At 51.1% G+C, this 57,671-nt stretch carries 49 protein-coding genes; 19 read left to right on the top strand and 30 right to left on the bottom strand.

Annotated features, from left to right (window positions below; translation table 11 throughout):
• Positions 1–3 precede the first annotated feature (3 nt).
• From AC2A1E_RS17150 to AC2A1E_RS17130, 5 genes are all read right to left on the bottom strand, one after another.
• Positions 4–1,572, bottom strand: coding sequence for an OPT/YSL family transporter (locus AC2A1E_RS17150; RefSeq protein WP_484384753.1), 1,569 nt, complete (start codon positions 1,570–1,572; stop codon positions 4–6).
• 218 nt (positions 1,573–1,790) lie between these two features.
• Positions 1,791–2,564 carry an IclR family transcriptional regulator gene (locus AC2A1E_RS17145; RefSeq protein WP_484384752.1) on the bottom strand — a complete coding sequence of 258 codons (774 nt, stop codon included), beginning with the start codon at positions 2,562–2,564 and terminating at the stop codon, positions 1,791–1,793.
• A gap of 396 nt (positions 2,565–2,960) precedes the next feature.
• On the bottom strand, positions 2,961–3,485 hold the full coding sequence (gene aroL / locus AC2A1E_RS17140) for a shikimate kinase AroL (RefSeq protein WP_484384751.1): 525 nt from the start codon (positions 3,483–3,485) through the stop codon (positions 2,961–2,963).
• 446 nt (positions 3,486–3,931) lie between these two features.
• Positions 3,932–4,489, bottom strand: a complete 558-nt coding sequence (locus AC2A1E_RS17135; RefSeq protein ID WP_484384750.1) for a class I SAM-dependent methyltransferase — start codon at positions 4,487–4,489, stop codon at positions 3,932–3,934.
• 243 nt (positions 4,490–4,732) lie between these two features.
• Positions 4,733–5,014 (bottom strand): YdgH/BhsA/McbA family protein, encoded by a 282-nt coding sequence (locus AC2A1E_RS17130; RefSeq protein ID WP_484384749.1) that lies wholly within the window; start codon positions 5,012–5,014, stop codon positions 4,733–4,735.
• A 920-nt stretch (positions 5,015–5,934) separates the two neighbouring features.
• Between AC2A1E_RS17130 and aqpZ the strand changes: the two genes are divergently transcribed.
• The gene (gene aqpZ, locus AC2A1E_RS17125; protein WP_484384748.1) at positions 5,935–6,630 is read left to right on the top strand and encodes an aquaporin Z; all 696 of its coding nucleotides are present in this window, start codon (positions 5,935–5,937) and stop codon (positions 6,628–6,630) included.
• A 43-nt stretch (positions 6,631–6,673) separates the two neighbouring features.
• Here aqpZ and AC2A1E_RS17120 read toward each other — a convergent pair whose 3' ends face one another.
• Positions 6,674–7,444, bottom strand: coding sequence for a class I SAM-dependent methyltransferase (locus AC2A1E_RS17120; protein WP_484384747.1), 771 nt, complete (start codon positions 7,442–7,444; stop codon positions 6,674–6,676).
• Positions 7,445–7,540: 96 nt separating this feature from the next.
• On the opposite strand from AC2A1E_RS17120, the gene AC2A1E_RS17115 reads away from it, so the two are divergent.
• Both AC2A1E_RS17115 and AC2A1E_RS17110 read left to right on the top strand, forming a co-directional pair.
• Positions 7,541–8,326: a helix-turn-helix transcriptional regulator gene (locus tag AC2A1E_RS17115; protein ID WP_484384746.1), complete on the top strand. Its 786-nt coding sequence runs from the start codon at positions 7,541–7,543 to the stop codon at positions 8,324–8,326.
• Positions 8,327–8,450: 124 nt separating this feature from the next.
• A complete protein-coding gene (locus AC2A1E_RS17110) occupies positions 8,451–9,182 on the top strand; it encodes a DUF2076 domain-containing protein (RefSeq protein ID WP_484384745.1) in 732 nt (243 codons plus the stop codon).
• A 67-nt stretch (positions 9,183–9,249) separates the two neighbouring features.
• Here the strand turns inward: AC2A1E_RS17110 and AC2A1E_RS17105 are convergent, their stop codons facing one another.
• Both AC2A1E_RS17105 and AC2A1E_RS17100 read right to left on the bottom strand, forming a co-directional pair.
• Entirely contained in the window at positions 9,250–9,504 is a 255-nt protein-coding gene (locus AC2A1E_RS17105) for an ABC transporter ATP-binding protein (protein WP_484384744.1), read from the bottom strand.
• A 167-nt stretch (positions 9,505–9,671) separates the two neighbouring features.
• On the bottom strand, positions 9,672–10,055 hold the full coding sequence (locus AC2A1E_RS17100) for a VOC family protein (RefSeq protein WP_484384776.1): 384 nt from the start codon (positions 10,053–10,055) through the stop codon (positions 9,672–9,674).
• 153 nt (positions 10,056–10,208) lie between these two features.
• Here AC2A1E_RS17100 and AC2A1E_RS17095 point away from each other — a divergent pair, with 153 nt between their 5' ends.
• The gene (locus tag AC2A1E_RS17095) at positions 10,209–10,820 is read left to right on the top strand and encodes a hypothetical protein (protein WP_484384775.1); all 612 of its coding nucleotides are present in this window, start codon (positions 10,209–10,211) and stop codon (positions 10,818–10,820) included.
• 6 nt (positions 10,821–10,826) lie between these two features.
• Here the strand turns inward: AC2A1E_RS17095 and pagP are convergent, their stop codons facing one another.
• Positions 10,827–11,417: a lipid IV(A) palmitoyltransferase PagP gene (pagP, locus tag AC2A1E_RS17090; RefSeq protein WP_484384743.1), complete on the bottom strand. Its 591-nt coding sequence runs from the start codon at positions 11,415–11,417 to the stop codon at positions 10,827–10,829.
• A 910-nt stretch (positions 11,418–12,327) separates the two neighbouring features.
• Between pagP and AC2A1E_RS17085 the strand changes: the two genes are divergently transcribed.
• Positions 12,328–14,043 carry an alpha-keto acid decarboxylase family protein gene (locus AC2A1E_RS17085; RefSeq protein WP_484384742.1) on the top strand — a complete coding sequence of 572 codons (1,716 nt, stop codon included), beginning with the start codon at positions 12,328–12,330 and terminating at the stop codon, positions 14,041–14,043.
• Between the two features lie 65 nt (positions 14,044–14,108).
• Entirely contained in the window at positions 14,109–15,608 is a 1,500-nt protein-coding gene (locus AC2A1E_RS17080) for an aldehyde dehydrogenase family protein (protein WP_484384741.1), read from the top strand.
• Between the two features lie 209 nt (positions 15,609–15,817).
• Here AC2A1E_RS17080 and tynA read toward each other — a convergent pair whose 3' ends face one another.
• From tynA to AC2A1E_RS17065, 3 genes are all read right to left on the bottom strand, one after another.
• On the bottom strand, positions 15,818–18,088 hold the full coding sequence (tynA, locus tag AC2A1E_RS17075) for a primary-amine oxidase (RefSeq protein ID WP_484384740.1): 2,271 nt from the start codon (positions 18,086–18,088) through the stop codon (positions 15,818–15,820).
• A gap of 199 nt (positions 18,089–18,287) precedes the next feature.
• A complete protein-coding gene (feaR, locus tag AC2A1E_RS17070; protein WP_484384739.1) occupies positions 18,288–19,205 on the bottom strand; it encodes a transcriptional regulator FeaR in 918 nt (305 codons plus the stop codon).
• A gap of 531 nt (positions 19,206–19,736) precedes the next feature.
• Entirely contained in the window at positions 19,737–19,940 is a 204-nt protein-coding gene (locus tag AC2A1E_RS17065; RefSeq protein ID WP_484384738.1) for a DUF4762 family protein, read from the bottom strand.
• Positions 19,941–20,352: 412 nt separating this feature from the next.
• Between AC2A1E_RS17065 and AC2A1E_RS17060 the strand changes: the two genes are divergently transcribed.
• The 4 genes from AC2A1E_RS17060 to AC2A1E_RS17045 all read left to right on the top strand — a co-directional run bounded on the left by AC2A1E_RS17060 (position 20,353) and on the right by AC2A1E_RS17045 (position 24,012).
• Entirely contained in the window at positions 20,353–20,913 is a 561-nt protein-coding gene (locus AC2A1E_RS17060; protein WP_484384737.1) for a GNAT family N-acetyltransferase, read from the top strand.
• A 111-nt stretch (positions 20,914–21,024) separates the two neighbouring features.
• Complete coding sequence (locus AC2A1E_RS17055) at positions 21,025–21,396, top strand: VOC family protein (RefSeq protein ID WP_484384736.1); 372 nt, start codon at positions 21,025–21,027, stop codon at positions 21,394–21,396.
• Between the two features lie 482 nt (positions 21,397–21,878).
• Positions 21,879–22,721 carry a class I SAM-dependent methyltransferase gene (locus tag AC2A1E_RS17050; RefSeq protein WP_484384735.1) on the top strand — a complete coding sequence of 281 codons (843 nt, stop codon included), beginning with the start codon at positions 21,879–21,881 and terminating at the stop codon, positions 22,719–22,721.
• Between the two features lie 25 nt (positions 22,722–22,746).
• On the top strand, positions 22,747–24,012 hold the full coding sequence (locus tag AC2A1E_RS17045) for an MFS transporter (protein WP_484384734.1): 1,266 nt from the start codon (positions 22,747–22,749) through the stop codon (positions 24,010–24,012).
• Positions 24,013–24,054: 42 nt separating this feature from the next.
• Here AC2A1E_RS17045 and AC2A1E_RS17040 read toward each other — a convergent pair whose 3' ends face one another.
• From AC2A1E_RS17040 to AC2A1E_RS17010, 7 genes are all read right to left on the bottom strand, one after another.
• A complete protein-coding gene (locus tag AC2A1E_RS17040) occupies positions 24,055–24,345 on the bottom strand; it encodes a type II toxin-antitoxin system RelE/ParE family toxin (RefSeq protein ID WP_484384733.1) in 291 nt (96 codons plus the stop codon).
• Between the two features lie 2 nt (positions 24,346–24,347).
• A complete protein-coding gene (locus AC2A1E_RS17035; protein ID WP_484384732.1) occupies positions 24,348–24,620 on the bottom strand; it encodes a type II toxin-antitoxin system Phd/YefM family antitoxin in 273 nt (90 codons plus the stop codon).
• A 291-nt stretch (positions 24,621–24,911) separates the two neighbouring features.
• Positions 24,912–26,033, bottom strand: a complete 1,122-nt coding sequence (locus tag AC2A1E_RS17030) for a ribosomal protein uL16 3-hydroxylase (RefSeq protein ID WP_484384731.1) — start codon at positions 26,031–26,033, stop codon at positions 24,912–24,914.
• Positions 26,034–26,126: 93 nt separating this feature from the next.
• Positions 26,127–26,552, bottom strand: coding sequence for a glutaredoxin-dependent arsenate reductase (gene arsC / locus AC2A1E_RS17025; protein WP_484384730.1), 426 nt, complete (start codon positions 26,550–26,552; stop codon positions 26,127–26,129).
• A gap of 41 nt (positions 26,553–26,593) precedes the next feature.
• Positions 26,594–27,883, bottom strand: a complete 1,290-nt coding sequence (locus AC2A1E_RS17020; RefSeq protein WP_484384729.1) for an arsenic transporter — start codon at positions 27,881–27,883, stop codon at positions 26,594–26,596.
• A 168-nt stretch (positions 27,884–28,051) separates the two neighbouring features.
• Entirely contained in the window at positions 28,052–28,381 is a 330-nt protein-coding gene (locus tag AC2A1E_RS17015) for a metalloregulator ArsR/SmtB family transcription factor (protein ID WP_484384728.1), read from the bottom strand.
• Positions 28,382–28,479: 98 nt separating this feature from the next.
• Positions 28,480–30,120 carry an FGGY-family carbohydrate kinase gene (locus AC2A1E_RS17010; RefSeq protein WP_484384727.1) on the bottom strand — a complete coding sequence of 547 codons (1,641 nt, stop codon included), beginning with the start codon at positions 30,118–30,120 and terminating at the stop codon, positions 28,480–28,482.
• A 115-nt stretch (positions 30,121–30,235) separates the two neighbouring features.
• Here AC2A1E_RS17010 and AC2A1E_RS17005 point away from each other — a divergent pair, with 115 nt between their 5' ends.
• The 5 genes from AC2A1E_RS17005 to AC2A1E_RS16985 all read left to right on the top strand — a co-directional run bounded on the left by AC2A1E_RS17005 (position 30,236) and on the right by AC2A1E_RS16985 (position 34,509).
• Positions 30,236–31,252, top strand: a complete 1,017-nt coding sequence (locus tag AC2A1E_RS17005; RefSeq protein WP_484384726.1) for a LacI family DNA-binding transcriptional regulator — start codon at positions 30,236–30,238, stop codon at positions 31,250–31,252.
• A 148-nt stretch (positions 31,253–31,400) separates the two neighbouring features.
• On the top strand, positions 31,401–31,796 hold the full coding sequence (locus tag AC2A1E_RS17000; protein ID WP_484384725.1) for a hypothetical protein: 396 nt from the start codon (positions 31,401–31,403) through the stop codon (positions 31,794–31,796).
• Positions 31,797–32,008: 212 nt separating this feature from the next.
• Positions 32,009–32,677 (top strand): response regulator, encoded by a 669-nt coding sequence (locus tag AC2A1E_RS16995; RefSeq protein WP_484384724.1) that lies wholly within the window; start codon positions 32,009–32,011, stop codon positions 32,675–32,677.
• Positions 32,653–33,996: an ATP-binding protein gene (locus AC2A1E_RS16990; protein WP_484384723.1), complete on the top strand. Its 1,344-nt coding sequence runs from the start codon at positions 32,653–32,655 to the stop codon at positions 33,994–33,996. Before AC2A1E_RS16995 ends, AC2A1E_RS16990 begins: the two co-directional genes overlap by 25 nt.
• Before the next feature lie 195 nt (positions 33,997–34,191).
• Positions 34,192–34,509 (top strand): amidohydrolase family protein, encoded by a 318-nt coding sequence (locus tag AC2A1E_RS16985; protein WP_484384722.1) that lies wholly within the window; start codon positions 34,192–34,194, stop codon positions 34,507–34,509.
• Positions 34,510–34,549: 40 nt separating this feature from the next.
• Here AC2A1E_RS16985 and uraH read toward each other — a convergent pair whose 3' ends face one another.
• The 5 genes from uraH to AC2A1E_RS16960 form a co-directional block, all read right to left on the bottom strand.
• A complete protein-coding gene (gene uraH / locus AC2A1E_RS16980; protein WP_484384721.1) occupies positions 34,550–34,954 on the bottom strand; it encodes a hydroxyisourate hydrolase in 405 nt (134 codons plus the stop codon).
• Positions 34,955–35,081: 127 nt separating this feature from the next.
• Complete coding sequence (locus tag AC2A1E_RS16975; RefSeq protein WP_484384720.1) at positions 35,082–36,200, bottom strand: fimbrial protein; 1,119 nt, start codon at positions 36,198–36,200, stop codon at positions 35,082–35,084.
• Between the two features lie 9 nt (positions 36,201–36,209).
• Positions 36,210–38,852, bottom strand: coding sequence for a fimbria/pilus outer membrane usher protein (locus AC2A1E_RS16970; protein ID WP_484384719.1), 2,643 nt, complete (start codon positions 38,850–38,852; stop codon positions 36,210–36,212).
• A 76-nt stretch (positions 38,853–38,928) separates the two neighbouring features.
• Positions 38,929–39,630, bottom strand: a complete 702-nt coding sequence (locus AC2A1E_RS16965) for a fimbria/pilus periplasmic chaperone (protein WP_484384718.1) — start codon at positions 39,628–39,630, stop codon at positions 38,929–38,931.
• A gap of 52 nt (positions 39,631–39,682) precedes the next feature.
• Positions 39,683–40,222 carry a fimbrial protein gene (locus tag AC2A1E_RS16960; RefSeq protein ID WP_484384717.1) on the bottom strand — a complete coding sequence of 180 codons (540 nt, stop codon included), beginning with the start codon at positions 40,220–40,222 and terminating at the stop codon, positions 39,683–39,685.
• Between the two features lie 722 nt (positions 40,223–40,944).
• On the opposite strand from AC2A1E_RS16960, the gene AC2A1E_RS16955 reads away from it, so the two are divergent.
• Positions 40,945–41,583 (top strand): helix-turn-helix transcriptional regulator, encoded by a 639-nt coding sequence (locus AC2A1E_RS16955; RefSeq protein ID WP_484384716.1) that lies wholly within the window; start codon positions 40,945–40,947, stop codon positions 41,581–41,583.
• 317 nt (positions 41,584–41,900) lie between these two features.
• Positions 41,901–42,854 carry a LysR substrate-binding domain-containing protein gene (locus AC2A1E_RS16950; protein WP_484384715.1) on the top strand — a complete coding sequence of 318 codons (954 nt, stop codon included), beginning with the start codon at positions 41,901–41,903 and terminating at the stop codon, positions 42,852–42,854.
• 253 nt (positions 42,855–43,107) lie between these two features.
• Here AC2A1E_RS16950 and AC2A1E_RS16945 read toward each other — a convergent pair whose 3' ends face one another.
• The 6 genes from AC2A1E_RS16945 to AC2A1E_RS16920 all read right to left on the bottom strand — a co-directional run bounded on the left by AC2A1E_RS16945 (position 43,108) and on the right by AC2A1E_RS16920 (position 49,285).
• Positions 43,108–43,563 (bottom strand): hypothetical protein, encoded by a 456-nt coding sequence (locus AC2A1E_RS16945; RefSeq protein ID WP_484384714.1) that lies wholly within the window; start codon positions 43,561–43,563, stop codon positions 43,108–43,110.
• A gap of 811 nt (positions 43,564–44,374) precedes the next feature.
• On the bottom strand, positions 44,375–44,896 hold the full coding sequence (locus AC2A1E_RS16940; protein WP_484384713.1) for a fimbrial protein: 522 nt from the start codon (positions 44,894–44,896) through the stop codon (positions 44,375–44,377).
• 26 nt (positions 44,897–44,922) lie between these two features.
• Positions 44,923–45,594: a fimbrial biogenesis chaperone gene (locus AC2A1E_RS16935; RefSeq protein ID WP_484384712.1), complete on the bottom strand. Its 672-nt coding sequence runs from the start codon at positions 45,592–45,594 to the stop codon at positions 44,923–44,925.
• The gene (locus AC2A1E_RS16930) at positions 45,563–46,243 is read right to left on the bottom strand and encodes a pilus assembly protein (RefSeq protein WP_484384774.1); all 681 of its coding nucleotides are present in this window, start codon (positions 46,241–46,243) and stop codon (positions 45,563–45,565) included. The genes AC2A1E_RS16935 and AC2A1E_RS16930 overlap by 32 nt, the downstream gene beginning before the upstream one ends.
• A 56-nt stretch (positions 46,244–46,299) precedes the next feature.
• Entirely contained in the window at positions 46,300–48,552 is a 2,253-nt protein-coding gene (locus AC2A1E_RS16925; protein WP_484384711.1) for a TcfC E-set like domain-containing protein, read from the bottom strand.
• Between the two features lie 235 nt (positions 48,553–48,787).
• A complete protein-coding gene (locus tag AC2A1E_RS16920; protein ID WP_459399742.1) occupies positions 48,788–49,285 on the bottom strand; it encodes a CS1 type fimbrial major subunit in 498 nt (165 codons plus the stop codon).
• Positions 49,286–49,961: 676 nt separating this feature from the next.
• Here AC2A1E_RS16920 and AC2A1E_RS16915 point away from each other — a divergent pair.
• A complete protein-coding gene (locus AC2A1E_RS16915) occupies positions 49,962–55,994 on the top strand; it encodes an Ig-like domain-containing protein (RefSeq protein WP_484384710.1) in 6,033 nt (2,010 codons plus the stop codon).
• A gap of 226 nt (positions 55,995–56,220) precedes the next feature.
• On the top strand, positions 56,221–57,144 hold the full coding sequence (locus AC2A1E_RS16910) for a LysR substrate-binding domain-containing protein (RefSeq protein WP_459399744.1): 924 nt from the start codon (positions 56,221–56,223) through the stop codon (positions 57,142–57,144).
• Positions 57,145–57,671 lie beyond the last annotated feature (527 nt).

The raw sequence follows: 57,671 nt of genomic DNA, 5'->3' as shown, positions 1-57,671 counted from the left end.
GCGTTATTTCCCTTTGCTGGAAAAAATCGAATTAAAGAAGTTGTACAACGCGTCACCGGCAATAAACCCGGCCGCCATAATCTCCATCGGGGTACGGCCTTTATCGCCCCAACGCTTGATGATCAGAATACGCAGCGTAATACCCACCACCACCGCCCAACCGGCCAATGGGTTGTTGATCAGCAAACCGGTTGCCAGCAACACACCCAACTGGCGTTTTGGCCCGCCGATAAACTGCACGATGGCCCCCGGAATAGCCCAAATCAGCAGGCTGAAGGCGATGCCCGGCTGCGCACCAGCTTCGATGGTTTTGGCATACACACGCGCCACCGGTGGGACCAGTTCCTGTAGGAAATAACTGCTGTAAGAGAAATAAACCACCGGAATGGCAATCACAAAAGCAATCATCGCGGCAATCAACTGAATGCGGCGCCCCAGCAGTTCCTGCTGCAAGTCCTTACCGTAACCACGCAGGATAAAGCCCGCTTTCAGGTCAAAGCCCATATCGGCAAACGCTGGGCCAGTCGCGGCGGTGAAACCGGTGAGAATACACAGCGCCAACGGCGGGAAGCCGATCAAAATACCGATAATCAGAGTGATCAGCGCCACGGCAAAGGCCGGGAACCAACCGGAATGCATCGCCGCGATACCGACGATCAACTCATGCACAAAGGCGGCAAAAGCGGCATAAATCACAAACAGCAGCAGCATGGTCAGCGACATTTCGCTGTACAGCCCCCCTGCCAGCGCCAACATTGCGGCGATCGCCACATAGCCCACCGCTCCCAATCCAAGCGCTTTACGCACCTCGCTGTCAGGCTGCGTATGGGTGGAGATGGTATCCGCATGCTTGTTGCGGATCACCTGGACCACCTGAATCAGCGCCACCAACCCGGCCCCCACCATCACTCCGTGTGGAATATACTGCGCGTTGAGATCCACCCCGGTCAGCGGCTGGCCGTAGGCTCGCAGCAATAGACCAATGCCGAACATGCTCAGCGCCCAGATGTTGCCGATAAATGCGGTACCAAAGGCCGCCATCGGGATCTTGAGCATCGAACCGGCAACCCCGACGACCACGCCCACCACCAGCAGCCATGCCTGTTTGCCGCCCCGATCGCCAGCCTTGATGGCCTCTGCGGCCGCCACGCCCGGTGGCCAGGCATTGGCGGCGGGAAACACTTTGGTATCAAACAGGCGATACAGCAGATAGGCATCCAGCAGCATCGCAGCCGCCACGCCGCAAAACATCGGCATGATCAGTTGGGGTTGCCCCATCACGTAAGGAACGGCAATCGGCATCAGCAGGCTGTTGGCCGCGCCGAAGGTGGCAGAAGAGATCACCGTCTGCGCCAGGTTCTGCGTGTGTATTGAGCGGTAACGCTGGAACATCTGCAATGGAATACGCGCCAGCAACATGGCAAACAGCGCACCGATGATCGAGGTATTGGGCGTTACGCCCAAAGTCGTGATCAGTTGCACCCCGATAATGGCACCGATGATGGACAGCACGACCATCACCAACAGCGTGCCGATGTCTTTTAACGGATTAATGGCTTTCTCTGGTTTCATAAACAGTGTCCCTGAATATCCCTGTTGTTTGGCGAAAATAATATTTCGGGCATAAACTGCCGCCGCAGTTCCATTATTTGGAACTTACAGTGAAATGATTTATTACCTGCCTTAGCCTGATTAATTGCCGCCCGGTAATTAAACCGTCAGCAAATGCCCCTGGTGTTAGCATTCCAATTAATTAAGCCGTAACGCTGTTTTCTCGGTGAAGGGGATTCCTAAACAATCTGCTGCCAATACTCATCACCAAGCCTTTCTGCCAACTGCCGGGAAACCGCCATTAATGCCTCAAGAACCTGAGGCGAGTAAGGTTGCTCGTCGGTTTGAGAGGGAAAAGATAAACATAACCCCACCGTCTCACTGCGGTGTTTATTGGTTACCGACGTTGCCAGTGAACTGATCCCCGGCAGCGTTTCGTTACGCGCCAACGACCAGCCCTGCTGCCTGACTTGTGCCAGTTTTTGCAGCAACGCGTCCAGCGTTTGCGGTGAGTTGTGAGAAGCGGCCTGATAACCTGCCGCAAAGCGCTCACGCACCTGCTCATCACTTTCCCGCGCCAGCATCGCCCGGCCTACAGAGGTTCCGGCTGCCGGTGAACAAACACCAACCGGTGTGACCACCTGCAAAAAGTGACGCCCAGGGAAGGTACGCATCACCCGGCTTTCACTCCCTTCCATCATCGCAATATAGCCCGTGCAGAAGGTCAGTTGGTTGAGCTGTGCCATCAGCACCGTCGCACTTTCCACCAGCGGCGTTGACAGATAATGGCTGGACACCGAAAGCAGTAAATGCCCGATCTTATACAAGCGGCTTACCGGATCTCGCTCCAGCATCCCCTGGCTTTCCATGGTTTGTAACAGGCGCGAAACCGTGCTTTTCGGCAAGCCAAGCTGCTCGACCACATCGCTGAACGAAATCCCCGGCTGACCATAGGTCATACACCGCTGAGAAAATAACTTTAACACCGCCGAGGCATTTTCTAAGGTGGTCATAGCACGCCTTATTCCACTATATGGAACTCAGTTCCTAATCAATATTTAGAAACTAAAACCCGTACCACTTATCGTCAAGCAGTTTATTTTTTATATGCGCAACCCATTGCAGAAAATAATGCTTCGATAAATAAAACACAGCACAGATCGCAGAGTTATTGCTGATGAAAGCTTGTGGATGTCCGTTATGGAATATAAATCCCAGCACAAAATGCTAATAAAGATAATTCCACCAAGAATGATCAAACAGGCTATTAATATCGAAGGTTAACTCTTTATGGCTAACGAAGAATGATGAGCATGAATGAGAGGAGCACGTTAACCCTTCACTTTTTACCTCAGTAAATAGGGCCATGGTAGAGAACGGAGCACCAGAAGATGTGCCCCTGAGGGGATCTATTTCACCGTTTCACACTGCAAGACCGCGAGGATTTGTTCAACCACCTGCGCAGGAGGAAGGGTTCCGTCCATCACATAATGGGCGGCTTCCTGATACAGCGCTTCGCGCGCTGCCAGCACTTCCAGCATTTCTTCAGCGATGGGGCGGCCAGTCAATGTCGGGCGCTGAGCATCTTCCGGGTATTCTTCCAGCCGCCGAGCTAACACGCTGGCAGGTGCGCGCAGGTAAATCACCGTACCATGCTGGCGCATAAACCGGCGATTTTCTTCCGCCAGGATCGCACCGCCCCCCGTGGCAACCAAGGTTGACGGCTGAGTCACCTGTTGCAAAGCCAGAGTTTCACGGCGGCGGAACCCTAACCAGCCCTCTTGCGCCACCATTTCCGCCACGCTCATGTGCGCGGCCTGCTGCATAAACAGATCGGTATCAATGAACTGATAACCCAAGGCCTGCGCCAACGCGCTACCCACCGTGGTCTTACCGGCTCCGCGCGCGCCTACCATAAAAATGGTTTGTGTCATTACGGGTTGTCCCTTATGCGGTAACTTGAATGCGTTGGTTTGCCAGCAGAATATCTGGCAGGCAGATCGAACGATGGCTGCTGCATCATACCGCCCCCACACTGTATTTCAATCTTTACGACAGTGTAAATGCTATAGCGCAGCGCTTCCTGCGCCAACATGACCCGCAATTGTTCATCCTGTTGGTTCAGAGCGCGCTATTTAAGCAGATTTTCCCGGTAGCAGGAACTTATTGTTATATACCCAAAATAATTCGAGTTGCAGGAAGGCGGCGACGCAGTGAATCCCCAGGAGCTTACTCAAGTAAGTGACTGGGGTGAGCGAGGAAAGCCAACGCACATGCAACTTGAAGTATGAAGGGTACAGTCAGTAAAACCCTACACAACTCAAGTAACCGCTAGATGACAGGTATAACCGCAGCCGGCAATGCGGTGGTGATGCTCTGATTAACGAGGCGTGCAGACATACACCAACGCGGGCGGAAAGTTGCGTATTTCAAGCTGCTTTTTCCAATGAAAATAGCGCGAAAGCAGCTTTTCTGACAAATGGCTGTATTGGAACAGCACCAGCGTGCCGTTACTGGCCCGCAAATCCTGCTGCGCCTGCTGCAAAATACGTACGCTGACCTTTAGCGGGAGCGACAACAATGGCAGGCAGGAAAAGATCACATCATAATTGCGCCCCAAGTTTTCTGCCGAGCAGGCCATCACCCGTAGACGTTCGTCATCAATCAGCCGTAAGCGGCGTACAAAACTGGGTTTGATTTCATAGGACTCCAGTTGTGCATCGGCACGCATGTGCCTCAGAATACGTTTGGTCAGCACACCGTTTGCAGCACCCAGTTCAGCAATCGACAAAGCCTGCGACCAATCAATCTGATTCAGCATCGCCTGGCATAACCAAGGGGAAGAAGGTGCCAGCGAGCCTACCGTACGGGGGGACGCCATAAATTGCTGAAGATAAGATAAATGGTTTTTCAGTTGCATCCGTGTCGCATGTAACATTGAGGTATCCTTTGGTTGAATCCCCCTAATCTGGACTGAAATCATTAAGGTTTCATTAACAGAATAGCTAAAAGCACAGAGACAGTTGTAATAAAATGCAACCAACGGCGACGGGCGGACAAAAAAAGCTGCGGTAATAATCAATCAATAACCATAGCATTATTGGTCAGATTATTATCCACAGCCGTCTATTATATTAGCCGAACTTTATGAGCAGATGATAAATCTATTACCGTTAATAAATTAACGATAGATTTCCGCATTACCACGCCAATCGCTGGAATCACCTGGGTTATCCAGACCAATGATACGATAATGTGTTGCGCCGTCTTTCATCGCTTTCTGTTTCAACGCGTGGATCGCATCCTCGGGTGAACCACTGATGCCAGAGACCGAGACCACCCCCATGCTCTGCATGGTGCTGGCCTGGGTATTGCCGACCTGTTTAACGGACATATCCGCTGCCAGAGTGGAGAATGAAGCAGTGGCGATCAGTACGGCAGCGATGCAAGGTAATAGTTTCATGATTGACTCCGTTATTTTGCTTGTTAACTCGTTCTCAGTGGTGTTGATTATCGGGCAACCAGTGAAAACGGACGTCATCCAATGTAAAGAAACTCAATCATTGTGAGTAAAACAAGGAGAAGATAAGAATATTTATTTCCTGAACAATACTGAACTCCATTTTTAGATTAATTTTATGCCCTATTTGATAGAAATAAAAATTATATTTACTCGAGTGGGGCAAGTGCCTTCATTTTTAACAAATTTTACTTACCGTTGATACCGATACTGCATCATACTACTTGGCCCAGATTGGCAAACGTACCGTTTAAACGTCTGGCTATGGCGGGTAGTTGCCGAATAAGAACGTATTTCGCGTGGCAAACGCCGCTGCCAGTACATCACAGAGATGAAAAATGAGCTTGCACAGTCAAAACATCTGCAATTTTCAGTATGGTTAATATATTAATATGAGTAATAGTAATAAATAACGCTTATCACCCACCAAGTATCACTGATTGAAATAATTAAATTTAAAAACATAGACCACAAGAAATAAAATCAAGAACTTGTCAGGTAACAAGCCGTAAAACCAAGAATTTATCAGACAAAAACCAAGGAAATCACCTAGACAAAAGTAAAAACATCAGTGGAAAAAAGGTATTTTCTCAAAATCAATACATTGATGTAGACAAAATAAAAAGATAGGGATTTAATACTGGCCGTAATTGAGGGCATCTCAGGCACAACTACTTATATCCATCATTTTGAGTCACCGAGAGGCTGGCTACGTTCACGACCCCTTACTTAAGTAAGTTCATCAGGTTTTGATCGTTGGCTGCTCCTTGCGATTTTTGGGTATAAACCCTGTAATAAAAAACAGAGGTTGCATAGTCTTTAGTGCTGATGCTAATACATTTTCTCCCTGCAGGATGCAATTTATGTCAAAGCGACTTTTTGCCGAATTTTTTGGCACATTTTGGTTGGTGTTCGGTGGTTGTGGCAGTGCAGTATTAGCCGCCGCATTCCCACAACTGGGTATTGGTTTTACCGGCGTAGCTTTAGCGTTTGGCCTCACCGTAGTCACCATGGCTTATGCCGTCGGCCATATTTCTGGCGGGCACTTTAACCCGGCCGTCACCCTAGGCTTATTTGCCGGTGGCCGTTTCCCGGCAAAAGATGTTGTTCCCTATGTTATTACTCAGGTTATCGGTGGTATTGCGGCAGCGGCGGTGCTTTATTTAGTCGCCAGCGGTAAAACCGGTTTCGACGCTACCGGCGGTGGTTTTGCCTCCAATGGCTACGGTGAACATTCACCAAACGGCTATTCTTTGCAGGCCGCTATCGTTATTGAGTTAGTGCTAACCGCATTCTTCCTGATCGTTATTCATGGTGCGACAGATAAACGTGCACCAGCAGGGTTTGCACCACTGGCTATCGGCCTGGCATTGACGCTGATTCACTTAATCAGCATTCCGGTCACCAATACCTCCGTTAACCCAGCGCGCAGCACCGGCGTGGCGATTTTCCAGGGCACCTGGGCATTGCAGCAACTGTGGGTATTCTGGTTAGTGCCATTGATTGGCGGCGTTGTTGGCGGGCTGATTTACCGCTGTCTGCTGGAAGACAAAAAGTAAGTACTATTTTCAGGGCAGCCCTCTCTTGGCTGCCCTGCCATATTTACCCCTTTGTAACCTCAAACATCATGATGTCGCTGGTAAACGAACCATCGGCCTGAATGGCGAAATGCTGCCGCACATCCTCTGCTACCCCGACCTGTAAGGCGCGAATCGCGGTGACAAAATGTTCAGGGGTACGCATCCGCGCCACCCAACTGCTGAACTCCAGATCCAGACGATCCGAAGTCACTTCCCGCACCACTAACCCAGCCTCAGTAAACATTGCCAGCCATTCACCCGGCGAATAGTTACGCACGTGTGAGGTATCGCGTAACACTTCTACCGTCTGCAAATGGATATCCAGCAAAGGATGGCCCGGCGAAATCACATCCATAAAGATGGCTCGACCACCGGGTTTCAGTACCCGCTTCACCTCGCGCAGTGCCCGGCCAACGTCGTGCCAGTGATGCGCCGAATAGCGGCTGATCGCTATATCAAAACTGGCATCGTCAAACGGCAGCGATTCAGCCACGCCTTGTTGTACCTGAATATTCCCCAATCCTTTCTCCGTGGCGGCTTTACCAACCACTGCCAGCATCTGCGCGGACAGATCGTATGCCACCACCTGGGCTACCTTTGCCGCGGCGACAAAACTGGCATGCCCGGCACCGCATCCCAGATCAAGCAGCCGAGCTTCACTGCTGCCTTCCAGCAGGCGCGCCAAGCGTTGCAGATCTTTCCCCTGTGCGTGTACGGCACTGCTCAAATAGGCCTGAGCCTGTTCGCCGAACTGACGTTCGACCGCATTCTTATGGCTGTCGCTGATGCTCATATCTACCCCCGTTATGGATGTTCTGAAGTGACTATAATTAACTTACTATACGGGTACAATATGACCATTTATCCTAGTATCAATAGGTACCACCCTATGGAATCAGACACTCTATCCGGCCCAAAAGCCCTCGGGGCTTTTCTGCGCGCACACCGGGAACGGGTAACACCAGAAATGCTGGGCCTGCCCACGGCCCCGCGTCGGCGCACCAGCGGCTTACGCCGCGAGGAGCTGGCACAAATCAGCGGCATCAGCGCAACCTGGTATACCTGGATCGAACAGGGGCGAGAGGTATCCATTTCGCCCTACACGCTGGCGCGCATTGCTAAAGCGCTGCGGCTCGGCCATGCCGAACGCCACTACCTGTTTACGCTGGCGCGCATCACCGACCCGGAGTTGGAACAGTTGCAAGAAACGGTTAACGCCGCCGTGCTGGAAAGCGTGCATCAAATGACGGTGCCTTGTTATCTGCTGGATCTCACCTGGAATATGGTGGCCTGGAATCAGCAGGCGCAAAAGCTATTCAGCGGCTGGCTGGAACAGGCCAAGACCCCGAACTTGTTACATTTTATGTTCTTCCATCCTCAGGCAAAGCAACTGGTCAGCAATTGGGAAGATCGCGCTCGGCGCGTGGTAGCAGAATTCCGGGCTGAAACCAGCCATCATCAGGGAACCGAAGAGATACGCGCCTTTGTGCGCAACATGACGCACAACAGCGAATCCTTTCATCATTGGTGGAAGCAGCAGGACGTCATGGCACGCGAAGGAGGAGAGCGTACCTTTACCCATCAATTACTCGGCGCACTGCATTATCAGCAGGTCACCTTCTATCCTGCCGAGCACCCTGGGCTGAAGCTGGTGATGTTAATGCCGCTGTCGTAATAGGTAACAAATTCATAGACAGGTTTACCTGCCATTTATTTATTAGCGTCTGTAAACGCGCTAGGGTAATTAACAGCTGTGACACACATCACATTGACTCTTTTCATCTCCTTGAGGTTACCTTATGCAATCTGAAGAACAACGCCTTATTGACGGTCTTTTCAGCCGCCTGAAAGAAGCCGCGACCAAAACGGGCCAAAGGGATATTCAAGCGGAGCAGCAGATCAATCAGCATATTCGCGAGCAGCCTTCCGCCCCTTACTATATGGCGCAGGCGATGATCATTCAGGAAGCGGCGCTGAAACAGATGGATCAGCGGGTAAAAGAGCTGGAAGGCCAGGTGGCTCAACTACAGCAAAACGCCAGCAGCCAACAGAGCAGCGGTGGATTCCTGGCAGGATTGTTCGGCGGCGGTAGCCGCAGCACCCCCAGCCCGCGCGAACAGTATCAGGCGCAGCAGCAAAACAGTGCAGCCTGGAATAATCAGCCGCAGAACGGGTATGCACCGCAGCAACCGAATTATGCCCAACCCCAGCAGGCCGCACCGGCTCGTGCCGGTAGTTTCCTCGGGGGAGCCTTGCAGACCGCTGCTGGCGTCGCGGGGGGTGTCGTATTGGCCGATATGCTGACCGGTATGTTCCGCCATTCGCAGCCGCAAGAGATCGTCAACATCATTAACGAAACGCCTGTCGATGACAACACGATGCGTAACTTTGACGCTTCAAACAATCTGGATACCTTCAACAACGGCGACGATCGCTTCACAAGCAACGACAATGGGTTCCTGAACACGGATTATCAGAATAACGATTTTTCTGATGATAATGATTACAACAACGATGATTCCTTCATCTGACCTGCCGCCCTCTCCATCTGGGGAGGGTTTTATCTCCCACCAAGAATCGGTTGAGTTCTCTCGGGGTTCAAGGCGTTTCGTTATCGCTGATTTTTGCCAGCGCTATGCGGTAAGCCTTCACCTTTTTGCGTTTCTTCAACCAGGTAGTGGCAGAGACAATAAAAATGGCCCCAGACATGGCCAGCACCCCAGCAGGGTGGTCATAAAACACCATCAAAATAAAGTAAACGGCTGAAACAATCGCCACCCATTTCGCCGAATTCCCTACGGCATTTTTCTCGTGGGTTAAGCGGCGGATCGACTCTTCTTCGCTGATTCCCATACACCCTCCTTGTTGGTTGAAAGCTCCATTATATGTTGCAGGAGTGCTGATATTTCAATCAATTGCACAGTAAAGAAGCGTAAATATCAGCAAATGGCGTAGTGGTAGGCCAGCGCATTGAAACGCAAGCCAATGCGGCAGCAGTTGGCCGCTCTTTAAAAGATAAATCAGCCAGTGATCTCGATGGCATTGCCGTCAGGATCGCGAATAATCGCCTCATAGAAGCCATCGCCGGTCCGGCGCGGTGCCGCCTGCAAAATACCGTCCTGTTTGGCCCGCTGCGCCAGTTCGTCCACCAACGCCTCACTGCCCAATGAAAGGGCAATATGCGCCCAACCGATACGCTCCTCCCCTGGTTTGCCCGGCAGCAGGCCGGGAACGGTCATGATCTCCAGCGTTGGCCCTTCAGCCAGCTTAACGAAGCGGGAAACAAAACCAGGGCGGTTTTTACTTACATACTCGTCCCCCGCCACACCGTTGAAATAACGTTGCCAAAAAGCAACCTGCGCCTCAATATCCTGCGTCCATATCGCGACATGGGCTATTTTCATCATCATTCTCCTGAGGTGATAGAGATATCCGCCGCAGTGTGCCACCTGCGGTTCAAATTCGCTCTGTGACAATAATACCACTGGCAAGATGTTGGCTATACTGGAAAAGTAGTGCCACCGCAAGCGTAACCTATTGGGCGCTAAGTGAGAATGATGTTATTGAGAATCGCCAATTGGCTGTTTCAACTTCCAGGCAGGCTGCTCGCACCGATCTTCAGAAATCGCCTGACGATACTGATCTTTTTCATGCTGATTGCCGCAGGCATTTTTGCCGCCAAACGCCATCTGTACGCGCAGCAACATGAAGAACTGGCGGCGCTCGCTGCACCAAAGCATTACCTGATCCAGCGCGAAATTCCTTTGCGGGAGGCTCGTGAACATTGCGGTGGGCCGTTGCACGATAATCAAGGGCAACCCTGGCCCGCCGTTGCTGGCTATCTGCATCAGCCGGAATGGCAAACCGGCAGTTCCCTGCGGGAGTTCACTCTGGATAACCGGCAAAATGCTTTTGCCGTGCTGGTCAAACTGGAGAATGCCTTGGCGCCACGGCAGCCTGCTGAAGTGTTTATCCCCGCCGCTGGCAGTTTCACGGTTAAAATGGATGCGGCTGGTGAATATGTTATGAAGGTCAAAAACCTCACAAGCGGTTGCAGCTTCCGCTCAGCGCCCCTCTCCGTAGCGGATCATCAGGGTGGGCCGCTACCGTTGAGATTATCGGGGGAAGGATCAGAATCCTATCACCCGATCAACGATAATGAGTACTAACCCTTATCAGAACTGCCAGCGCAGCCAGGCGAAGAACACGTTGCCGTTATTGTAAGTGCCTGGAATGTAGGTGGCCTGGAAGGTAAGTTGCTGATAACCGATGGAGGCCATCGGCAGCGGGGCCGGGAGCGGAATATAGTTCCAGTTATCGCGCGCGGTCACGCTGGCGGTAAAGCCCAGGCCAAGACGAAAATCTTCGCCCTCAATCGGCCGCCAGATATTCTCATAGGCATAGCCGCCGATCGGCTCCCATTTGTTGAACGAATCCTTGAACACCATAAAGTAGATAGTGTGCCAGTCACCGTCTGCGTCAAAGCGCGAAATACCATACCCCGCGCCCCACGGACGTTCGTTGTAGCTATCGATCTTTTCCTGATCGTACGCCCAACGGTTATGCCAGGTAATGGCCGGCAGATAGAGCTCTTTATTCGGCGAATCAGTCCAGGTTTCGGCAACGTTACCCTTAAAACGCTCCCACCAGTTCTGCTCCTCCGTCGCCGTACTGTTACTTTCTGCACCAACCTCAGCATAAGAAGGCAGTGCAGAAAATAACAACGCCAGCGAAGATGCCAAAAGAGTCCTTTCAAAACACATCATAAAGCTCCTGTAAAAATTAGCGGGGGATTTTTACCGATCGCCCTGCCGAGATCAAGCCGTATCACCGTGGCTCCATGCCATTTATACCCACTTGTTGATGTTTGGTTTATACCTGCCACCGGGTAAGTTTCCCGCAAAGAGAACATGGCTAAACTACTCATTTTTCATTGGTTTGCATGTCAGAAAACTCTCTTTTGTTACGCTTGCATATTAAGGCGTTATAGCAAGGATTTAACCGTTTTTTGAAAGAAAAGGTTACATTATCAGTCTAGGACTGCCTGAATCTGCGCTTTTCCTGAGTTCCTGACGTGGCAAAATATTGACAGTGCGCCGAGAGATAACGTGATCCTTTCCACAACTCCCGCTCACATCAGTACGCAATGCGACGCATCCTACCACGCTAGACGGCAGGCTATCAGGGTTACTCGCCAACACGCAGAAGTGTAAAGCAGTTCTGCCACCCGCGGCAATGAAACGGGCCAAAGAGGTTATTCAGCAGATTTATCATCAATAATTCATTTTATCTTTTTTGGTTAAAATAACCGAATCAGGATAGATGCATACCAAGAAAAGTCCTGCCACTATTCTCAACGCCCTCTGACTGCGGCATTTCTATAGCATTTCGCTTCAACTCTCTGGGAATCTCTGTCTTAGAAAAATACCCGCAGCTGTTCTCAGCCATGATCCCTTAGCCTTTTAGGGCGTAAATTCCCGCATACGATACGGTATTAGCCAGTAAACCAAGAAAACTTGAACAAGTTTCCACTTTCACCAACTGTTAATGCTGACTAGGCATATTCCGTCTGCCTTGAGCCAATTACATATTCAACGATTAAAGGAGCAACATCGCCAGCAGCTCTCTGCTGTGCTCCTTCAAGTAACAACAAATTAATATGAATGTGGAGCAGTAATGAAAATAACGATAGGTGCATTCCTCCTGCAACAGCTTCGAGCCCTGAATGTAGAGCATATCTATGGCGTGCCAGGTGATTACAACTTGGCCCTGCTGGAACTGATTGAGCATGACACCAACATAAAATTTATCGGTAACTGTAACGAACTGAATGCGTCTTATGCCGCCGATGGCTATGCCCGCCTCAACGGGGCTGGCGCGCTTATCACCACCTACGGCGTGGGCGATCTGGCCGCGCTGCCTGGTATTGCCGGTGCTTACGCGGAATCGGTCCCGGTTGTCTGCCTGGCGGGTACACCGCCGCTGTATGCCATGAAAAACCATGCTCTGGTGCATCACTCGTTGGCAGACGGCAATTTTGACAACGTGATGAACTGCTTTAAGCAATTCACCGTGGCGCAGGCGCTGATTACGCCGGAGAATGCGGCCAGCGAGATCCCTCGCGTGCTCGCCACTGCCTGGCAGCGGAAAAAGCCGGTTTACCTGCAGTTGCCTTCCGACATTTGCGACGTCAAAATTGAAGTGAACAGTATTCTCTCTCTGCACTTACCCAACAGCTACGCCAACACTCTGCGCTTGGCGGCAGTGGCACTGCTCAAACGCATTCAACAGGCGCAGCGGCCGATGATCCTGATCGATCAGATGGTTGACCGTTTTCAACTACAGCCGCTGGTGCTTACGGTCGCCGACAAGTTCGCCATCCCATTGACCAATATGCCCACGGCAAAATGTGTGATCCCTGAGAGCACGCCGGGCTGGCAAGGTGGCTACAGCGGCGATTTATCATCCCCTGAACTGTTCGAAAAGATGGCTCAGGCCGATTGTGTACTCAGCTTTGGCGTGCGCCTGGTGGACTCCACCACCGGTTATTTCAGCCAACAAATCCTCCCGCAGGCAATGGTGGATATCCAGCCCTACTCGCTGCGGCTGGATAACACCACGTATCCGGCGGTAACGGCAGCGGATTTGCTGCGTACGCTGTTGGAACTGGCTGAGGAAGCTAACGCCCTACCGCAAGCCCCGCTGCCAAAGCTCACTCAAACATTGGCGATGCCTAGCGATGCTCTGCTCGATCAGGCTTATTTCTGGCAACGCATCAGCCACTTTATTCAGGCGAATGATGTTCTGGTGGTCGAAAACGGCACCTCTGGCGCAGCAATGGGGGCGATGCGCATGCCGGACGGCATAACGGTAGTGAATCAGCCCATTTGGGGGGCGATCGGCTATACCCTGCCCGCGCTGCTCGGCACGCTGATGGCGGCCCCTGCGCGCCGGCACCTGCTGTTTATTGGTGATGGCTCATTCCAGCTTACCGCACAGGAGGTTTCGAGCCTGCTGCGCTGCGATCTGAAGCCGATTATCTTCCTGATTAATAACCAGGGTTACACCATTGAGCGCTATATTCTTGGTGAATCATCGTCTTATAACGATATCGGTTCATGGGATTACGCCAAACTGCCAGCGGTGCTGAATCGCCAGGCAGCGCCGTTCTGCGTGGCGGTAGAGACCGGCCAGCAGTTGGAAATGGCGCTGGAGCAGGCATCAAGACAAGATCGACTGGCCTTTATCGAGGTGAAATTACCGATGATGGACGCACCGCCCGCCATGAAAGAGTTTTGCCAGCGTTGCAACCACTTCAACTTTGGCCAGCACGCCACGCTGTCACGCAGCGCAAACCCGCTGTCAGGCAGATTCAAGCGAGATTGGGCGTAAGGCTGTAGACTTTTAAGGGTAACCATCTCGTCAATAAGCTTATTTTTGCATGACAAGGAGGGCATATGCCTGACAATTCCGTAACAATACTGGATAGCGTAGTGCGTTTTCTCGATCGTCAACACGGCCTGTATATCAACGGCCAGTGGCAAGCCGCCCAGGCGGAAGCGCGGCTGGCGGTCTATAACCCCGCCGATGGCAAGCAAATCTCATCCACCGCCGATGCCAATGCCGCCGATGTGGCGCTGGCGGTCACCTCAGCCCATCAGGCGTTCACCAGCGGAGTTTGGGCGCAGCGCCTGCCTGCCGAGCGCGAACGTATTTTACTGCGCTATGCCGATCTGCTGGAGCAGAATGCCGAAGAGCTGGCCCAACTGGAAACGCTGGAACAGGGCAAATCGATCGCTATCTCCCGGGCGTTCGAGGTGGGTTGTACCCTGAACTGGATGCGCTACACCGCCGGGTTGACCACCAAAATCACTGGCCAAACCCTGGACGTTTCCATTCCGATGCCGCCGGGTGCCAAATATCAGGTTTACACCCGCAAAGAGCCGATAGGCGTGGTGGCAGGTATCGTGCCGTGGAACTTCCCGCTGCTGATCGGGATGTGGAAGGTGATGCCCGCGCTGGCGGCCGGTTGTTCGATCGTGATCAAACCGTCAGAAACCACCCCGCTGACTCTGCTGCGCATGGCGGAACTGGCCAGCGAAGCGGGCGTACCGCCCGGCGTTTTCAACGTAGTGACCGGCAGAGGTTCGCTGTGCGGTAAAGCGCTGACCGAACACCCGCTGATCGCCAAAGTCAGCTTTACCGGCTCTACGCCGGTGGGCAAAAGCATCGCTCGCGCGGCGGCCGATCGCTTAACCCGCGTCACCTTGGAGTTGGGCGGTAAAAACCCGGCCATTGTACTGAAAGATGCCGATCTGCAACAGGTGATCGAAGGGCTGATGGCGGGCAGTTTCCTCAATCAGGGGCAGGTGTGCGCCGCCAGTTCACGTATTTATATCGAGGCACCGATTTACGATCGGTTGGTGGCCGGTTTCGAACAGGCGGTGAAGTCGCTGTCTGTCGGGCCGGGCATGGATGGCAGCGCACAGATTAACCCGCTGGTTTCACAGGATCATCGTAACAAGGTGGCGGCCTATCTGGACGACGCCAGGAACAAACACGCGGAGCTGATCAGCGGTGCCGCTGGGCCGGATGCGCAGGGTTTCTATATTCCCCCGACTTTGGTGATTAACCCGGACGATAGTCTGAACCTGACGCGAGAAGAGGTTTTCGGCCCGGTGGTTAACCTGATCCGCGTGGCAGATGCCGAAGAAGCGTTACAAAAAGCTAATGATACCGATTATGGTCTGACCGCCAGCCTATGGACCACCAGCCTGCAGGCGGCAATGGCCTATACGCCGCGTATTCAGGCAGGCACGGTGTGGGTTAACACGCATACGCTGATCGACGCCAATATGCCGTTTGGTGGCTTCAAACAATCGGGCACCGGGCGCGATTTCGGCCCAGACTGGCTGGATGCTTATACCGAATCGAAATCGGTCTGTATTCGTTATTAAACCTAGCGCCAATGTTTAGGGGCACTGTTTCCAGTGCCCTTCAGACTGCTGACAAAGCGGGTTATTAGGGGGAGCGTGCCGAAGGGGTCGTAACGGCGTAAGCCGTCGGAGTGCCCCTCGGTGCGCTAGACCCGGGTATCTTGGGCTAAAAGGCAAATTTATCATCAACCTAGGGGCACTGCTTGCAGTGCCCCTGGTCATTTTCTCGCTCAATCCTGCGGTTTGCCATTCAGATTCAACGTCGGCGTTTCATCGAAAAAGTTCCAGGGCTTGAGCAACACATGCACCCATTCCGTTGGCATGATCGGCCACTCTTCCGCCCGCGCTACATGGGTAGTACCGGTGGTCAGCCACACCACATCATCGCTGTTGTCGATTGACTGGTTATCGGCGGTGTATTGCCCCAAGCCAGTATCCTGCGTCGAGCGGTTCGGGTATTTACCTTCCGGGTAACGTTCATCCGGGTGGTAGCGCGTCACCCAAAGTTGCTTATCCATAAAGCTCAGGCGGTGATAGATCCACTCATCCTTGCCGAAGTTGGCCCCCTTGGCGACCGGGTGCGTTCCCCCCGCATACGGAATCAACTGATAGGAAACCGGGTTACCCATCTTGTTCAGTTTGCTGGTGTTGCTCAGCAAACGGATGGTGGCAGGATCAAACTTCTGCGCCGCCTGCTGTTCAGTGCTGACCTTCACCTGATCGACCTGCATAGTACTGGTGCGTGGGCCCCCCCGATCGTTGGGTTTCACATCCGGATTGAGTTCCACCAGGCTGTTATTTTCGCCATCCACGTCCATATCCAACCGGAAATTGTAGATATGCTGATGCGTGGTGCCGACGATGTTGTGATCGATCAGCGTGCCGTACTGCGTATCCTGCTGCGCGGTCGGATCCTGCATGGTTCTGGCCTTCACGCCTTTCACCGCCTCAATCCCCGTCGCCCCAGCGCTAATACCAATGGTGCCGTTCTGGTGGAATACCCAGTCGAAGATGTAATCGTAGTTCCCTACCGTGCTGATCCAGCGCACCACCAGTTCACGGCGCTCGGTGCTGATATTCGGCTGGCCCATTTCCTGATGCTTATACTCCGGCCCGGCGTAACGCTCGAATAGGGCAATGGCGCGTGGGATAGCGGTGGGTTTACCGGTGTAATCGGCAATGGTTTCATCCAGCAATACGGCGTTCTGCGGGGCATCTTTGCCACGGGCAATCGGCGAGGTCAGCGTCCCCATGCCGTAATCCCCTGCATCCAGATAGGCTTTGAAATACCAGCCGATATCCGGATCGCCATAAGGCACAATCATGCCCCCTAGCGAGCCTTCGTACATCACTTTGCGTTTGCGACCATGATCGTTATAAGTCACCGTTGAGAGCACCGGCCCGACGCGGGAATTGAGATGCAGGTGGAAATCCCAGTTCTGCCAGTGGATGGTATTGCCGGTGATGGTGTAGTTTTTCCCTTCGGGTTCGACGATCTCCAACGGTTTGATCTTTGGTGCCTGACGATCGCGGCCATCATACGGCGTCGGCTTCAACGGCACCGGGATCACCGGCCCTTCCTCGATTTTTATGATCTTCTTCTGTTCCAGATCGACCACCGCCACCAGGTTTTCAATCGGATGCGCCCAGTAGTTGCCATCGCCGACATCCAGATAGCTGATCACTTTCAGCAACCGTTGATCCTGCTTAAGGCCATCTTTACCGTCGAAATAACCGACCGTCAGCGGCGTGGTGATCACTTTGGCAGGGTCCTGCACGCCGCGCTTTTTCAATGCATCGGCATACTCTTTGCTGCCGTTGATAATCGTCTGCACGCTGGCAAAATCATCCAGCAGCACCATTCCATGAGCCCCTTTGATCGGTTGCCAGGACAGCACTTTTTTCTGCGGTAAATCCACCACGCTTTCAATCACATGAACGCCATCCAGCAAGGTGACCTCGGCCTGCCGTGGCTGCTGGATGCTGCTGCCGTTCAGCACAAACTGCCAGACCTGATCTTTCGGCGGTTCACGCAGCGAGATTTCGGTAAAGCGCAGGTTATTTTTATACTCTGGTGCAGCCTTGATGGTAGCAACCACCTCGTTGATCTCTGCCGCACTCAGCGGATTCAGCGGATGTGCCCGGTGTTCAACGGCGAAGGTCTGATCCAGCCCAGACTGGAAAACATCGTTAATGAATCCTTCAGACATATAGGCTGTTTTACCTTTGAACACCACCGGCACCGGCAATTTCAGCGGTTTACCATTGACGATGGCTTCGCGAGCGCTCGGTTTCACCTTCACGTAGGCACCGTCTTTGACGATCACAAACATACGCGCGTAGTCATCCCACTGTACGCTGGCCCCGAACTCCTCCAGCGTTTTTTGCATCGGCACCATCTTGGCCGCAGCACCGTGTGCCAGCGCCGCAGTCTGCCAACCCGTTCCTACCAATAACCCCAATGCCAGCGCAATGGCTGCTGGCAGGCGTTGGGTCGCCATGATTGTTGTTTTAGATCTCATCATTCCCCCGCACGAATCAAAGAAGCATCGACATCCGTTATTGTTGTGGTGAACCCGTCAGCCGAGCCCTATGCCAACATAGCAACTCTCAAGCGGGGATATTTTGTTGTGCTTGCCATCCTGTTTGTCGTTACTGACAATCTGCACGGCAAGCACACGAACGGGGGAAAGATTGGGGTTACTGGTACTGCTTGCGATACGCGCTTGGCGAAACGCCAAAGCGGGCCTTAAACGCGGTAGAGAAATGGCTGTGGTCGGCAAATCCCCAGTCATAGCCAATGTTGGCGAGCTTTTGCCGTTCTTTTACCTGACGTAACGCCTGCGCGCACAGATCCAAGCGGCGGTTTTTGATGTACTGCGCCACAACCAACCCCTTGCGGGCAAACATGCGGTACAAACTGCGCACGGAAACCCCTATCTCACTGGCGACCCATTCCGGCCGTAGCTGTTCCGACTGAATATGCTGGTCGATAAACGTCAGCGAACGGGTGAAGATCCGCTCATGGCTATCCTGCTGTTCTTCGCCCCCTGCCAGCACCGGCCGCAGCAAGGTCGCCACTGCGTTAAGTACCGCTTCGCTTTCCACCAGACTCATCTCAGGATTCTGCATACTGCCCAACACCAACTGTAGGCTGAGTTTCGCCGCCGCAGCCTCGGTGCCAAGGCGCTGGGCACAGGGAAGAGTGATGAATCTCAGGTGTTGCTCAATGTAGCTGCGAGGTAACACTAGAGAGAGTTGGCGTGAGTCCTGCTGATAAATAAAGCTACAGGGCTGCGAGGCATCGATAAAAGTCATATCCCCGGCCGATAGCCTGGTCTGGTGATGCCCCTGCTCCATCATCGAACTACCATGCAGTTGGAAGGCAGCAAAAAAATGCGAACTGTCACTGCTCTGAGCAATCTCACGTCGGGTCCGATAAAGCCGGGTTTGGGCAATATCAACCACACTCAGCCGCAGCGCATGGGCACGGAATTCTTGTACCGCACCGCTGAAGCTTGGCCCCAACGTTTTGGCACCAAACCGACCGCAGGCAGAGTTGATCTGCCCTAGCCACTCTTCAAAGTGCGCATCCCTGACCTGTGTAGAAATCGCCATAATTAACTCCTTGAAACATAAGCAACAAAAGAGAAACTGGCTTATCGCTCCCACCACGAGGGATCGATAGCTGAGGCAGTGTTGACATTGATTGATGAATAAAAATAACAATACATTAACATTTAGTCAGCATTATCTACGCGATTTGGCGTGGAGATCACACTCTGCTTTCAGTAACAGAAGGGGAGAGATATCTCACCATAGCCTTTAGAGCTTGCTGAGATTTTGGTGTATCGAAAATGGCTGCGGTTAATTTTAATGACAGAGAAAATATTGGCAACACTACGAGGAAAATAAGGCACAGCACACAATGCCACACCTTTAATAAATACTCTCTGTCATTAACTGTAGAGTTAACATGTGCGGAAATCATCCACTTCGCAGTAGTGTCAATGAGTCAGCTCACTGGTGCACCAGTGGGCTGACATGTTACTGCTTTCTTCGGGTATAGCGTCGTACATTCAGGACATCTTACGGAGAAAAAATACCGCAGATGTTACCTGTCTCAAATTATTTGAAAATATGAGTTTATTACAATAGTGGTGCTATTGTTGCTACAGCACAGAGAGATGAATCAGCGGTGGAACGAGTGACTGTCTCTCCATACTTGCCTTTGCAGGTAGTCACTTGCTGGCAAGTAGTAACATTAGCTACCGTTGCATTTTCGAAAGAAATCAGGCAGCTACTTGCTCCACCGACAACACTTGACGCTTCTGATACGTTTAACTTTTTCATAAAATATCCTTATAGTGAAATAATAAAATCCATCTTAAGTTTATTGCTATTAATAATGAAGATAATACTTTAACCTATTGATTAATAACAACGGGTTATTACCATGACTTAAGACGTTAGGATTATAGTGATAAAGAAAATCCAGAGTCAACGTTAGTGCATTTTTAATGCACGCCTTCAGGAGATTCCCCAAAAAAAACAAGAGCACTTCTTAATAAACACCTTTAAATAATAAAGCCAGCATTTTTAATACACAAATAAAATAATAAAAGAATGTCAGAATTTACAGTGATTTTATCAAGAAACAACCTGATATACATATTGCTAGTTATATTGCTTTTCATACTTCGGATCAGTAACGTAAGTGTCGTTGATAACCAATGCCCACGCTGATCCTCAGGAAACGTAATTGATGACAACAGAAAAAAAGCTTGCCATCCCGATATTAAAAACCCGCCGGCTGACATTGCAACCGCTAGAATTATCAGATTCAGAAGACATTCAACGGCTGTTTCCACACTGGGAAATCGTGCAATACATCACCAATCAAGTCCCCTGGCCCTATCCAGAAGGTGCTGCACGGCAATTTATCCAGGAAATTGCACTACCCAATATGGAAGAAGGCTCTGGCTGGTACTGGTCTATTCGGCTTAAGGAGGATGATCGTCACTTAATTGGCGTCATCAATCTTTGCGACACGCCCAACGCCAACCGTGGATTTTGGCTAACGCCGGAATGGCAGCATCAGGGGTTGATGAGCGAAGCCAGTGAAGTGGTTACCGATTTCTGGTTTAACCAGCTTGATAAACCTGTGCTGCGTGTACCCAAGGCGAAAACCAATCTGGCTTCAAGGCGAATATCCGAGCGCAGCGGTATGCGCGTGGTTGCGACCCAGTGGGCTGATTTCGTCGGTGGACGTATGGAAACTGAGATCTGGGAAATCACCCAAGACGAATGGAATCACAACCGATAAAACGCGCGTAATTTGTACTGATTGCATGATCCAGATCACTGTATGGATATACATTATTAGTGACAATCCTTGCCAGGAAACGAGTCAATCAAAAACCTACAGGAGAGTGTAATGAAAACGAATATCGTTGGTTGGTTTGAAATTTATGTTGCCGATATGCCACGGGCAAAAAAATTCTATGAGTCTGTTTTCAATACTCAATTTGAAAAAATGGAAAGTGAGGAGATGGAGTACTGGCTATTTCCTTATCAGCAAGGAAGTGAAGGTGCAGGCGGTGCGCTGGTTAAAATGGACTGCGTTCCGCCAGGGCCAGGCGGCACCATGGTGTACTTGATGTGCGAAGACTGTGCGGTAGAAGAGGCACGGATTGTGCCTAACGGCGGCGAGATCTTGCGTCCGAAGTTTTCCATTGGTGAGAATGGCTTTATTACCATCGCAAAAGACAGTGAAGGCAATGTGATCGGCCTGCATTCGATGAAGTAACGCCGTTATCTTTCAAGCTGCGGCCTGGTTGGTCGCAGCTTGGAATGTGACAGATATAACCAAAGTCTTTGGCGTTTCAACCAGGTATTTATCACGCTATCAAAAATACCCGCCGGGTCTGGCAATCACCTATTTTTTGATTTACATCAAGCTATCTGTCTGTTGTTTAAATAACCGCTGCTGTAGACTTTCGCCGCATAAATACCCCGTGTCAGCGCAATGCCATTCACTTAAGCGCAAAACGGCATAATTATGCAGCAGATGCTGAAGGTGTGGCCTCCCTCCCTCGAGGAGAGGGAACTGGTTAGCCTTAACTGATCGGCATTGCCGTATTAGCGCGTGTTTTCGCCATTAGCTGAAAGCACCAATGGCGTTATCCCCATCATGCTTCGCTGTTCTGCCTTTCTCCTGCGTCGAATTTCGTTGTAGACCTTTGGCACTGGCGATTAGGCCGGGGTTTAGAGTTTAAAAGGATATAAAGGATGCAACTCAAAGATATCATTCATAAACAACGTCCACTTAACGCCTGGGAAGACGCGGAAAAAATCCCTTGGCATGATCCAGCCTTCAGTGAACGCATGTTGCAAAATCACCTTGCTCAAGATCATGACTGGGCCAGCCGCCGCTTGTCACTCATCGACAAACAGGTTGCCTGGATCCAGCACCAGTTACCGGCACAAGCGCAGATCCTTGATTTGGGCTGTGGCCCAGGGTTTTATCTTCAGCGCCTCGCTCAGGCAGGCTTTCAATGCACCGGAGTGGATTTCTCACCGGCGTCTATCCACTATGCGCGCCAACAGGCACTAAATGAAGGGCTTGAGATCCGTTATCACTGCCAGGATATCCGCCAATTCAAGCCTGCAGAGCAGTATGACTGCATCATGATGACCTTCGGTGAATTCAACGTATTCAGCAAAGCGGATGGACTGGCGCTGCTTAAGCACATGGCGAACTGGCTGAAGCCTGGTGGGCAACTGATTATGGAGGTCCATACCCAGGAAGAGGTGAAACGTCAGGGAGAAACAGGGAGCCGCTGGGAATCTCACCAACAGGGATTGTTCTCCCCCACACCACACTTGGTACTCACAGAAAATGCCTGGGACGAACAAAGCAATATTGCTTCAGCCGCCTGGTGGATTATCGAATCAACCGGAGAAGTCTCACTCTTCGCCAGCCACATGCAGGCCTGGAGCGATGAAGAGTACCGACAAAGTTTACAAACGTTGGGGATAAGCCACATCAACCGGTTGACGGCCAACGACTGGCCCACAGGTGAGGACTTTGCAGGGAAGCTGTATGTATTACATGGCGTTAAGCAGCCATAATACCTAAGGAATTCATGGAGCCAGGATGCAAGAGAGTCGTTTACAAAATCACAGAAGCCGTTCGGTAACCCTATTCTTTCCGATCTCACTGATCCTGTTTGAGTTTGCCGCCTATCTGACCAACGATATGGTGCAACCGGGCATCATTGATATCGTCAAGGAATTTAATGCCGATGTCAGCCTGGCACCGGCCTCGATCAGCGTGTATATGGCTGGTGGCATGATATTGCAGTGGCTACTGGGGCCCCTTTCCGATCGTATCGGCCGCAGACCGGTGTTGTTGACCGGTGCGCTGCTGTTTACCCTCGGCTGCATCGCCACCCTATTTACCCATAACATGGAGCAATACCTGCTGACGCGGTTTATTCAAGGCACCAGCATGTGCTTTATTGCCACCGTGGGCTATGTTGCAGTGCAGGAGGTGTTTGGCGAGAAGGATGGCGTCAAAATGATGGGCCTGATCACCTCGGTAACGTTAATCGCCCCGATTATCGGCCCGTTAGCCGGTGCCGCCTTCATCCAGATCGCCCACTGGAAAGGGATGTTTGCCCTGATTGCCCTGCTGGCACTGGCCGCCTCGGTCGGTTTATGGCGCAATATGCCAGAAACCGTTACCGCCAAACGTGGCACATTCAGCCTCGCAGGGATTGCCACAGATTTTAAACAGGTTTTCCGTAGCCCCTGTTTTCTGGCGGGTGCCTTCGCCATCAGCTGCGCCTATATCCCCATGATGTCCTGGGTGGCCACCTCACCGGTGATCCTGATTGACGACGGCGGGCTCTCTTCCGCGCAATATGCCTGGACGCAGGTACCGATCTTTGTTGCAGTGATCCTCGGCAGCCTGCTGGTGGCCAAGCTGGTCGGCGAACAGCCGTCAGATCGCATCCTGTGGGCTGGCCTGCCTATTCAGCTTGTCGGGCTAAGTGCCGCGCTGCTCGGCAATCTCTTTATCCCCCACGTCTGGGCCTGGTCGATTATCGGAGTCAGCCTTTATGCCTTTGGCATTGGCATGACCTTCCCGATTCTGTTCCGGCGCACGCTGTTTTCTAGCTCATCCCCCAAGGGAACCGTCTCTGCCAGCCTCAATATTATCGTGCTGAGCACCATTGCCCTGAGCATCGAACTGGGCAGATGGATTTATCAGCATGGCAATAAAGAGCTGTTTCACAGCATGGGGCTTGTCGCGGGCGTATTGAGCCTGATATTCCTGGTACGGTTCTTGAGGCTGCTAAAAGCGAATGACGGCGTGCAAGATCTGCTCAAACAACCTAGTGAGGAAGCTCAGGGATGAGTTTCCTTTTACCAAACATTGTGTCAGCAAAACTCAATAAGTTTACAGGTGACGAACCGGATCTTGTGCCTGGTGAAGAACGCCTACCACCTCTATGCCGTATGAAGTTTCACGGTAGTAAAGCATATGGCTTTCGCAGGGAAAGCTCATAATCCCAGGCCCTAGTTCTTCCCGAGCAAAACCTGGGGACGGGTGGCGGTCGAGCGTTTGAGTCAGGATAGTGCGGATAGCTTGTGCGTAAAGATCGGCGACTTCCTTTCCCCACCGATGCTGTGAATAGGCACGGACTTTACGAAACTGCACCTTGGCATCCGTGGTAAACCTGACCGTCATCCTTATCCCTCTGCCTGATTCAATTCATCTGGCGTCAGATCGCTAAACACATCATCAATATCGTGCAATTGGCCGTTTTCAGCCTGAGCGATGGACTTCGCCAAGACAGCTTTCAGATTCTGCAGTTTTAGCTCCTCGATAGCATTGAAGTCTTCATATGACATTACCACCACCTTCGGGCGGCCGTTTTTGGTAATGCATACGGGTTCGCGTATCGCTTTGCTGATGACTTCCCCAAACTGAATCTTGGCTTCACTGGCCGTAAAACTGTGCATATGTCATCCCCAGCATTGATTTTAAAAGGTACAAATCGTACCGATTCATACCAATACTAGGCGATAACGAAGACGCGTACCAGAAGAGATTGCTCGCCTGTGCCAGATTTTCCTATTTGAGTGAAATAGGAAAACAGCCGAACCGAGCGTCCTTATTGTACTGCACTTTTGAGCGTTATCTGTGTAGCAAGGCAGGCGGGGAAATGAAGTTTAACCCAGTTTACAACGCAGTAACTGGCCTCCAGAAGCGCCACCCTATACGCCTCTGGAAGCTGTTATCAACAAGCCTGATTATTCCTCAAAGAACCAGTAGCCCTGATTAATCAGCCCGGTTAACTCAACAACGAACGCCGGGTTACGCAGCGCATCACCCAGCTCTTTTTTACCGATCGCGGTGTAACGGCACAGAGCGTCAGCGGCTTTCGGTTCCACCGTTTCCAGCCGTTCGCTGTTGATGAAGAAGCTGTCGCCAACGCGAAGAACCCGCAACCCGCTCAGGCGCGTCAGGATTTCACCGCCCAACAGGGCATCGATAATCTCATCCGGTTCGTAAGGCGGCTGCGCGGGGGCGATATCCAGCTCGTGGCGCGGCGTGGTGGCAAAGCGGCCGAACCACTGTTTAAAATCTTCCGGCTGCTTAATCATGTCGATCATCATCTGGCGCAGGCGATCAAGCTCATAATCTTCAACCTTGCCCGGATGCTCCCGACAGGTTAGATCAGGATCGCTGTAGTGCTCACCGCCGAGATCGTTTTCCAGCGCATAGTCAGCGAAGCTACTGATCAAATCCCGGCCGTTAGGGCCACGGAAGCCGACGGAATAGTTAAGCGCGGTTTCATGCGTGAAACCATCGTGCGGGAAGCCCGGTGGAATATACAGAATATCGCCCGGTGCCAGATCTTCATCAATGATCGGCGTGAACGGCTCAACGTGCAGCAGCGCCGGATGCGGGCAAAACTGCTTCAGCGGCAACTTGTCACCAACGCGCCAACGGCGGCTGCCCATGCCCTGGATGATAAAAACATCGTACTGATCGATATGCGGCCCAACGCCGCCGCCCGGTACGGAAAAGGAGATCATCAGATCGTCTAAACGCCAGTCCGGCAACACGCGAAACGGGCGCACCAGCTCGGCAGACGGAGCATGCCAGTGGTTAACCGCCTGAGCCAACAGCGACCAGCCGGTTTCACCCAGATTATCAAAGTGCTCAAATGGCCCGTTGCTGGCCTGCCACAGGCCGTTTTCCTGGCTGACCAAACGGCTGTCTACTTCCGCTTCCATTGCCAAACCGGCCAGTTCGTCCGGCGTAATAGGATCGACAAAGTCAGGGAAGGCATTCTTCAGTACAACCGGTTGTTTTTGCCAATACTTTTCTAAAAACTCGGGCCAGTTAAGGTTCAGTTGATAAGCCATACTTTCACACCTGTGAGAAGACAAACAGGTGTGATTATAAAGAGGCTAACGCCTGCACCGCCTTGTTATGGGTCAAGACTGTGCCACTTCTTATTACTCCACACGTTTCCCTTGGGCATCCACCACCCGCTCGCCATCTTCCTTGGTGAAAGCACCACGTTGGGCATCGGGTAAAATATCCAGCACCACTTCAGAAGGTCGGCACAGTTTTGTCCCTAATGGCGTAACCACAATCGGGCGATTGATCAGGATCGGATGCTGTAACATAAAATCGATCAACTGCTCATCGCTGAAGTTATCTGCTGCCAGCCCTAGTTGCTCGTAAGGCTCAACATTCTTGCGCAATAACGCCCTAACCGCGATCCCCATATCTGCGATCAGTTTCACCAACACCTCACGGCTTGGCGGCGTGTCTAAATAGTGAATAACCGTCGGTTCCGTACCACTGTTGCGAATTAACTCCAGCGTGTTACGCGATGTTCCACAGGCCGGATTATGATAAATGGTCACATTGCTCATCTGGGTGCTCTCTTATTGAAATGCCTGCTGGCATGTTGGTTTTATAGGGAAATAGATAATCGCAGAGCCAACGCCGCCAGCGTAACGAATAGCACCGGGATCGTCATAACAATGCCCACCCGGAAGTAATATCCCCAGGTAATGGTCATATTCTTTTGCGCTAGCACATGCAGCCACAATAAGGTGGCCAGGCTGCCTATCGGGGTGATTTTCGGCCCCAGATCGCTGCCGATCACGTTGGCATAAATCATCGCCTCTTTGATAACTCCAGTGGCAGTGCTGCCATCAATCGACAGGGCCCCCACCAGAACGGTCGGCATATTGTTCATAATGGAGGACAAAAACGCCGTCAGGAACCCGGTGCCCAGCGTGGCCGCCCACAGCCCTTGTTCGGCAAACTGGTTCAGTAGGGCAGAAAGGTAATGGGTCAAACCGGCATTGCGCAGGCCGTACACCACCAGATACATCCCCAGCGAGAACACCACGATTTGCCAGGGCGCGCCACGCAGCACTTTGCCGGTATTGATGGCATGCCCTTTTTTAGCGACGGCAAACAGGATCAGCGCGCCCACGGCAGCGACCAGGCTGACGGGCACGCCGAGCGGCTCCAGGGCAAAGAACCCGACCAGCAGCAGAACCAGCACCAACCACCCGGTTTTAAAGGTGTTCAGATCGCGAATCGCCTCTTTCGGTGCTTTCAGCAGAGACAAATCATAAACGGCAGGAATATCTTTGCGGAAAAACAGATGTAGCATCACCAGCGTGGCGGCGATGGCGGCCAGGTTGACCGGCACCATTACCGCCGCATATTCCGTGAATCCGAGGTTGAAGAAATCCGCCGAGACAATATTCACCAGATTCGACACGATCAGCGGCAAGCTGGCGGTATCGGCAATAAAGCCCGCTGCCATCACAAAGGCCAGGGTCGCGCCACGGCTGAAGCCCAGCGCCAACAGCATGGCAATTACAATCGGCGTCAGGATCAATGCAGCACCATCGTTGGCGAATAACGCCGCTACCGCCGCCCCCAATAGGATAATGTAGGTAAACAGCAAACGCCCCCGGCCATTGCCCCAGCGCGCCACGTGCAGTGCGGCCCATTCAAAGAAACCTGATTCATCCAGCAACAGGCTAATGATGATCACGGCAATAAAGGTTGCTGTGGCGTTCCAGACAATCTGCCAGACCACCGGAATATCACCGAAATGAACCACGCCGCTCACTAGCGCCAGTATCGCGCCGAGCGTGGCGCTCCAGCCAATACCCAATCCTTTAGGCTGCCAGATCACCAGCACAATGGTCAGAACAAAAATAGCCCCTGCCAACAACATAACGCCCCCAAAAGGCCAAGAGCGAACCCTTGCCCTGAAAATGATAGTGAGTTAAACACCACCGGCCAGTTAGCTCAGCCGTACAGACTTTCTTCCCGTGCATTTGACTGCCATATCGCTCATTCAAATATGAAAAATCAGATATGACTGAGCAAATTTTTTAATCAATCAAAGGCAAGCTGCCTTCCCACCCCTTTGCGCCAGCAGGGCGACTTCATCGCGTTGGCTAAGATAAGCCTGCTCAATCACCGTTGCCGCCCAGGCGGGAATATGCGGTGACAAACGATAGTGGATCCACTTGCCTGCACGACGATCCAGCAACAACCCGGATTCTCTCAGCATCGCCAAGTGTCTGGAGATCTTGGGCTGAGACTCATTCAGCGTGTTGCAAAGCTCACAAACGCACAGCTCACCGCTCTCCCGCAGTAGCAGAATGATATTCAGACGGGTCTCGTCTGACAAGTTTTTGAACAGCTGCAACGGCGTGAGAGCGATCATGAAAACTCCAAGACTGAATGCTGAGGCTATCTTAGGGCGATGGCAAACAAAGTCAATAATACATTCGTTTTTCCATATGCATAGGGTGATCAATATGCTTACTGACATTCATCGCGGATCAGCTTTGCAGTGTGCTGCAACCGTTTATAAGCCTCATAACGATGCGTATGCAGCTTGCTGAAATGAGCATCCGGCGGATACTCATTATCTAACACCGAGAAATGTGCCATGGCTTCTTGAACTGACGGCGAAAGTTTTGCCGCCACGGCCCCCAGAATAGCCGACCCCAGCAAAACCGGTTCACTGGCCTTGGTCGCCAACACGGTGCAGCCACAGGTATCCGCAATCAGTTGGCGAACCAACGGGTGGCGGCCTGCCCCACCGCTGATCACTATTTTGTCGATAGTGACCCCCATCTGCGCCTGGGCCTCGATGATGTGCTTCAAGCCATAACCGATACCGCAGATACCGGCAATGTACAGCGACAGCAGGTTGTCGAGATCGCTTTCCATCCCCAGCCCGACAATAATGGCGCGGGAGTGAGGATCGGCAAAAGGTGCGCGGTTACCGAGGAACTCAGGAACCACATGCACGCCATCCGCAAGCCTGGCCGCCTCTGATGCTGAAGGCATTTTTTCCAGCGCCAGATTGGCCAGAAAAGTCGGTAACGAAACGCCCGCAGCTTTGGCCTGCTCCGTTGCCTCGGCAACCGCCGGATGGAAGGAGACAAGTTGCGTAATTGCCGCCCCGGCAGCGCTTTGCCCACCTTCATTCAGCCACAACCCCGGCACCATGGCAGAATAGTAAGGCCCCCACACGCCGGGAACGAAGACCGGGTTTTTCGTCGTGGTCATGGTGCATGAAGAGGTGCCAAAAACATATGCCAGATTATTGGTGGCGCCACCGCCAACCCCCACGGTGCCAATGCCACCAGCGTGTGCGTCGATCATCCCTGCGGCAACCGGGGTGCCCACCGGCAGGCCCATTTGCTCAGCGGCGGCGGCCGTCAGGCCATTGCCGCAAGGCGTTCCGGGCTCTACGATACGCGCACCAATGCGCCGGAAATCTTCATCCGCGAGTTCCCCCAAGCCGATGGTGTGGAAATAATCCGCATCCCAACGTTTTTCATGCGCCAGATAGGTCCATTTGCAGGTCACCGTGCAGACCGAACGCGCCAGATCGCCAGTGGCACGCCAGGTCAGAAAATCAGCGAGATCGAAAAACTGCCAGGCTTTGTCGTAAACAGCGGGCTTGTTTTCCTTCAACCAAGCGATCTTAGGCGTTTCCATTTCTGGCGAAATCTTACCGCCAACGTACTTGAGCACCGGATGCCCGGTCGCATTAATCCGCTCGGCCTGCTTGGTGGCACGGTGATCCATCCACACGATGATATTGCGATCGGGATCCTCCGACCAACCGACGGGAAGCGGTTCACCTTCTGCATCCAGTACCACCAGCGAACAGGTAGCATCAAAACCTATTCCGGCAACGTTCGAAGGATGTACCCCCGCTAGAGACACCGCACTTTTTATGCTGCTGCACACCGCGTCCCAGATCTCGCGGCTCGACTGTTCGACAAAACTTTCTGGGCCGCGAAACAGGCTAATTTCCTGGCTGGCGTGCGACAACATAGTGCCGGAAAGATCAAATACCCCGGCCCGCGCGCTACCTGAACCCACATCAACACCAATCACGACCTGCTCGCCTGAATGATTTCCGCTGCTTTTTTCACTGTTCATTATTTCTCACTTTGTCATAGGCTTTATCAATTGCGCACACCAGCTCAATCGATGGAGCAAAATTGCTACTTTAATTTTTTGCTGTCAAGATATAGAAAATTTTGGAGCAAAATGTGTGACTGACTTCAAATCAAAAAAAACGACCATTTACGATCTGGCCGAGCTGGCCGGAGCCTCTTCAAGCGCGGTGAGTGCGGTGCTCAATGGCAGTTGGAAAAAGCGGCGGATTAGCGCTCAACTGGCAGAGAAAATTTTGCAACTGGCTGAACAGCAAGGATATACGCTAAACCAGCAGGCCAGCCTGCTGCGCCGCCGGAAATCAACCATGATCGGTATGATTGTGCCCAAATACGACAACCGCTATTTTGGTTCGATCGTCGAGTTATTCGAGTCAATGGCCCGTGAGCGCGGCCTGTTCCCGGTGATTACCTGCACCAACCGCGATCCTGAACTGGAGATCGAAGCGGCACGCACCATGCTTTCTTATCAGGTGAACGGGATCGTCTCAACGGGCGCGACAGCCCCGGACAGCATTACGCAAATCTGCGCTGCCGCAGGGGTACCGACGTTTAATCTGGATTTACCCGGCACCTTGGCCCCTTCGGTGATTACCGATAACTATTCGGGGGCCAAAGAGCTGGCCCTGCGCATTCTGGCTAACGGTAAAAAACGGCTGGGGCATGCACAGCCGCTGATTTTCGTGGGTGGCCGCGGCAGCGATCACAACACGATGGAAAGGCTCAGGGGCTTCAGGAGCGCCCATCAGCAACTGGGTCTTGAGGTTATTGAGGAAAATATCCTGACCTGTGGCTATTCCCCCAGCAAGGCAGAACGGGTGCTCAGCGATTTCATCGCCAAAGGTGGCAACCTCAACACCGGGCTGTTTGTGAACTCGACGATCTCCCTTGAAGGCGTGATGCGCTGGATGATTTCAGCGGGCTATCGCGGTGAAAAACAGCCGGTGATGGGCTGTTTTGACTGGGATCCGTTTGTGATGCTGTTAGGCCATGACATTGTGATGGTGCAGCAGGATGTAGCCAGCATGCTAGAGGCCTTGTTTACACTCATCGATGCAAATGAAAAAAGTCATAAACGTATTGAAATCGCGCCTATTTTCTCTGTTGCTGAATAGAATGCACACGACAACGGCGGGGGAAATTTCCTCGCCGATAATAGCCACGTTATTGAGATTAAAAATAACCAATAAAAATTTTCACTCCCTCAGTGTCCGCTAAGTATTCCCCTGTAGATTTATCATTAAGCCGATATAGATAGGCAAAGTGGAAAATAACCGATCCACTCTACACAATGACAATGCAGAGGAAATAATGATGAACTCAATGACAAAAACACTCACCCTGTCACTCTTCCTGGCTGGAAGTGCTCTGATGATTTCAGCTTTCTCAGTACAGGCCAAAAGTGGTGATAACAATTACTGCAACCCAAATAACCACAGCTGCGAAGCGCCGTTTACCTTAGGCAAAGATAAAATCGCGCCGCCGGTAAAACAAAATATCAGCTATTGCGATCCCAATTACCATAGCTGCCAAGCGCCGTTCACACTGGGGCAAGATAAAATCGCGCCATCGACCGGGGAAAATAACAGCTATTGCAACCCGAACAATCACCGCTGTGAGGCACCATTTACCCTAGGGAAAGACCATATCAATGGGTAAAAAAGTTAGCCCGCAGTATGAACTCCCCCCTAAAGTTGGGCGGCGCATACTGCGGGTCTTTTGCCCTGATTATTACGCTGTTCTACAAAACCAATGGGCTTCACTCTTCCTTACTGCCTGATGTGCCATAATATTTATCACATCGCCCGCTTTCAAAGCTCGGCCTCTTTATTGATCACGGCGGTTGCCATTCATTACGACGAGAGATATTGATGCGAATCCTTCTGGTGGAAGATGATGTGATGATCGCTGAAGTGCTACAGGACGCCTTAAAAGATGCGGCCTATGCGGTTGATTGGGTTAACAATGGTATCGATGCACTGTCCAGCGCAACCGGTCAGCATTACGATGCCATACTTTTAGACCTAGGGTTACCCGGCAAGGATGGCCTGGCGGTATTATCTGGCATCCGCAAAAAAGATCTTACAACCCCGATCCTGATCCTCACAGCCCGCGATGCTCTCGATGCCCGTCTGAAAGGGTTGGACGGCGGTGCCGATGACTATGTACTTAAGCCTTTCGACATGAGTGAGTTGCTCGCCCGGATCCGGGCAGTGTTACGTCGAAAAGGCGGCAGTGGCGCTCCGCTGTTTAATAACGGTGTTTTGACGTTGGATCCTGCCACCCATGAAGCCTGCCTTGTCGGCAGCGCTATCAGTTTCCAACTTTCAAACCGGGAATTTGCCTTACTTCAGGCACTGATGATTCGGCCCGGTCGTATATTGTCTCGCGGCGAATTGGAAGAGCGGATATATGGCTGGGGTAATGAAGTTGAAAGTAATGCCATTGAGTTTCTCATTCACGCCTTGCGTAAAAAATTAGGCAATGATGCGATCAAGAATGTGAGGGGGGTTGGATGGATGGTTTCAAAGAACGGATAACAAACTCTATTCAATTTCGTCTGTCGATCGTTCTATGTTCTGCTATTTTTATTATCGCCCTGATATCGGGGGGGATTACTTTTTTCACCGCTCTTGACGAAGCCCATGAGTTGCAGGACTCCACGCTAACGCAAATTACCGAAGTATTAAAAAAGACCCAGTTCCCGTTGGTAAAGGACAGTTATATAAACCAAGACCTTGTGGGTAGCGAAAACTCAAACGTTATCGTGCAGTTTATTACGGGTAATCCGCCTTCATCCCATCCTCTGTTTCGTTTTAACTTATCGTTCCCATTGTCTGAAGGGTTTCAGACCGTTGCGGCAAACGACAGTAGCTATCGGGTTTTAGTGACGCGATTATCGCCAAATTTGCATATTGCGGTAGGGCAGCAAATCTCCGTGCGAGACGAAGTGGCTTTTGACAGTGCGTTGCAAACATTAATGCCGTTCCTGATTTTACTGCCGGTGCTTCTGCTGATTGTCGCTAAACTTATTCGGACGGTTTTTCGGCCGGTTGCCTTGTTGGCCGACGAGGTTTACCTGCGTGATGAACAAGATCTCACGCCCTTAAATACGGAGAAAGTCCCGAATGAAGTGCGTCCCTTTGTGGTAGGAATAAACAGATTATTGGGCAAAGTGGAGAATGCCATTGAACACCAGCGGCGATTTGTAGCTGACGCCGCCCACGAACTCCGTTCTCCCTTGACCGCTATCTCGTTACAGGCGGAGCGCCTCGGCCAATCGGCCATGTCTGAAGAGGCATTCGAACGCCTCGGCACGCTGCGTCAAGGGATAAACCGGGCAAAAAATCTGCTGGAACAACTGCTGTCGCTGGCCCGCGCCCAGCAACACGTTGCTGCGCCTGCAACGCCCGCGCAAGTTTCAATACAGTCAGTCTATCGGCAGGTCATTGAGGGGCTATTGCCGTTGGCATTGGAGAAGAATATTGATTTAGGCGTGGTTGATACTACGGATATCACCCTCTATACCCATGAAATAGCCCTGCTTACCGCAGTGAAAAACCTGGTGGAGAATGCCATTCGCTATACCCCCGCCGGGGGATGCGTTGACCTGCGGCTCTGCCGTAGCCATCAGCAGATTATTATTGAAATCGAGGATAACGGCCCTGGCATCGCAGAAAACAAGCGAGCTCGGGTATTTGATGCGTTCTATCGCATAGAGGGGAGTGGGCAATTGGGATCTGGGCTGGGGTTGTCGATTGTCAAAGCCACGGTCTCGCAGTTGGGGGGTGAAGTGGCACTACTCAACGCCCTCCACTACCCTACCGGCCTGCGAGCCAGAATCACTTTGCCCCAATGATACCAATCTATCACCCGCCGTTACGGCGGGTGACGTACTCAGTGTTTACCCTGCAAACCGGTCAACAGCGGTTCACGCCGCCGCCCGCTGTAGTATTTCAGCATCAACGCCAGGCAAACCAGCCAGGCGGGGATCCTCGGGCATCCGCTGCGTGCGCTGGTACAGATCGCCAGCCTGCTGCATCAGCAAGAGCGTGTGCTACCTGCGGGATCGGTGATCCTGGCCGGTGCCGCCACCGCCGCCAAAGCGCTGCGCCCAGGGCTGCACGATTGCCCGCAGAAACCTTCGAGCTATCTGGATCGTTTCTACGTCGACTCTGCCGTGTTCGATCCACGGGCTTTGCAGTTGCTAGTGGATACCATGGGGGCCGATCGGGTGATGCTGGGTTCTGATTCGCCGTTCCCGCTGGGTGAGCAGCAGGTCGGTCAGTTGGTCAGCCACTCTGCCCTGCCCGAGGAGAGCAAGCGCCAGATTCTGGCGGCAAACGCACGTTCGTTTTTCTCTCTACAGTAGGACCTCGGGAACGGAATTGCTCCGTTCCCGAGCTAAAGAATTAACTGCCTCGGTAGGTGGAATAACCGTACTGACTCAGCAACAGAGGAATATGCAGTTTCTGGTTGGTGGTGCTGACGTTGAAAATAACCGGGACTTCTGGGAAAAACGTTTCTTGCTTCATGGCAGAGAAATAATCCCCTGTTTTAAACGTGACTTTATATATGCCGACATCCATATCCTTTCCTGCCGGATACAGTGCGCCAATACGGCCATCGTCATTCGTCACCGCCTCTGCCAGGCGCGTCCAGCCGCTGCCCTGCTTCTTTTCCAACTCGACCACCACGCCCTTGGATGGCAGGCCGGTCTGCTGGTTGAGCACATGCACGCTCAGCGGGTTAGGGGTAACAGCCGCCACGGCCGAAAAACTGAATGACGCTAACAGAAGCGGAATTAATACTTTCATAAACATCTCCATAGCCAATGTAGGCCATGAAAATAGCACCGAAAAGCGCTGGAAAATTTGTATAACAGAAAGTTTAACTTTCTTGCCGTTCCAATAAGCCTCCTGAGTACGGCTAATAACCCCTGCTTTAATAATAATTAATCATAAAGGTCACTGCCGCATCCGTTTTTCCCGGTGTTACTTGATCACTGGTCTGGATATATCTGGCCACCAGTGGCAACGTTTGCGTAGTCGAATCATTATTAACCATATTAAAACTTCTGCTATTAGCAAAGTTGACCAGAGCAGGCGATGCATCACCGATATTGCCATAAGCCATTTGGATACCCACCCCCGTAGCACTTTCCGTTCCCGTCTTAATCCCTAAAATCCCTTTGGCGCTGTCAATAATCGAGGTGTTCGGTGCCAATTTCAGTTCCAGTGAATTAGCCGTAGGGATGCTGCTTGGAGTCCCCACGCTGGTATAGCTTCTTACCTGAAACTTAGTGCCATAAAAGCGCGGACAATTAGTCAAACGTATAGAAGCATCCCGCCAGGCAGATGCCGAATTTAGCCCCTTGAAATTTTGAGCAATATTGACCGTACCCATCGGCACATGCACATCTGGCGTTTGGCACGTTTGCGAAACGATATTGATAGTGCCTGAAAAAGAGATGCCGTTTAAACTCAGTGGGACGCCACCCTGCGGGGTCACCTGCACGGCGACTGAGGGTAAATCAGCCCCCCTGATCGTACCGGGTGACACCGGGCCAATCTTGATCAGAATCAGGTCAAACTCTGCCCCCACAAACCCCGTATAAGGCGCATTACTGCCAACATTAATGGTTGTTCTATCCGTTGGAATTGACCTCCCCCAATACGACGTGACAACACCGATACCAGGTACACCGGTTTCATAAACCTGCCCTGGATAGGGTGAACCACTCCAGGCCGATAGCGCTTTTGGCGTGCTGGTATTCGCATATTTTGCCGCTATGTTGTAACCAACCGGCTCAGAGGTGCAACTAAACGTAGGAGTATTCGCCGCTCCTCCACTGACACCGCCAACATAATGAGAAAGCAACACGGTTCCATTTGGCGTATCCGGCCCAACGGTAATATTCTGAGCTTGCAGAGGCACCACGGCGACAAACCTACTATTACCCGCAGCAAACGAGCAGGTTGCCGCACTCGCGTTGTGCGTATAGATTGCTGCCATCCCCAGCAGCAGTGCTGTTATCTTCATTTTATTCATTAATTGACTCATTGACTTACCTTACGAACCGCTCTGAGCGAGAGATTTATCGCTGCTGTTATGGGCTAATTGACCCGATGCATTTTGTACCGTGCTGGTTTGGCACACCGAGTTAAACTGCTGAATGGCGCTCTGCACGCTGCTTTTCGCCTGCGGCATCAACAGGTAATTGACGGTACATTGCATCCCGCGTTCCTCTCCCCATTTCACCAGCAACTGCCCTCTTTCCTGCGCCACGCGCGCGTACAACTGCCCGCCTTGGCCCACGGCACCCACACTGTTGCCTTTACTATCAAACACCTCAGCGCCAAAGATCAGAGGCTCCCCCTGATAAGTGGCATTGATCAGGATCGGAGTACCTTGCTTGGCATCATATTTCACCTTGACCACAGCCCCTGCGTGGGGCACCACTCTCTGCCGGGTGTTATCCAGTTCAACATCAGCAGCAGCGCCTTTCGGATCGATGCTGACGTCATTCAACTGATAGGCATTCAGGTAAGGCACTAGCGCATAACCACGGGAGTCGATAGTCACATTCTGGTAAGACGATACTTTGGCTCCTTCAGCCCCTTTGGCTTCAACCAGCGCGTAAGTCTCTGAGGTATAAGGAGTCAAGGTCAAGCCGCCGGAATGCCCGATTACCGTCCCACTCATCCCTGCCGCCATGCTGTGATAACCTTTGCCCGTGCTGTAACTGCCATTTAACGCTGTTGCAGGGTTGCTATAACTGCCGCTGACTGAACCACTGGCACCCACACCCTGATTAGCATTCATCGCCGTCACCGCATAGCCAAACTGGCTATCAACCCCAGCGGTACCCGCCATGCTTACCTGTTGGCCGTGACGGCCGTTGCTGTCTTGAGAAAGATCGGTGCGCAATTGAGGGGTATGCGCCTTATCATCACGCCCCAGTGGCAAACTGAAACTGAGCAGGTAGTTATTCTGATCCCCTGCCAAACTGGAATAACTGCGGTTGGCGCTGATGCCGTAGGTCAATTTCTTATACTGGTTGCTGTAACCCACCTGAAATTGCTTCTCGCTGCCTGCTTTATTCCAGTAATTCTGCATGGTTCCGCTGACATACAACTGCCCCCAACCTTGGGCAAGTTCCTGCCCGGCGGTCACGGTAAAGCGATTTTTGGCGCGCAATACCGACTCTGGCGAATCGCCTCTGGCTAACGCATCACGGCTTTCCATGGCGGTCATAAAATCCAGATAACCCTCGGTAGAAAAACGTGACGCCGCCAGCGCCAGGTTACTGTTGGTCTCAGTAATCACTTTGCTGTAACTGAGGTGGTAACTCTGCCCGTTAAAGGTTTTACCAAGCTTATCATCCTGCTTACTTGCTACCTGAGCCCGCGCCTGAGTGACGTCAAATGCCAGGGCCCCGATCGGGGTACTGACGGCTGCGCCTAGCTGCAATGCGCTATAGCCCTGGCTCGCCTGCAAACCGCTATAGCCGGTGACGGTGTTGGTCAGCCCACGCTGGTAGGTCAGTTGATAAAGCTCTGGGTTATCAAGCAGCTGATCGTGACGTAATCTGCCAGCAGTAACGGCATAGCGTGATGAACCTGGGCGCAACAGTTGTGCCACAGACGCATAGGGCACCCGAAAGCGCTGCTCGGTACCGTCGGCCTCACGCACGGTCACCTCAAGATCGCCGCCGTACCCAGAGGGATAGAGGTCGTTGATCAGAAACTCACCGGGCGTTACCGTGGTTTCATACAATACCTGATCGTTCTGGCGCACCGTAACCCGCGCATTGGTACGCGCAATCCCACGAATGTCCGGCGCATAGCCGCGCTGTGATTCTGGCAGCATGCGTTCATCACTGATCAGTTGAAGGCCGGTGAACGGCAAGGTGTCAAACAGTTGCCCATCCGTATTGGCTTGCCCAACTAATCCACGCCCCAGGATGTGCGGGATATCCCGCTGTAAATAGGTGTTGCGATTGCTGTATTTCGCTGGCCCGTTTTCCATCCAGTTATAGGCGCCGTTATGCCGCAAATACCAGGCACCAACATTCAGCCCGGCATTCACACCGGCATACAGCGAGTTAAAGCTATGGTCACGAGATTCGCTGGAATACCCGCTCACGTTGTAACCGAGCATCAGTGCAGGAATACCGCTGTCCCACAATTCCGCGCTAACGCTGCCTCGCGCTGCTTTCAACATATAAATCTGTGGGATCAGTAAATCCAGGCGCTGTTCGCTGCTGTCGAAGTTAACTTGGGCATCAGGCAGTTTACGCTGCAGATCGACACAGTGTTCACCGGTCTCTGTCGCCTGTAACACGCCCGACGGTAATTGTTCATAATTGAAGGCGATGTTCTTTATTATTTCGGCGGTTAGGCACGGATAAACCGATTTATCTTCACGTGATTTAAATTCAACCTCTTTATTATCAACTGGCGTATTGTTGACATAAATAGCAGTACGATAAACACCCGGCAATGCCGAAGCACCATTAGCAAAGCGGCTGAGATCGACTGATGTTTCATCATCAAGATTCAGGAAAAAAGCATCAAACTCAACATTCTGGGCAACTTCCTGAGGAGTAACAGCAGTATTCGCTTTTACATTCACAGTAAAAAAAGCCGACAAAATAACCATGGCTAAAGGAGACAATTGACTCTGCAAGCCATAGGGTAAAACTTTTGGCATAAAATATCTCTTGAAGGTTATTTATCGAATATTGACTGACAACTCATTAAAAATTCCAGCGTCTATAAAATTAACGCTATCTTATTTCGGCGTTGAATGAATTAATCGCGCCGTAGTCATTAACATATTCACCGCTCACCGTATTACCCTTATTAGCAGGCAATGGTAGGGCCAAAGTAGAACGCGGTGCTATCATCTCACCTTCAATTTTTTTACCGTTTACCGCCAGGCTGACAAAAGAAACATAATATGGCGTTGGATTGAATGCCTGTAGGCTGTTGCCTTTTACGCTCCAAGTAACGGCTTTAGCGGCATCATTAGCATTACCTGCCAACCCTGCTGGGCGATAAAATAATTTAATCCGCGAGCGAAATGCCATTTGCAGATAATTTTCGTCCGTCTTTGCCTGTTTTTTGGCGGGGACTTCCAGCACGTTGAGCCAAAATACCGACTCTTTATCCATGGGTAGCGCTGTGCCGGTATAACTTATCCGCAGCGTTTGCCCTTTCCCACCTTCTACTCGGTTCATTGGTGGCGTAAGTATAAAGGGAACCTTGATATCGGCCGGTTTGGCATTGGTATCCCCAGTGTCCAGCCAGCTTTGCACCAAAACCGGAGAATTACCCGTATTACTCAGTTTGACGCTAGCCTCTTTTTGATCTGAAGAGTAAATCACCCGAGTGCCATTAATCACTATGCTGGCCAGGCTATTAACACTGAATAAAGCCACCGCAGCCAAGCCAACCATTCGAAAAACATGATGAAGCAAAAAACTCATAAACGCTCCTGAAAATAAATTATTCGGGAGGGTATTACCCTCCCTAGAGGTATTACTTGTACTGAATAGAGTAAACAACGCTGCCAACTACGGTACCTGCAATAGTGGCATCTTCAGCGTAGTACTCAACAAAGTAAGGCAGGCTAGCACTACCAGACTCGACGTTAACAAATGAGTTGCTATTAGCTTGAGCCGCGTTACCCGCTTTGATCACCGCTTGAGAAGCGCTGGTGCCATCACGCAATTGCAGGCTAACGTTTTGTGCCGTACCGGTGTTTTTCAGGCGACCCGTGAGCGCATCTACCGATGCTCCGGCTTCAAAGAAAGCCGAAGCGGTTTTCAGGCTACCGCTACAGTTGGCCAGCGCCAGGTTGAAACCGGTCATACCGGCAGTCTGCGTGGCGCTACCTAGTTGACCTGTACTGATAACCGGCAGGGTTACCTTCGGGTTACTAACCTGACCATCGACAACAACCTCACAGGTGTTGTTAGTTAACTGCCCCTCAAAGTTAATGGTGCCACCAGAAGCGGCCTGTGCCAGACCAGAAGAGAGCATTACACCAGCGAGAGCAGACAACATAATTTTGTTCATTGATATTCCTTAATTACAGTTAACAGAGCGCCCCTGGTTATAAAAAGGCGCCTGGAATGAGTTACGTTATTTGTTGAAAAAATGGGAAATCACTCTAAAAAGAGTTACGGACATACACAGACCAGCTGTAAATAAAGTCGTAATTAGCGTGATTATATAATGAAAGACTGGGTGCTTACTTTAAGCGAAGTGTCATTCAACGAGGCGAACTATAATAATCAAACACAACCCTGTAAATAAAGTTTTTTCTATCAGTGATAGGAAAAATTTTATTTACATTTAAACCCCATGAAAATCATATGAATATAAACACAACGAGCACTAACAATCAGCCATGGTTTAAAATTATTAATTTTAATTATCACTGATAGAAAATACTTCCTTCACAGCCATTAAGTAAAATCCTATACTAGCCATCAATAAAAGCAGGGCAGCACCCATTAAATTTAAGATGCGTTTCATCTTTAGCTGAAATATTCAACTTAAGAATAGCCTTGAATACTTATAGCTAAAATAAGATGACCATCCAGTGCCCCATTGCTCTGTACAAGCTTTTTAGACATGGAAAAAACACCTTAAGGAATCAGCTATTCCAGTCACTAAGAAAGTAACTCAGTCGTCAACGGCTCACGTCAGTTCGAGCAATACGTATAGTAATGAGAGTGTAATTTAAAAGACGATAAGCCGATAAAAAAATCATATCTAAAAATCACGAGGAAGTAATGAGAAAGAAAAGAGTCGTTCTACAGTGCCCCTGCAATTTTATGCGTGTAGGGTTAGAAAATTTAATTAATGATACACAATTATCTCACGCTCTTGATATTGTGGGAAGCACCAATAACCTGGCTGAATGTGAAAATATTTTGAACTCGTTGCCAGTGGTTGACTTTGTCATTCTGACCATCAGCAATCGTGAACAAAATCTGGCCTCGCTCTTGCAATTGATTGGGCAAGATTTACTGAAAAAACATCCTAATAGTCAGGTGATACTGATAGGGAACATGGCTTATATGAGCTTACTAAAGTGCTACTTTGGCGGTTTAGGAAACGTCCGTGTCATATTGGATAATACCATGTCGCTCGATGAGTTAAAAATGGAACTGCTGAGCCTGATCTTTCCTTGGCAAGGCAGGGAGATAACCTCGATCATGCTCTCCTCACGTGAATTACAGGTTCTGCGCATGTTACTGGACGGCGATACCGCAAAACAGATAGCAAAAGAATTGCAATTAGATTTCAGAACGATCAGTCATTATAAACGTGCTGCCTTGACAAAGTTGGGAGCCCGTTCGTTACACCCACTGGTGAGTTTGAAAAAGAAAAATATATTAAAAGAAACGTTCATCACTCAAATGGTGTAAAGGCATGAAAATAAAGCAGCCAAGTAAAGCAAGCTTATGGTTATAAAGATAAGCGTTCGCTGAGTAATACTGGGCATGATTCGCCACTAATTTTTAAGAATTTATTATCCGACACCGCAATCAGCCTATATCACGGTAGATAAAATTCACAATATTAAAAAACATTAACTCGCCATTTAACTTTGCCATTACATATTTCCGAAAACACTTAATCGGTAAAAAATGTCAATAGCTAAACGGCTTTTCTATAAACCGGTTTATATCCCCTAAGTGGAATATAAAAACAAGTAATACAGAGAGAAACAGATATCATAATTATGAGAAATCTGCCAAAACCCAATCAACTAAAAATGTTCCAGTCAATTATAGAGCATGGGAGTTTTCGGGCTGCCGCCAAAGCTCTGCATCAGACCCAGCCAGCCTTGACACAGTCAATGAATGAGCTTGAGAAAATGCTAGGAACGCCACTTTTGGTTCGCGGACCTCGCGGGGTGGTGCTGACCGAAGCAGGGAAACTTTTTGAGCCCCGCGTACAATTGGTGCTGAAAGAGTTGGAGCGCGCCGTCAATGAAGCCAAACAACTGAGCGCATCATCAAAGGGAACCATTGAGTTAGGTAGTTCGTCATTACCCTTTTTTACCATGCTGCCATCGGCGGTCCAGCGTTTCCAAAAACGCTTTCCGCAGGTCAACATCAATCTTACCGAAGGCCAACTCCCCGACCTTTTGCCTGAGTTACGCGTTGGGAAGTTAGACTTTGTTATCGGCGCAACGTCGTCGGAAAGTGTTATAACCAACGAGTTTATTGAAGAACCCTTTTTCACCACTCCTTTTGCCGTACTGGCTCGTAAGGGGCATCCGTTGGCCAACTGTACTTCACTGAGCCAACTTAAACAGGCCAAATGGTATTTACCAACGGCGAAAATGGGTTACTACGGAGAGCTAGATACACTACTGTTCCCCGAAGGGGAACAGTATGCACAATCTATTATCAGAGGAGATACGGCAGCGACAACATTACAGATGGTGATGAACGCTGGCTTTTTGACCGTGGCAGCAAAAGAGATCCTTCAGGTACCTTATTTGAGCCAGCAGTTATGCATGATACCCATCGAGGAACCGTTGCCCGATGCGACCTACAGTTTTATCTACTCCCATCGCCTGCCGTTAACGATGATTGCCAGAGCCATGATAGATAAACTGCATCGGGAATGTCAGAACTACCCTTGGTACAATCAGGTTGAACCAGAAACTATTTTACCGGTTAAATAAAGCCAGACATATTTCCAGCGATATTCTTTTAGACGGCGTTAATGTTTATCTTGGCTGCTACAGCCTACCTGATAATGGCGACGCCGCTTCCCTTCCCGCCCTGCTTAATAACCAAAAATTTCACTCACGTAATAAACTCGGCTTGACCGCCAAGAGCAGGGGTTATGCTTGGCTTACTATCAGCACACACCCCAGCATGTTTAAAAAACCAGCAACTGGGGCGTGTGAACAGTAAATAGAAGTGCCTATCTCATCAGGCCTTAGGGCTAATAACAAAATTCACTGTACCGGTATGCATCCCTTCTTTGGTAGAAGCGTCTTTAAACAGATTAATTTTAGGCGTCCAACACATCTCGCTACGCCCCGCCACGCTACTGGCAGTCTGTGTCAAGGTAATATATTTGGCGCTGGCAGCAGGGAAACTGTAGTCGTTCGCCGTCACGCCCGTATTGCTGGCCAGCTGTAAGTTATAAAATAACTGGCTACCAGGACCTTGCAGCGTAAATAGATTACGGCCACCTTTCATATTGGAGGTGTTGGTTACACTCAGCGCATAGGTTTTGTTCTTTACTCCCGCAGTTGTATAGTTGATACACAGATTATTGCTGGCAGCATTCTTAATCGATGCAGCCAAACTGTTCCCGGCTTTAGCCACATCGGGTAAATTCCCAACATCAACAGTATCTAGCTCCCATACAGCGGTGCTCATCTTGAACTCTGTCTCCACGGGGATTAGCTCGTCAATGGGGGGAAGCGTCGGTGGAGTACTAGAACCGCCCGAACTTCGGCAGTTCCCAGGAGGATCTCCCGGCACAATCCAGTAATAGAGACTTCTGGATAAGTAATTGTCATTTCCCAGGCTATAAGTATTTACAGAAGCCGTCGGGAATGCATTATTCCCTTCAGATGATATATTATACTTGACGCTACCTACATTCAGGACAGTGCCTAGCGTTCTTGAAATACGCACTACCGAAGCACTAACAGTATACCGAGTATCACTCGGTATAATCACATTACTGATAGGTGGTGGCGAAACAGCCTGAGTCAGTAGTGGGTTAATATATCGACTATTGATGCTGGGAACTCTAAGATCAATAATAGTATACTGAGTATCAGGTATGCTCGGTCCCGTCGAATTTATAATTCGGGTGTAATCAAAGCTAACCTGCCATTGATTTTTGCCTGTACTGATCATATTGCAGTTGGAAATCGTATTCTGATAAAGAGTACCGGCAGTCGCAAATTGAGTGCTAGCACACAGCAGTATTAAAGACATTGAGAGCATACTTGATAGATTGCGCCTCATTATTCACCTTTACTTTAAATTTCGCATTGACTCAGTTATATACACTCCATACTTCAGGTTGCTTGGGTGTTGGCTATGCTCTATCGCCTACAAGCAACTCAAATTATTTTGTGTATAGCTGACTAAGCCAAACTAGAAATATTGATAGTTTGGTCATTGTTCCAAGTACGGGCAATTCTATGGCCTTTATCGAACATACCAGGCCACGGTTTTAGACCTTTACTTCAAACATCATCACCAGTTTACCGACGTAACTTCCGGAAACGTTTCCTAACACTCCTACAGGCTGGCGTGCCGATACCGAAAGCAAATAACTGCCTGTCGAGGTGCCTCCGACCTGTGGAGGATTGCTGAAATCTACCGGAGTGGAATTTAGTAGTTTCTGCGTGGTTGCGTTGCTACCAAACCCTACTTGCTCGGTAGTGAAGGTCAGCGCGGTATCCGTTTCATGAGTCAGTACCAGCGGATTAACCAGTGATACCATAAAGTCTTGCCCATTGCGGATACTGACCTGAACCGGGACCTGCACCTGGTAGCGTGTAATATCGCTGCCCGCGCTGTTGCTGAGCGTTAATGTGTCGTACCAGCCTCCGCCCGGTTTCTCTACCGTGATCTGTACCAGATTGGTTAGAGTAATGTTGATGGGTACACCGCCCAGCACTGTGTCGGCAGCATTTACCGTGCTCCCTGTCAGCAGCAACAATGCTGTTATTACCTGCTGCCATAATCTCATGGTCTTCATTCCTTGATTGTCTGCGCTCATTTGCCGCACTGAATGCTAAAGGACTTATCCTGCGCCTTACCAGTCAGTGTGTTCCCGGTTATCAGCCGTGGCGTACCGGGGTAAACATTAAAATCATCCACGGCTAGGCCATTCAACTTCAGTTCACTGAACTCTACCCGCACCGTTCCAGTGGCATTAAGCTCCAGCCCACTGACGCCGCATCGGTGTTGCCAGGTGGCGACCTGCCGGGTTGGCAACTGGCGCACCAAGCCGTTAAACCCCAGGCTGACCAGCATCACATTGTCTCGGGTGCCGCTGATGCTGACTTTTTGTTGGGGAATCACCGCCAACCGGTACACCTTTTCCCTTTCCGGCTGTTTTAGTGCCCTTAACTGAACAGGTTTCTGCTGGCGTGGCCCCAACGAGAGTTTGAACGGCGCAGCATACAGATAAGGATCTTTGCTGATACCCAGCGGTATCAGTTGTTCCTCATCGACAGGCACTCCGGGGTTGCTGACCTCAAACAGAGAGACATCAACAAACTCCGGTGCATCGCCGGTATTAATCACCTGTACTATTGCTTGTTGATCCTGCATCTCCAGGATTTTTGGGCTGATATCAATCAACGCCAGTGCAGCCCCCCAAGGAAGCAGACACAGCAGTAGCCCTGTGGCCTTACTGGCAGCGGATATCAAATGGCTGGCCATCGGCGTTTCCTTTCAGGGTTTTCACCGGGAACACCAATGGGGTGCCGGGGAACACTTTTTGTTCCGCAGACATGCTGCCTGCCGGAGTCACTTGTAACTGCCTGAACAGCGAATGGACGGTACCGTTAGCCATCAGTTGCAGCCCGGCAGCGGTGCATTGATGGCTCCAGGCTTGGGTTTGTGCTCCAGAAGAAGGCAGATGGTGAACCAGCACACCATAGGCCACACCAAAGGTCAGCGGGGCACTGATTTTGTCCTTACTTTCCTGACCGACGACCTTGATGCTGGACACCGGCACGATATACAACCGGTACAGCGTTTCCTGGGCCGGGGCTTTCAGCGCTACCAGATTGATATCGCGTTTCTGGCCGGGCCCCAGCGTCAACTTCGCTGGGTTAGCTATCATCTCCGGCACGGTGATATCACCGATCGCCGTTTTGCGCTCTGGCGTTTCACCGGGGTTCTCAACACGCATCAGATCCACTTTCAGGTAAAGGGGTTTGTCACCCAGGTTGCTGACCTGCACGGTACGGTTTTGCTGCCCTTCAACGGTGCTGCGTGCTGGCATCACCATCAGTTGGCCATCAGCGTGAGCCAGGCCGCTTAGAGCCAGAAGGCTGGCTACCACCGCAGACTGCAATTGTTTAATCATGGTTTTCCTCGTTAATTCTCATCAATTCTTCGCTGTTCACAGCGGATGTGTTCTCAACCTGCAACGCACAGGTAGCGCTTATCTTTTGGCTGCGTCATGTCACAGCGGTAGCGCCCCAGCTTGCCGGTCACGGTGATTTCTTTTATCAACATCGTTGATGCCAGCGAGAACAGGCCATTCGGATAGACCATATCGCCAGTCTCACTGACCGTTCCACTTACCGGCAAACCACGGCCGTCCACCAGGAAGCCGTTATATAGCAGGTTCATTTCCACCTCGGCGTCCACCGGGTAGACCTGGCCTGGATGCGCACGTACTACGTTGGCGGGCAGTCGGATGTTCATGTCGACGTCCGCATCTACCGATTGTGCTTGAGCAAAGGTCACGTCCTGATAGCTGGCCAATGGCACCGCATAGGTACTACCGCCCCCTACCGGGTTGCCTTCCACCTTGAAGCCATATTTGGCGTCACCCAGTTTTGGAGTACGAACCAGCATGGCGGCACCACTTGGACTGGTACGCCCAAAGGCAACCCCATCCTGGCTGGCGGCGAACATACCGTTGTAGTTGAAGCTGCCGCTAGTAATATGGTCGTCTACCCCAACGCGCAAAGAGGCATCCCCGCGGGTACCGCTGCGGCGTGCGTTCAGGCCCACCGCATTGGTGCGGCCAACGTCACTGAAGTCGATACCGGCAGTGGTAGTACCGGTGCTATCCTCAAATTCACGAGCGTAGCTGCCACCGGTATACAGTTTGCCGTTGTTGTAGGCAGCGTTCAGGGTGCCGGTATTACGGTCCAACATAATGGTGGTATTCAGGAACAGCCCGTAGTTATTACTGCTGTTGTCATAGCCCCCTTTCTGCAGGCCGGTGGAGATCACCGCCCAGACGCCGTTGCCGCGCCAATTCCAGGTGCTCTGCAACTGGTGGCGTTCGCTATTGGCATAGCGGCTGTAGTTGTAGCCCAAACGGGTCGGGCCGAACTGGCGGCTATAACCAAACGCGGTGCTGTTGCTGGCCGGGTAGAACTCAGAGACCGCAGTATTCTGGTACTGCGAAGCGGTCAGGTAACCCAATTGCTGGTTGCCCGCGCTCAAGCTGGCATAGCCGCCCACGCGTTTTTCCCCCGCCAGCACACCAACGGTTGGCGTCACTTCTACCTCAGCCACCTGCATTGGCCGCGTAAGGTTATGCTCCATCGCCCAACTGTTGCCAGTACCCTTGAGCAGTGCACTGCTGGCCGCAAACCAGTTGGTCTGGAAGCTGACACCTGCGCTGAGAAGGCTCTTTTCGCTATCAAGCTCTTTACCCAGCGTGACATACCAGCCAGTGCTGCCGCCGTAGTTGATGTTGGCAATCTGCTGGCTCTCGCTGCTCACCACTTGGCCACTACGATTGACCAGACGCACCTCTACGCTGTAAAAGCCGCCAGGTAACTGGTTGTAGTCAATCTCGTTACGGCCAATCACCGCAGGTACACGGCGGATCAACCGCCCATCGCGATAGAACTCGTAGTCACCGTCTGCGGTAGCGAACAGCACCATCTTGCCGGCAGACTGGTTGTCACGCTTCAGATTGTCCTGACTGCCCAAGGTGACAAACTGGTCGAAACTTGGGTTGAGTGAGGTGCTGGTGCTACCTGCTGCGTTATCTCTGCTATCCTGCCGGCCACTGCGCAGATAGGTAGTGGAAAAGTTCTTCTGCAGATACCAGGTACTGACGCCCTGATCGGTGGTCCGGGTATCAAAGTTTTTGCTGTCGTTGTAGTACCAGCTAAGGTAGCCGTAGCTCTGCGAAGGCAAGCCAAGGTAGCCCTGACCGAAGGCGGAAACGGCGCGGTACTCGTTGGAGGCGGTACGCACATCCAGTGACTGGTTGTGGATAAAGCCCATCATGGTCTGGGGCTGGACGTAACGCTTGTTGCCATCGGTGATAGTCAGCGACTGCTTGACCTTGTCGAGCGAGACGGTTTGACCGTTGACGGTATAGTCACAACCGTTCGGGCAAACCGCATAGGGGATCTGTGTCAGTACCTTGTTCAACAGGTCTATTTGCTCGGTTGAAATCCCATTTTGGCGAAACAGGGTCTCATCAAAGGAGAGACGATTTTTTTGGGCAGACCAACTGATAGGCCCCGGCAACGGTTTACTGTCGAGGGTTGCAAGAAACTGCATGGAGGAGTCCTGCTCGGCCTCAGAGAAGCCTGCGGGCACCTGATATTCGATTTGAGCTTCCTCAGCATAAGTGGTTGCTGACGGAGTCAATAATAATAAACCTGCCGCCCATCCTGGGATTGTTCTACCCATCTTATATTCCATGTAGAGATTCAACAACACGGTCAGTAACCCATTAATTATTAATTTTTTTATTTAATAATTAATAAGCCGCACCTTGCCTGTTTTTAACACTAGAGATATAAAAACTTTCGTTATTAAAAATGAGAAGATGGCATTCACAGTACGATACTTAGGGTTATCCGAAAATAACCCTAAAAATCAATACAGGATTAAGCGTTATCCAGCACTTTCCGTTATAAAATAATTAAGCCTTTGGCTCGAACAGCATGACCAGATCACCCTGGTATGAACCGTTGGTGGTACCGGCAGCATTGGTTGGTGCTTTGGCATTAATCTTCAGAGTATAAGTGTTGTCATAACCACCTGGAGCGGTAGTAGTTTGCGTCACTTTCAGCGGAGTACCCTGAACAACAGGCTTACCTGCGAAGCTGATCGCGACGTTAGACAACTGTGCACCATCAGCACGAGCAACGGTCAATGGCTGAACCAGAGAGACGTTAACTTCATTGTCGGTGGTATAAACACGCACTGGCAGATCGTTAGAAGCAAATTCAGTCTGCGTATAGTCTTTAGCAAACAGTTCTTCTTTATCATACCAGGTGCTACCGTCTGGCTTAGAAACAAAAATAGCATCGTTAATGTTGGCCACGATGGTGATTTCTTTTTTCACGCCATCGGCCGCCTGAGCCATGCTGGTAGACAGAATCGCTGTAGCGACCACAGACAGAAGAATCTTTTTCATTGTTACTTTCCTTATCATTGCAATTAGCAGACGTCCTTATCATCAAGGAACGCGTTGAATTACCTATTTAAACCAAACAGGGTAAAAACGACCCTTATTAAAGGATTGTTTTCAGTCTGCTTGGCGCAATTTAGGCTATTTTACCGTATTTATCTGAGTACTTTTCATTAGCACTATTCAGATGCGCGCCAATATAGCCGCAGAATATGATTACCACAAGCCAATTAATTTTTATTGGTGATAGATTAAATTAATACCGCCCCATAAAAAAACTATCGTTTGAGAATATGTTATCACCTATAGAAATTACTTTATTTACGTTCTTTTAGACACGCCATACAATGGTGAAAATTTGGTAGCCAAGTGAACAGGAAGAAGTAACTCTATGACGTTATTATAGGCAATCATTCACATGTATTTCTCAAAAAATTTCTCGCAGTTTCAACCCCGGTTATTCACCAGTGTATTTTTATTATTTAATTACAGGTAACCACCCCTAACATCATTTTTATTAAAAACAAATCGCCACCATTGTCAGGTTGAAAACACAACCCAATAGTTAGCATTGTTTTTCTTCAAGTTAATTATTCTTTCAATACTCAAAAAACAGGTAAGGCAGAACCACTAAGCCCCTCCTGTAAATATATTTTTTCAATTTATCTATAAGGTAGTTGCATTGAACACGCATGATTTACCCTCTCGCCGTAAGCCAGAGGCACCAAAAAAATCTCGGTTATCCATCCTGTTAGCCTGGACGAATATTGTCACGCAGGTGGCATTTCCGCTGAGCCTGGCCTACACCCCGGCAGTGATGGCGGCGAACAAAGCCCATACTGAAGATGAACAAGCCGTTGCAACGGCGGCAACCCGTCTGGCGTCTGTATTAGCCAGCGGAGATCCCACCAAGCAGGCTGAATCTATCGCCCGTGGTGCTGTAACCAGCACCGCGAATGACGCCGTAGAAACCTGGCTGAATCAATTTGGTTCGGCCAAAGTCCAATTGAACCTGGACGACAAACTTAATCTGAAAGGCAGCCAATTAGACGTTCTGTTACCGCTGCAAGACACCCCAAGCCTGCTGACCTTCAGCCAACTGGGTACCCGCTATATTGACGATCGCCTCACGCTTAATGCAGGTATTGGCCAGCGCCATTTTATCGACCAGCAGATGTTTGGCTATAACCTGTTCCTGGATCGGGATGTTCAAGGCCATCATTCACGCCTCGGTATTGGCGGTGAATATGCTCGCGATTACCTGCGCGTTGCAGCCAACGGCTATTTCGGCATCAGCGGTTGGAAGAACTCGCGCGATCTGGACGGTTTTGATGAAAAAGCCGCCAATGGCTTTGATATCCGTACAGAGGCCTATCTTCCGTCCATGCCACAGTTGGGCGGCAAGCTGGTTTATGAGCAGTACTTTGGTGATGATGTCGGTTTATTTGGCAAAGATAAACGTCAGTCCGATCCGGCTGCAGTCACTTTCGGTGTGAATTATTCCCCGATCCCACTTATTACTCTGGGTGCTGACCACAAACAGGGAACCAGCGGGATGGAAGATACCCGCTTCAATCTTTCCTTCAATTATTCCTTTGGCACCGATCTGTCACAGCAGCTCGAGCCGGCCAACGTGGGGGCAAAACGTACCCTGGCAGGCAGCCGCTACGAGCTGGTTGACCGTAATAATGAAATTGTTCTGCAATATCGCGAGCAACAGTTACTGAACGTGGTGATGGCACCGTTGGTACAAGGTGATTCCGGCCAGACGATTGAGTTGCCGATCACGGTTACCAGCAAGAACGGCGTTGCTTCATTTGAGTGGCAAGCAGACGGGTTTACCGCTGCCGGCGGCAAGATTGTCCCCAACGGTATGGGGTGGCAGGCCGTATTGCCATCGTATAACCTGCTGGGCAATAACAGCTACCCGATTAGCGTGATCGTTATCGACAAATCAGGTAACCGTTCTGAACCTGCTCAGGGTCAAGTCGTGGTCACCGGATTTGGCGTTGCAGCTACCTCCAATCTGATGATTAAAAATGCCCGTCTGCCTGCCGATGGTCGCTCAACGACGCAGGTAGAATTGTCACTAAAAGATGGCAGCGGCCGCCCAATCAGCGGTATTGCGGGGCAGATTACGCTGGACAGTGAGTTCCAGGCGCCATCAGTTGCCAGCAAAATCAGCCCGGCCTCTGCTCCGGCACAGCCAGCGCCTCATACGATCGGTAAAGTTACTGAGTCCGCAGAGCGCCCAGGGGTGTATCTTGCCACCTTTACTGCGGGCACCAGCGTGGGCGAGGTGAAAGTCACGGCCAACGTCCCCGGCTCAGCAATAGCAGCTAAACAGGCTACCGTTACGCTTTCGGCAGACAATACCACCGCGACTATTGACAAGAATGGCCTGTCTGGCAAAGCGGGTAACACCCTGGCCAACGGCAGCGATGTGAATACCGTGCAGTTACCGGTGAAAGACGCACAGGGCAACCCACTGCCGGGTTTTGACGTCACCTTTACCGTCACCAACCCGGACGGCTCCACCCGTCAGCAGACGGTGAAAACCGACGAGAACGGCATCGCTTCTCTGCCAGTGACCAGCGATAAAGCGGGCAGTGTGAAAGTGGAAGCCAACGTCGGCGGCGTCACCAGCAGCACCGAACTGAGCTTTGTGGCTGACAGCAGCACCGCCACCATCGACCAGAACGGCCTGACGGCAGAAGCGGGTAACACCCTGGCCAATGGCACCGATATCAACACCGTGCAGTTGCCGGTGAAGGATGCCAACGGCAACCCGATCCCGGGCTTTGACATCACCTTTACCGTGACCAACCCGGACGGCTCAACCCGTCAGCAGACGGTGAAAACTGACGAGAACGGCATCGCTTCTCTGCCAGTGACCAGCGATCAAGCAGGCAGTGTGAAAGTGGAAGCCAACGTCGGCGGCGTCACCAGCAGCACCGAACTGAGCTTTGTCGCCGACAGCAGCACGGCGACCATCGATGAGAACAGCCTGACCGCAGAGGCGGGTAATACTGTGGCTAACGGCACCGATATCAACACCGTGCAGTTGCCGGTGAAGGATGCCAACGGCAACCCGATCCCAGGCTTTGACGTCACCTTTACCGTGACCAACCCGGACGGCTCCACACGTCAGCAGACGGTGAAAACTGACGAGAACGGCATCGCCTCTCTGCCGGTGACCAGCGAACAAGCGGGCAGCGTGAAAGTAGAAGCAGAAGTCGGCGGCATCACCAGCAGCACCGAACTGAGCTTTGTGGCCGACAGCAGCACAGCGAAGATCGATGAGAACGGCCTGACCGCAGAAGCGGGTAACACCGTGGCTAACGGCACCGATACAAATACCGTGCAGTTGCCGGTCAAAGACGCCAACGGTAACCCGATCCCGGGCTTTGACGTCACCTTTACCGTGACCAACCCGGACGGCTCTACCCGTCAGCAGACCGTGACCACTGACGAGAACGGTATCGCCTCTCTGCCAGTGACCAGCGATCAAGCGGGCAGCGTCAAAGTGGAAGCAGAAGTCGGCGGCGTGACCACCAGCACCGAACTGAGCTTTGTGGCCGACAGCAGCACCGCGACCATCGACGAGAACGGCCTGACCGGTAAAGCGGGTAACACCACCGCCAACGGCACCGACACCAACACCGTGCAGTTGCCGGTGAAAGATGCCAAGGGTAACCCGATCCCGGGCTTTGATGTCACCTTTACCGTGACCAACCCAGACGGCTCCACCCGTCAGCAAACCGTGACCACCGATGAGAACGGCATCGCCTCTCTGCCGGTGACCAGCGATAAAGCGGGCAGCGTGAAAGTGGAAGCGGAAGTCGGCGGCGTGACCAGCAGCACCGAGCTGAGCTTTGTGGCCGACAGCAGCACGGCGATCATCGATCAGAACGGCCTGACCGCAGAAGCGGGTAACACCCTGGCTAACGGTAGCGATGTGAATACCGTACAGTTGCCGGTGAAGGATGCCAACGGCAACCCGATCCCGGGCTTTGATGTCACCTTTACCGTGACCAACCCGGACGGCTCTACCCGTCAGCAGACCGTGACCACTGACGAGAACGGCATCGCCTCTCTGCCGGTGACCAGCGATCAAGCGGGCAGCGTGAAAGTGGAAGCAGAAGTCGGCGGCGTCACCAGCAGCACCGAACTGAGCTTCGTGGCCGACAGCAGCACGGCGACCATCGACGAAAACGGCCTGACCGCAGAAGCGGGTAACACCGTGGCTAATGGCACCGACGTCAACACCGTGCAGTTGCCGGTGAAAGATGCCAAGGGCAACCCGATCCCGGGCTTTGACGTCACCTTTACCGTGACCAACCCGGACGGTTCAACCCGTCAGCAGACCGTGAAAACTGACGAGAACGGCATCGCCTCTCTGCCAGTGACCAGCGAGCAAGCGGGCAGCGTCAAAGTAGAAGCAGAAGTGGGCGGCGTCACCAGCAGCACCGAACTGAGCTTCGTGGCCGACAGCAGCACGGCGAAGATCGATGAGAACGGCCTGACGGCAGAAGCGGGTAACACCCTGGCTAATGGCACCGATATCAACACCGTGCAGTTGCCGGTGAAAGATGCCAACGGCAACCCGATCCCGGGCTTTGATGTCACCTTTACCGTGACCAACCCGGACGGCTCCACCCGTCAGCAGACGGTGAAAACCGACGAGAACGGCATCGCCTCTCTGCCGGTGACCAGCGATAAAGCGGGCAGTGTGAAAGTGGAAGCCAACGTCGGCGGCGTCACCAGCAGCACCGAACTGAGCTTTGTGGCCGACAGCAGCACGGCGAAGATCGATGAGAACGGCCTGACCGCAGAAGCGGGTAACACCCTGGCTAATGGCACCGACGTCAACACCGTGCAGTTGCCAGTGAAAGATGCCAACGGCAACCCGATCCCGGGCTTTGACGTCACCTTTACCGTGACCAACCCGGACGGTTCAACCCGTCAGCAGACCGTGACCACCGACGAGAACGGCATTGCCTCTCTGCCGGTGACCAGCGATAAAGCAGGCAGCGTGAAAGTGGAAGCGGAAGTGGGCGGCGTCACCAGCAGCACCGAACTGAGCTTTGTGGCCGACAGCAGCACGGCGAAGATCGATGAGAACGGCCTGACCGCAGAAGCGGGTAACACCGTGGCTAATGGCACCGACGTCAACACCGTGCAGTTGCCGGTGAAAGATGCCAACGGCAACCCGATCCCGGGCTTTGACGTCACCTTCACCGTGACCAACCCGGACGGCTCTACCCGTCAGCAAACGGTAAAAACCGACGAGAACGGCATCGCCTCTCTGCCGGTGACCAGCGATCAAGCAGGCAGCGTGAAAGTGGAAGCAGAAGTGGGCGGCGTCACCAGCAGCACCGACCTGAGCTTTATTGCCGACAGCAGCACCGCGACCATCGACGAAAACGGTCTGTCGGGTAAAGCGGGTAATACCGTGGCTAACGGCAGCGATGTGAATACCGTGCAGTTGCCAGTGAAAGATGCCAAGGGCAACCCGATCCCGGGCTTTGACGTCACCTTTACCGTGACCAACCCGGACGGTTCAACCCGTCAGCAGACCGTGAAAACTGACGAGAACGGCATTGCCTCTCTGCCGGTGACCAGCGAGCAAGCGGGCAGCGTCAAAGTGGAAGCAGAAGTGGGCGGCGTGACCAGCAGCACCGAACTGAGCTTTGAAGCGGATTTCAGTACGGCAATGATCAATACCACCAGCGGACTGGTTCTTGATACTGCAGGTAAAACGATTGAAACGCAGAAAAGTGAAGATACGCCAAGCGAGCTTTCTACTCATAATCTGATCGTCACTATGACAGATAAGAATGGAAACATTATCAAAGACAAGGCTGGTGCTCTGGATGTGACCTTTACCACCACCGGAAGTGCTAAATTTGTTGGCGCCAGTACCGTCACTATTGATGAGAATGGACAGGCTAGAATCGGACTCATTAACACTAAGCAGGAAACTGTGACGGTTAATGCTCAACTGAACGGTCAGTCATCCAACAGTGTACCTGTCAGCTTTAAAACGGTGCTAAAAAGCGTTGCATTGGGTAGACAAGATATTACGTTGACTAAATACTTCGGTACTAACGTTACCGCAGAAGCCGTGTATTCAGACGGTTCAAAAGTCGATATTACCAAAACCGGCTCTTGGAAGAGCAGTAATGCGAAAATTAGCGTCGATGGCTCAGGCTATGTCACATCAGCGGATGAAAGTGAATCAGGTAAGCTGTCAGTAACCTTTGAGGGGATGACTGCGGAAACTGACGTGAGCGTGATTGTGGCCAAGACCAGTGCAATTATTGGGACCAAGACAGCGTACACTACGCTGATCCCGAAAGAAAAGTATCCATCCCTGACATTAAAGAGCGCGTCAGTTGTCGATGGATTCTATTCAAGTGGAGTGCTGATTGCAGGCGGACCAGGTGGCCAGGCGTCTACCGAGGTTCTCAATCTGGACAAAGTAACATCAATTACTGGGTACAGTGCGATCGTGCCAATCACAGGGCTACCGAATCCATTACTGGAAATGTTGACATGGAAAGACGGTGCCGATCATAAGGTTGGTTCGTCAACGGGAACGGCCTATACCGCCACCGTATCGGATACCATCTACGGGATTATCGTTTATTCAACAGGAACGAACGGACAGAGCGGTGCTTTTATCTCTGGTATGCAGATAGTATATAACTAAGACCGAAAGTCGTTGCAGATACAGGGCTTGTTCTAAGATATATTGATGGGACAGGCTCCGATATCTAGTAAAGCCACCGCTTGAAGCGGTGGCTTTCTTTTATCTTATCAATTCCCAAACTGACTCTGATACAAAAAACCGTGTATTTACATTTCCCGGGTCAGCATCTAAGCTTAAATTTATTTCATTCCAGAGCCGTTATTTACTTTAAAATGCGTGGTGAACGATGAAAGAACTGCCAAAAATCAATCAGCTCCGGGATTTTAAGGCGATTGTCTATTATGGAAACATCAGAACTGCTGCACAAGCGCTGTTCAAAACACAGCCGGCGATGACCAAAAGCATTCAGGAGCTAGAACGGATATTAGGGGTAACCTTGTTAGCCAGGGGGCCTCAGGGTATGGTTTTAACCGAGATGGGGCGTGTTTTTGAACATAGGGCTAATACACTACTTAACGATCTGGAAAGAGCCGTTGATGAGTTGCATCAATTGAGTGAGCAATCTCAGGGCAATGTCGCCCTTGGTTGTTCTCATCTGCCCGCGCTTAGCGTACTGCCTGCCTTGGTTCATAAGTTTCAAAAAGAACATCCGACGTCTAATATTACCATTATTGAAGGACAACTTTGTGAGTTGGTGAATTCGCTCCGGCGAGGGCGATTAGATTTCTTTATCGGCATCGCATCACCTGAAATAGCAATGAATGAGTTTACTATCGAGCAATCAATCAAAGCAGAATTTTGTATTATTGCCAGAAAGGGGCATCCTCTCTCTCATTGTCGTTCACTAAGCGAACTACAAGGGGCAAAATGGTATTTCCCCAGCACAAGAACAGGATATTATAAAAGTCTGGAGAAATTTATTTTCCCCAAAGGAAGAGTGGACAAGGACAGCGTGATTTATGGTGACTCAATGAGCATTGGTGAACAACTGGTTTTAAGTAAGGATTACTTTTTTGTTGGTCCCAAAGCTATTCTCGATATTTCTTACATCAAAGATCTTATAACCTTTATCCCAATACAAGAGAAGCTGCCTGATGCACTTTATATTCTGCTTTACAGGCAACAACAGGGATTAACTCCGCTAGCTAGGCAACTGATAGATAGAGTCAGCCAGGCGTGCTTCAACCTTCTCTCTGATAAGAGTCAATAATAAAGTAGATTATTTTTTCATATGAGCCAATTGAAATCTGACTGGTTTTAGTGAGTACTAAAATAGACTTTTAGCAAAATTTGGTAGGATTGATACATCACTCTAGTCATTTGAGAATAAAAACGTTTTTACGACTTTAAAACCAAAGGAAGCGACCTAACCTATAATCATAGCCGCCCCTCCGCTAACTAGGCAAGCCTTCTCACTCGGCAAGCTTACGTAAGCTTTTCGCTAATTGTATCGGGGTAAACTCACTGATATTAGCCTGAACGAGCAACTCTTCAAGCGCGCATTTAACCCGTATTTTCTTGTAACTCTTCACCAACTCTCGTTAGCATTGGGTACTGATAATTATTTGCTAACATAATCTATGAAGTTCTCTCTTTACCCCAAAAGAAACCAACAGCATAATTACTTATAGTCAATTGAATTTATTTTATAAAACTCATTGCATGGTTATTAATACTTTAAACTTTAAATATTTGGCATTTATAACTACTAAAAAAAACCAATCGAAATGGTCTTAT

It is taken from the genome of Serratia sp. HNCC26DJ206 (assembly GCF_057180605.1).
Note: the sequence above shows the minus strand (reverse complement) of the source record. Positions and strands in the feature narration are given on the sequence as shown.

Bases quoted from the DNA above. Each gene is read 5' to 3' on its own strand.
- aroL (WP_484384751.1), bottom strand. From the start codon at position 3,485: ATGACACAAACCATTTTTATGGTAGGCGCGCGCGGAGCCGGTAAGACC.
- AC2A1E_RS16940 (WP_484384713.1), bottom strand. From the start codon at position 44,896: ATGAGATTATGGCAGCAGGTAATAACAGCATTGTTGCTGCTGACAGGG.
- uraH (WP_484384721.1), bottom strand. From the start codon at position 34,954: ATGAAAGTATTAATTCCGCTTCTGTTAGCGTCATTCAGTTTTTCGGCC.
- AC2A1E_RS17050 (WP_484384735.1), top strand. From the start codon at position 21,879: ATGCAACTCAAAGATATCATTCATAAACAACGTCCACTTAACGCCTGG.
- AC2A1E_RS17130 (WP_484384749.1), bottom strand. From the start codon at position 5,014: ATGAAACTATTACCTTGCATCGCTGCCGTACTGATCGCCACTGCTTCA.
- AC2A1E_RS17100 (WP_484384776.1), bottom strand. From the start codon at position 10,055: ATGAAAATAGCCCATGTCGCGATATGGACGCAGGATATTGAGGCGCAG.
- AC2A1E_RS16945 (WP_484384714.1), bottom strand. From the start codon at position 43,563: ATGAGCACCGCTGTATGGGAGCTAGATACTGTTGATGTTGGGAATTTA.
- AC2A1E_RS17115 (WP_484384746.1), top strand. From the start codon at position 7,541: ATGGAATCAGACACTCTATCCGGCCCAAAAGCCCTCGGGGCTTTTCTG.
- AC2A1E_RS16975 (WP_484384720.1), bottom strand. From the start codon at position 36,200: ATGAGTCAATTAATGAATAAAATGAAGATAACAGCACTGCTGCTGGGG.
- AC2A1E_RS17085 (WP_484384742.1), top strand. From the start codon at position 12,328: ATGAAAATAACGATAGGTGCATTCCTCCTGCAACAGCTTCGAGCCCTG.
- AC2A1E_RS17060 (WP_484384737.1), top strand. From the start codon at position 20,353: ATGACAACAGAAAAAAAGCTTGCCATCCCGATATTAAAAACCCGCCGG.
- AC2A1E_RS17040 (WP_484384733.1), bottom strand. From the start codon at position 24,345: ATGACGGTCAGGTTTACCACGGATGCCAAGGTGCAGTTTCGTAAAGTC.
- arsC (WP_484384730.1), bottom strand. From the start codon at position 26,552: ATGAGCAATGTGACCATTTATCATAATCCGGCCTGTGGAACATCGCGT.
- pagP (WP_484384743.1), bottom strand. From the start codon at position 11,417: ATGATGTGTTTTGAAAGGACTCTTTTGGCATCTTCGCTGGCGTTGTTA.
- AC2A1E_RS17045 (WP_484384734.1), top strand. From the start codon at position 22,747: ATGCAAGAGAGTCGTTTACAAAATCACAGAAGCCGTTCGGTAACCCTA.
- AC2A1E_RS17145 (WP_484384752.1), bottom strand. From the start codon at position 2,564: ATGACCACCTTAGAAAATGCCTCGGCGGTGTTAAAGTTATTTTCTCAG.
- AC2A1E_RS17055 (WP_484384736.1), top strand. From the start codon at position 21,025: ATGAAAACGAATATCGTTGGTTGGTTTGAAATTTATGTTGCCGATATG.
- AC2A1E_RS16920 (WP_459399742.1), bottom strand. From the start codon at position 49,285: ATGAAAAAGATTCTTCTGTCTGTGGTCGCTACAGCGATTCTGTCTACC.
- AC2A1E_RS17015 (WP_484384728.1), bottom strand. From the start codon at position 28,381: ATGATCGCTCTCACGCCGTTGCAGCTGTTCAAAAACTTGTCAGACGAG.
- AC2A1E_RS16965 (WP_484384718.1), bottom strand. From the start codon at position 39,630: ATGAGTTTTTTGCTTCATCATGTTTTTCGAATGGTTGGCTTGGCTGCG.
- AC2A1E_RS17010 (WP_484384727.1), bottom strand. From the start codon at position 30,120: ATGAACAGTGAAAAAAGCAGCGGAAATCATTCAGGCGAGCAGGTCGTG.
- tynA (WP_484384740.1), bottom strand. From the start codon at position 18,088: ATGGCGACCCAACGCCTGCCAGCAGCCATTGCGCTGGCATTGGGGTTA.
- AC2A1E_RS16990 (WP_484384723.1), top strand. From the start codon at position 32,653: ATGGATGGTTTCAAAGAACGGATAACAAACTCTATTCAATTTCGTCTG.
- AC2A1E_RS16935 (WP_484384712.1), bottom strand. From the start codon at position 45,594: ATGGCCAGCCATTTGATATCCGCTGCCAGTAAGGCCACAGGGCTACTG.
- aqpZ (WP_484384748.1), top strand. From the start codon at position 5,935: ATGTCAAAGCGACTTTTTGCCGAATTTTTTGGCACATTTTGGTTGGTG.
- AC2A1E_RS17095 (WP_484384775.1), top strand. From the start codon at position 10,209: ATGTTATTGAGAATCGCCAATTGGCTGTTTCAACTTCCAGGCAGGCTG.
- AC2A1E_RS16970 (WP_484384719.1), bottom strand. From the start codon at position 38,852: ATGCCAAAAGTTTTACCCTATGGCTTGCAGAGTCAATTGTCTCCTTTA.
- AC2A1E_RS17030 (WP_484384731.1), bottom strand. From the start codon at position 26,033: ATGGCTTATCAACTGAACCTTAACTGGCCCGAGTTTTTAGAAAAGTAT.
- feaR (WP_484384739.1), bottom strand. From the start codon at position 19,205: ATGGCGATTTCTACACAGGTCAGGGATGCGCACTTTGAAGAGTGGCTA.
- AC2A1E_RS16960 (WP_484384717.1), bottom strand. From the start codon at position 40,222: ATGAACAAAATTATGTTGTCTGCTCTCGCTGGTGTAATGCTCTCTTCT.
- AC2A1E_RS16925 (WP_484384711.1), bottom strand. From the start codon at position 48,552: ATGGGTAGAACAATCCCAGGATGGGCGGCAGGTTTATTATTATTGACT.
- AC2A1E_RS17110 (WP_484384745.1), top strand. From the start codon at position 8,451: ATGCAATCTGAAGAACAACGCCTTATTGACGGTCTTTTCAGCCGCCTG.
- AC2A1E_RS16910 (WP_459399744.1), top strand. From the start codon at position 56,221: ATGAAAGAACTGCCAAAAATCAATCAGCTCCGGGATTTTAAGGCGATT.
- AC2A1E_RS17080 (WP_484384741.1), top strand. From the start codon at position 14,109: ATGCCTGACAATTCCGTAACAATACTGGATAGCGTAGTGCGTTTTCTC.
- AC2A1E_RS17120 (WP_484384747.1), bottom strand. From the start codon at position 7,444: ATGAGCATCAGCGACAGCCATAAGAATGCGGTCGAACGTCAGTTCGGC.
- AC2A1E_RS17105 (WP_484384744.1), bottom strand. From the start codon at position 9,504: ATGGGAATCAGCGAAGAAGAGTCGATCCGCCGCTTAACCCACGAGAAA.
- AC2A1E_RS17020 (WP_484384729.1), bottom strand. From the start codon at position 27,883: ATGTTGTTGGCAGGGGCTATTTTTGTTCTGACCATTGTGCTGGTGATC.
- AC2A1E_RS16995 (WP_484384724.1), top strand. From the start codon at position 32,009: ATGCGAATCCTTCTGGTGGAAGATGATGTGATGATCGCTGAAGTGCTA.
- AC2A1E_RS16955 (WP_484384716.1), top strand. From the start codon at position 40,945: ATGAGAAAGAAAAGAGTCGTTCTACAGTGCCCCTGCAATTTTATGCGT.
- AC2A1E_RS17150 (WP_484384753.1), bottom strand. From the start codon at position 1,572: ATGAAACCAGAGAAAGCCATTAATCCGTTAAAAGACATCGGCACGCTG.
- AC2A1E_RS17035 (WP_484384732.1), bottom strand. From the start codon at position 24,620: ATGCACAGTTTTACGGCCAGTGAAGCCAAGATTCAGTTTGGGGAAGTC.
- AC2A1E_RS16950 (WP_484384715.1), top strand. From the start codon at position 41,901: ATGAGAAATCTGCCAAAACCCAATCAACTAAAAATGTTCCAGTCAATT.
- AC2A1E_RS17065 (WP_484384738.1), bottom strand. From the start codon at position 19,940: ATGAAAAAGTTAAACGTATCAGAAGCGTCAAGTGTTGTCGGTGGAGCA.
- AC2A1E_RS17135 (WP_484384750.1), bottom strand. From the start codon at position 4,489: ATGTTACATGCGACACGGATGCAACTGAAAAACCATTTATCTTATCTT.